Source organism: Bacillus sp. 196mf (genome assembly GCF_003217275.1).
In the GTDB taxonomy this organism is placed as follows: Bacteria; Bacillota; Bacilli; order Bacillales; family Bacillaceae_G; genus Bacillus_A; species Bacillus_A thuringiensis_S.
This window is the reverse complement of the sequence record NZ_QJTG01000034.1, coordinates 1-41,633: the sequence shown is the minus strand read 5'-3', so window position 1 is coordinate 41,633 and position 41,633 is coordinate 1. Positions and strand designations below refer to the sequence as shown.

Sequence of the window (41,633 nt, the reverse complement as noted above, 5' to 3'; positions counted from 1 at the left end):
AGGATTTGCGCAAACTTTTTGTAACAGGTTTACGCAAACCATCTGTAGAAGGTGGTTTATGACTATTTGTAGAGTTTTTTTTTGAAGCATGTTCTAGTTCTTGAATCCGTTTTTCTAACTTAGAGAATGTTTCTTCAAATAAAGAAATAACAGCTTCAGGTCCTTTTTTATATGCATCTAAAATGATTTTTCGATCGACCATCCTATTCACCCCCCTGTTTGATATACTCAGTATTTACAAATGGGAGGCATATGAAACTAGTAAAATTAAAAAAAGACACCAAAAGGTGGCTGAGTAGTTACCTTATTTATATTCACATTCCCAGTCTCCTTATACTATTCTATCAATCATTTCATTAATATCTTCATCTGAAATAATCTGTTCAGCCCCATTATTTTCCTCAATGAAATTAAATAAAAAATCTATAGTTTTATCATTTTTTGACATACTGTCCTTGATTTTAATTGGATTATCAATTCTGTTAACTGGTTGATTATCAAGAAAAGGAATCCTATTTATATCCTCTTCTTCTTTAACAACATACTTTCTCAAACCCGTGGAATCCCTTTCAATAAAGAATAAGTTTTCATTATCTACAATTTGCTCATCCGCACAAAGTATATAATAAGTATTCCAAACATTGATTTGTACTTGGTGCAATTTTTCTCTCATTCGAATTACTTCTTCTTTTATATCCTTTAATTCCATACCTATGTCCAAATTTTGAATAATGACATTTAAGTGCTCTTTTTTTAATATTGTTACACCTAGATGACTAAGAACACTTTCTCTTTCCTTTATAAATCCTTTTTCCATTAAACGTTTAAAAGTTATCTCGTATGCATTCAATTTACAATAAACCTCCCCATAAAGAATTTAAATGTCCTTTTAACTCTTCCATATCATTAAACGTGAATAGATTATCAAATTCAGATTCAAACATCCCCCCAGGTATAATGTGTAGAACCATATTAACTTCATCCAACTTAAAATAATCCTTTAATCCATTTATATCGATATCTTTCTTATCCAATTCTTTTTGCAAGGGTGCAGCTCGATTATTAATAAACTTTCCCTGAACAATTGTTTTTGGTGGGTTTAATAAAAATCTAATATCTTCATAATTCCGCAATAAGTATTCAGCTTTCTCAATTGCTTTTTCAATCTTTTCCCCCCTGTTTAAACTAAGAAATCCAATCTGCTTATTTTGAATTTCTTTTACCAGTAGTGATTGATATTGAACTGAGAATTTCGAAATATCACCATAAGCCAGTATTAATAATAAATTCACAATAAACAGTTCCAACAACCGAATTTTTTGCTGATCAATATGTTCTATTTTAAATATGGAAGAATACCGATCTCCATCTAAATAACGATTAATTAACTCACGGGTTGTTCCACCATCATTTATCCATTCCACTAAATATTTTTTATACGCTGAAATATACTCCTGTACTTCTTCATAAAGGTCCATACTACTTAATTGTTGTGTAAGATTAGCAAAAACCTCATCAATAATTGTAATACTTCCTTTAATGTGCGATCTATTCTCTGCTCTTTTATTCGCTTTATCTTCTAAAATTTGTAATAACTCATTCGATTCAGACTCAGAAATATATAGCATTAGTTTTTCTTCATACAAATTACACATCTTCATTAAACGACCAACTAACATCATTAAATCTTCTTGATTTAAGCTTGCTCCCTCTCCAAGCTTCTCATTCAAAACCATAAGTATATGATTTTCATAATATTTAACAGCAGCCAAGTCTGCTCTTTTTATGATATGAAATCTTGAGAGTAAAGAAATTATATCTTCACCACTCTCTTCTTCATAACAAATTTTATTATTATCCCTATCTTTTAATTTTTCTTCCTTCATGAACTTAACTAAATAATCATTTTCATTCACGTCTTTTGGGAAATCTGTGGTCCTATACTTTTTGATTGGCTTGCCTCCAGAGTCCATTATTACAAAGCTCGTAACTAACTCAAATTCCGTTTCATAGCCATCTTGCTTTTTAAAATTCCTTGCTTTACCTATTATTTTGTCTAGCCAACTATCATTAATTTCAGATAAAATAGCTTTTGTATCCTTATCTTTAACTTTCGACCTCTTATAAACTGTCCCACTTGAAAATTTTTCTGTTTCTTTGCTCGATTTAACTTGTATAAATCTCAGTTTATTTCCCTTTCCAACCACTATATCTTCGTGTAACTCTAAAGCTACAAAATCCCATTCTCCTTGCAACATTTGAGTCCAATATTCTAAGCACACTAGAAATTGATAATAAAAACCAGTTAAAGCTATCCTGCCTCCCTCCTCATCAGGTCGTAATTGTAATAACTCTTCAATGAGTTCTTCGCTTTTTTCATCTCTTAAGTTACTGATGAACTCTTCATAATTTTCATTTGCAGTATCTTTAATCAATGATTCCAAAACCTTTTGCTTATAATCCAAGCTCCTCACCTCTATTCCTTATTTTACTAAAATACTGTAGTAATTTGTCATGTTAAGCAGCATTTTTAAATAATTATTAGAAATACTAGTAAGAACCTATGAATTCACTAATCCCACATCAATTGATTGTCAAGCACCTTTACGCCTCTCCTTGTTGCTATTCAAGTTCCCTACTCAATAATACAGATTTTGTGTTATAAGCTTTAAATTCAATATATTAGCAGTTAAAAATCATAACAAACTAAAAAGAGGCTGTCTCATAAGTCTCTTTCGAAGTGAAATCACATGAAATAAAAAAGGCAGAAACGTTATTAAATCAACGTTTCTGCCTTTCACTTTCTATTCAATTTTGGCTGAAAAGCACCTTTTGGGACAGCCTCTTCAATTTATGAAAAAACATTTGTATTTTTACAAAAAGCAAAACCTCTACAATAATGATAGCTATCATCACCTATTACACATACTTCCTATGCACCATCTTCCCATCATAAGAAAACACAACACCCTTATTCTCCACAACTGATTCCATATGAACGGTTCTTCCCCACAATTGATACATATACGGCAATACTTTCTCCAAATACTTCAAATCAAGTTCAATTCCTTCATAATAATGCTTTAAGTATAGTTCACCAGTTTTTAAGTAATCTCCATCTTCAACCATCAAATATGGAAATCCACCATTTGTTCTCATGTTTACAAGCTGATCTCGTACATGTGTCCATTCTTTATCTATAACTTTGTACTCTTTTCCTTGTCTTTGGAACAAGTACATATCTTCTCGCATAACCAATTCTTTCGTTAAATAATTACGAATAAATGATGTGTCACTATCCAACTCCCGCACCTCAAAAATTTTCTGTTTACCCGATCCAGGCTTAATTCCTCTTCGTTTCATTTCTTCAGTCGGATTGTCATAACGTTCTTCAATGTGTTCAAACATTTTAATTCCTAGATAGTATGGATTAATGCTTGTTTTCGATGGTTGAACTACACCTGCATTTAATTTTGCAAATTCAATAGCTTCACTTGAAGTTAAATCCATTTCTCGTAAAATTCTTTGATGCCACAGACTTGCCCAACCTTCATTCATAATTTTTGTTTCCATTTGTGCCCAAAAGTAAAGCATTTCTTCTCGCAGCATCGTTAAAATATCTCGCTGCCACTCCTCTAACTCCCGACTATATTCTTGAATGAACAGCAATAAACCTTTTTCATATTGTGGTGGAAATTTCTTTTTCTTACGAATAATTTGCGGTTCTTGTTTTTTCTTTCTATTATCTAACCCCACAAATCATCTTAATCTGTTTTTCTTCTTGTTCTTCTACATCCATATCATCCGTTTACCAAGATAGTTTATTTCGCACTAATGAGGGATCAATGTGTTCTTGAATTACGAGTACAGCATCAAGAAACTTTGTAACTTCCTGTCTCCCATATCTTTACTCTTACTTATCCTGTAGGTAAAATATAGAAGAAGATATTCTGAACTTGTAAAGGGTGTGTATGCATGGCAAGTCGATACCATTATCAAAAAACTATTAGTAATGACTATTTAGGAAAAAGTAAACTAATTAAAGCGGCGTCTCCATGGGAATTGAATCTAAAAATACAAGAACAAGAACAAAAATGGGCACAAGTTGAAGTGAAGCAACGTGAACGAGAAAAGATTCAAGATATAAAAATGCAAGCAGAATTTGATACAATTGCTGCCCAAGATATAATCCGTGAATATGAAAACCTGTTAAATGCTACCCTCGAAATTGACGACACCTTAGATTGGGAATCTCAAAAGAAATACGACAGTTATCCACCATTTTTCTATGAACCCTTTAATACACCAAAACCTACCTTAAATATTTTTAAACATACATATAAAGTTCCAACCGAAGGAATATTAGAAAAATTCATATCTCCCCTCAAACGTAAAAGAATTCAACTAGAAAATCAGGCAAATAACGCTTATGAACAAGCATTAGAAGAATATAATCAAACTTATGATACATACGAAAAACAGAAAGAAGATGCTCTCAAAAAACACCTTCAGCAAAAAGAAACATTTGAATTTGAACAACAACAACAATACAATGACAATATTACGAACTGGAAAAAGCAATTTGAATTAGGGGAACCTGAAGCAGTTGAGAAGTATGTAAATGTGGTATTAGAAAACTCTCTTTACCCTGATGGGATTGAGAAAGAGTATGATGTACAGTTTCGAAAAGATTTAAATACACTAGTTATATCATATAAACTACCTAACCCAACCTTACTTCCAAATATCACTGAGTATAAATATATTGCCACAAGAAAAGAAGTAAAATCAGTCGAAATGAAAAAGAAGGATTTCGAGGAATTTTATGAGTCTATAATATTTCAAATAACATTAAGAACAATTCACGAGATTTTTGAAGCTGTATATAACAACGATGTAAATATCGTTGTCTTTAATGGATGGATTAGTTATATAGACGAAGCAACTGGCAATGATTCTACTTCATATATTATTTCCGTCCAAGCGTCTCGTGAAGAATTTGAACCTATAAAATTAGACAGAATAGACTATAAAAAATGTATTCAAAGTCTAAAAGGATTATTTGCAGGTAAGCTTACAACCTTATCTCCTGTTAAACCTATCATGACTCTACAAACAAATGATAAACGATTTGTGGAATCCAAAGAGGTTTTAGCTAACCTTACTTCTGCGGACAACTTAGCTACTATGCATTGGGAAGACTTTGAACATCTAGTAAGAGAATTGTTTGAAAGAATGTTTAATGAGGATGGTGCCGAAGTCAAAGTAACACAGGCTACTCGTGATGGCGGAGTAGATGCTATTGCTTTTGATCCTGATCCAATTAAAGGTGGAAAGTTTATCATTCAAGCAAAACGATATAATATGACAGTTCCTGTATCCGCAGTACGTGATTTATATGGAACTATGCTTCACGAAGGTGCAACAAAAGGAATTTTAGTAACAACAAGTTCTTTTGGAAAAGACTCTGTCACATTTATAAAAGATAAGCCAATTACACTAATTGATGGCCAAAATCTCTTATACTTATTTAATAAGTTTGGATATTCGACTCTCAATATAACATTGAATAGATAAAAATAACGGGGGAATTTCCCCCGTTATTTTTCAAGTTACCCATTTTACTTTAATTAATACTTCACTTTAGATAACTTCACACATACTTCCGGTGCACCATCTTCCCATCATAAGAAAACACAACGCCCTTACTCTCCACGATGGACTCCATATGCACCGTTCTTCCCCATAGCTGATGAAGATATGGTAATACTTTTTCTAAGTATTTTAAATCGAGCTCGATTCCTTCGTAACTATGTTTAATGTATAATTCTCCGTTCTTTAAGTAGTCTCCATCTTCTACTACTAAGTACGGGAACCCACCATTTGTCCGCATATTTACGAGTTGATCACGCACATTCTCCCATTCTTTATCTATTACTTTATATTCTTTTCCTTGGCGCTGGAATAAGTACATATCTTCTCGCATAACAAGATCTTTATTTAAGTAGTTTCTTAGGAACGATACGTCCCATTCAATTTCGCGTACTTCAAACATTTTATCACGGCCAGATCCTGGTTTTACGCCTCGTCGTTTCATTTCTTCTGTTGGGTTGTTGTAACGGTCTTCAATATCTTCAAACATTTTAATCCCAAGGTAGTATGGGTTAATGCTTGTTTTTGATGGCTGTACAACACCCGCATTTAATTTCGCAAATTCAATTGCTTCATCAGATGTTAAGTCCATTTCACGAAGTATGCGTTGATGCCAATAGGACGCCCAGCCTTCGTTCATGATTTTCGTTTCAAGCTGCGGCCAAAAATATAACATTTCCTCACGCATCATCGTTAATATATCACGCTGCCAATCTTCTAGCTCACGGCTATATTCTTCAATAAAGAGGAGTAAATCTTTCTCTGGTTGCGGCGGGATTTTCTTCTTTTTACGTATATTAGAGCGTTCTTGTTTTTTATTTCGGTTATCTAAATTCCATAAGTCATCGTATTGTGATACCTTTTTCTTTTCTACTTCGTCCTCTTCTAAATCATCAATACTCCATGCGAGCTTCGGACGCATAAGCGACGGATCAATATGCTCTTGAATGGCAAGTACGGCATCTAAAAATGTTTCTACCTCTGCTTTTCCGTACTTATGCTCATACGCTTTCACACGGTCCGCTGTTGCCGCCATACTCTCTACCATATCTCGCTTCGTATTTGAAAAACGAATATTATTTTTGAAGAAATCACAGTGTGCTAAAACGTGCGCTACAATTAATTTGTTTTGAATTAAAGAGTTCGTATCTAATAAAAAGGCGTAACATGGATCAGAGTTAATAACGAGTTCGTATATTTTACTAAGTCCCAAATCGTATTGTAATTTCATTCTGAAAAATTGTTTTCCAAAACTCCAATGTGAAAACCTTGTCGGCATCCCATATGCACCAAATGTATAAATAATTTCCGCTGGACATATTTCATAACGCATTGGATAAAAATCAAGCCCAAATCCAGTCGCAATTTCCGTAATTTCCGCAATCGCATATTGCAGTGCTTTATCGTCACTTGCTCTCATTATTTTCCCTCCTTACACTTTCCCTTAAGAAAGTGTATGATGAAAAACAAGCTTTCATGAGGATTGATTGCATAATAAAAAGACACCCCCGCAAAAACGAGAATGTCTCATCTATTAACCTTCAATAATCTCCATCTTCTCCGTAATCGGAGTACGAGCTTTTCCTTCTGGCGCTTTATCGAAATAGCCGATATGAAGAATTCCAACGATACGTTGGCCTCTTGTTAAACCGATTCCTTCTATAAATAATGGATTGTAGTTTAATCCGCCTGATTTCCAAACGCAACCTAATCCACGTTCCCAAGCAAGAAGTTGGAAGTTTTGCATAAATGCACATGTTGCAGCGTAATCTTCATCACGTTGAATTTGACGCGGATCTTCATTTATATATACAACGATTTGTGCAGGCGTGCTTAAGAAACGATCTGATAAAATTTTACCGCGTTTCGCTCTTTCTTCTTCTGTGAAAGAATTTAATACTGCATCTACTAATTTCTTGCGGCCTTCTCCGATGTATAGTTTACAATTCCATGGTTCACGGTGCTTATGATTAGGTGCCCATGTTGCATCATTTAATAGTTCAATTAATAAATCTTTTTCTACTGCTTTGTCTGTAAATGTACGAACAGAGCGTCTTTCTTTAATCACATTAGCGATGGAAGTATATGTAGTCATATTTATCTCTCCCTTATTTTTATCTATATGTATAAGTTTATCGTTAGTATTGATATTGATTTTCAATTTCGATTATACCTTAGTTTTTTACTATTAATCAATGTTTTATGTTGGAAAACTTCTAAAAACGTCATTCTATGCTGTGAATAAAAAAACTTAACTTGTTCACAAGTATTTCACATTTTATGGAAATGATATGTGTACAGTTTTCTACATTATCCATCTAGGAGGAGTTTACATGTACAAAAAAATCTCTGTTTGTATGACTATGGCAGCATTATTATGCGGGATATCCACCTTCCCTACATCCGCTGCCACGCCAAAAGCAGTAACAATGCATCACCATAAACCAATTTCAGAAGAAGAAATGCAATCGCTAGAAAAAATCGGCTATAACAAACATGAAATTTGGAAAGCTGCTCATATTGCAAGAATTAGTAATAAAGGAATAAAAGATGTTTTAGCTTACTATAAGCAAAATAAATCTTGGGAGAAAACAGCCGAGCATTTCGGTGTAGATCCAAGTAAGCTGAAAAAGCATCATATGAATAAAGAAACAAAGCAAGCACTGCTACAACAGTTAGCAACTATGCAAAAATCCACACCGGATCAGCTAAAGCAAAAAATGAAAGAATATAACATCAAATTGCGTCATCTTACTGTGTTAACAATCATCTCTCAAAAAAGCAATACCCCTCTTGACGATGTATTAAAAATGAAAAAAGATGGAATGGACATTAAACAAATTGCCGAAAAATTAAATGTAAAAAAAGAAGATATACGAGCGGAAATGATGAAATTAGTGAAGTCTATTAAAGAACAAAAAACAAATTAAAATGCTAAAAAGGAAGAGCCATTCACCACTCTTCCTTTTCTTTATGAACTTTCAATTTTTAAGTATAAATTCCCGTCTTTCCCAAAAACTAACACAAGTAAATGATGTAAGTTAGGGGTGAGAAAATGTTCGGTTTATCATCTAAGAAATCAAAAAAGACTAATACAAAAACACTTTGTTCTATTCCAGAATTTATACAAACCATGAAAGAATCAAGCGATTTTGTCTCTTATAACATACTTAAAGATGAAACGTTGTGCTTGTTTTATTATAAATCTGTCGTGGAAGCACTTATTATTAAACAATTCATTTTAACTCCTATAAAAAAGGAATCGGAACAAATCCAAAACATCTCTGATTTATGTAATATCATCTCTATTGAAGACATTATTACCTCCCCTTCTATTGATGATATTCGTGAAAAATTATTAGGTGGATATATTTTAATACGATTAAAAAACAATTCGAATCCTGATCAATATGCTTTAATTCGTGCCGAAAGTACTGTTTTAGGAAAACGATTATATAACGATACAGAAAATGAGTATAGCGTAATCGGGCCTAAAATCGGTTTCGTTGAAAACCTTGATACAAATATCCACTTATTACGCCGAAATATCGTAACGGAGCAACTCATTTTTAAAGAAGTTACCGTCGGATCTATATCAAAAACGAAAGTAGCAGTTGCTTATATAGAAGGAATTACAAATGAACAATTCATCAACACCGCAATACAACGGCTAGAAGACATTGACTTTGATGTCCCATTTGATTCAACTATGATTGAGCAATTTATTAGTGATAATAGCAATTCACCTTTTCCTGTTTTATTACCTACAGAGCGATTAGATCGAGCTGTATTTGCGTTAATTAACGGGGAAGTTTTAATTTTAACAGATGGCTCTCCATATGCTTTATCAGGACCAACAACGTTACTGGATTTTTTCATTTCACCAGAAGATTATTATTTACCGTGGATGATTGGATCGTTCTTTCGTATTATTCGTTTTTTCGGAGCTATATTTTCTCTGTTTTCCTCCGCTATTTATACAGCGGCTTTAACATATCATTATCAAATGATTCCTGCCGATTTACTAGGTCCTATTATTTTCTCGAGAGCTAACGTACCTTTCCCTCCTATTCTAGAAGCACTCTTTTTAGAAATTACAATCGAATTGCTTCGTGAAGCGGGAGCGCGTTTACCGACAAAAGTTGGACAAACGATTGGGATTGTTGGGGGGATTGTAATTGGCCAAGCATCTGTTGAAGCGGCTTTGACAAGTACAATTTTATTAATTGCAGTTGCTTTATCCGCTCTTGCATCTTTCACAACACCGACTGTAAAGATGTCTTCTACTATCCGGTTGTTACGCTTTCCTCTTATTCTTTTAGCCGGTGCATTCGGAGGATTAGGCCTTATTGTCGGATTTGTATTTATTTTAGCTCATTTAATTAAATTAAAATCACTTGGATCACCTTATTTATTACCTTTATATCCATTTCGTGGTTTAGGTACAGCAGAAGGTTTTCTTCGATTACCATTTAGTCAAACGGCACAAAGACCTTCTTTTCTTAGACCAAAATCAAAATGGCGCTACAATCCAAACAAATCGAAGCAAAAACGTGATGGTGAGAATGAATGAAAAAAATTTTATTGCACCTTATCATTATCTTCTTCGTTTTACAAACTGGCTGTACACAAACGTATATAGTGGATGCACAGCGTATTATTCATATTGCTGGATTTGACATCACAAAAAACAAAAAATTCCAAGGAACTATTCTATTCCCAGAGTACACACATGGTGTAAAGTCTAAACCAGAGACGCAAACAACATCTGCCCGTTCACTTGAAACAATTGCTTCACGATTAAATGCGAAATCTCCTCACAATGTTGTTGTAGGTCAAATGCGTGTCGTCCTATTTGGAAAGGCTCTAGGGGAACGCGGAATGGGAGAGATTATTACTAACTTACAACGTGACCCAAATATCGGGCGTGATGTACAACTAGCAATTGTAGATGGATCGGCTGAAGAGCTTTTAAATTACGGAAAAAAAAATGGGTCTTTATATATTGCTGATTTACTCGAGCAAAATATAAGAAATGAGAACATTCCACAAACTGAATTAAACATTTTTTTATATAATTATTACTCTTCTGTATGTGATGCCTATGTTCCTTATATTAAAATGGACGATAATCATTCTGTCGCTGTCAAAGGACTTGCCTTTTTAAAAGGCGATAAAGTCGTCATGTATACGGATAAAAGACATTCTGTTTTAGCAAAATTACTTATTAACCCTACGAAAAATGGACGTTACGAAGCAGCGATAACAAAGGATAAACATAAAGGTATGGTTGTTATACAAAACTTAGCTGGGGAAAATAAGTATGATATAGATCAAACTGGCGACATACCAAAAGTAAAAATCCATTTAAAATTAAATGGATTAATTAAAAACTCTCCTAATTGGATTGATCTAAGAAAAAAAACAAATATCAACTATATAAAAAAACAAATTGAACGAAATGTCGAAAAAGACTGTGAAGATTTAATAAAACAATTTCAAGAAAAGGAAATTGATCCTTTAGGAATACGAGATGAAATTAGAAGCCATACGAGAAAATGGAATATAAAACAAATTCGAAATATGTATAAAAATGTAGCGGTGGATATAAATTTAGATCTTAATATTGTACAATCTGGAATCGGAGAATAGTGAGGTGAAATAAGCAATGAATACAATGAATAAAACAAAGACAGTCTCTCCATATTTTGCATTTATTTTATTGCATTCTCTCCAGATTGGTATAGGAATTCTCGGATATCAACGTGTAATTTTAAAAAACGCTGGTTATGATGCCTGGATTTCTCTTATTATTGCGGGAATTGCAACTCATATTGTGCTGTTTTGTATGTTAAAAATGCTTGAAAAAGACGGAGATTTAATTAGTATCCATACAACAACCTTTGGAAAGTGGTTTGGCTCTATATTTTCTGTAATTTTCACTCTTTATTGCTTATTATTTTGCCTTACTGTTCTTCGTACATATATGGAAGTGATACAAGTTTGGATTTTCCCTACCATTAAGTTATGGAAACTTACGCTTATGTTTTTGTTAGTCACTTACTACATTATAAAAGGTGGCTTCCGTTCTGTGACAGGGATATGTTTTTGGGGTATTGTTCTTCCTATTTTCGTTGTATTCTTTTTAATCTATCCAATGAAATATGCTCATTTCCGTAATATTTTACCTATTTTTACACATTCACCTTTTGACATGCTTATATCTGCAAAACACTCTGCATTGGAATTTCTAGGGTTTGAAACAATTCTTATCTTTTATCCCTTTATTGAAAAAGGAAAATTTTTAAAGCGATGGGCCCATGCTGGAATTGCTTTTAGCACCTTAATTTATGTAGTTTTAGCTATCGTATCTTTTATGTATTATAGTGAGGGTCAATTAAACCGTACTATTTGGCCTACTTTAACGATGTTAAAAATAATTAAAGTTCCTTTTATTCAGCGCTTTGAATATATTATTATTTTCGTTTGGTTTTTAATTATTTTACCAAACCTTTGCTTAACCATTTGGTCATCATGTCAAACGATGAAGCGTTCCTTTCATATTTCATTTAAATTTACATTACCGTTTTTTATTTTCATCATATTTTCAGCTTCTCTACTTTTCACAAACCGTGAAAGTATCAACACATTAAATACCGTACTATCTCAAGCGGGTTTATATATTGTATACGCTTATATCCCAATTTTATTTCTATTCCATTCGCTAAGATGGCGCTTCAAAAATCAGTCAAAAAAATCTTCAACCGATACACCGTAATCTCTGATACAATTTGATTAATACATTTGTAAAGGGGACAAGCGAATGAAAAAGTATGTATTTTCTTTACTTGCAGTACTAAGCTTAATTCTTGCTGGATGCGGAAGTACTGGTACAAATGACCAAAAATCTTCTGAATCAAAAAAAGAAGAACATGACCACGCATCGCACACTCAGCAAGCTGACATTCAAGAGAAAACAAAAGGAGTCGACACACTTCCTACCTTCCTAGATAAGCTTGATCCACAAATGAAAGATATCTACACTGTCGCTGGACAAAATGCAGAGCTATTAGATTGGATTCCATGCTATTGTGGTTGCGGTGAAAGTGTAGGACATAAAAATAATAAAAACTGCTTTATTCGTGAAATTAAAAAGAATGGTGAAGTTGTTTGGGACTCCCACGCAACGACTTGCGTCAATTGCCTAGAAATCGCAGTTGAATCTGCTTCCATGAAACAAAAAGGAAAATCAACGCTTGAAATTCGTAACTATATCGATAATAAATACAAAGAAGGCTATGGTAAACCAACACCTACGCCAATGCCAAAAGCTTAAAAAACGAGGAAACTCCTCGTTTTTTCTTTTCATTCACTTTTTTTCTTAACAAATTCTTTCAAGTGTATTTCTCCTTACTTATCACACACTATATATAACTCTCGGTAAGGAGGGTACACAGTGCAAACATATAACGACTATGATAAAGCTCTCTATTACACGTATTGCTGTAATTGGGATAAATTACTCGTTCTCATGGTTCAAACGAACGATCAATTATTTTCTAAGCGTATTGAGCATTTTTTACACGCTTATCAATACAGTAAAGAACTCCCAGAAGTTGATAAACAATTGCAGCTCCTATTTCAATATATTGACCACGCATCCCAAAAGTCTCATGTAGAAGAAGTAGAACAAATTCAAATGTAAACTATAGCGCTATTCTCTTCCGGAGAATGGCGCTTTTTTAAAATATTTATATCAATAAAAGTTTCTCCTTATAAAACTTTTATTGATAAACATATTTTTTCTTTCTTTTCCATACCACTTCATACTATAATTTAGTATGTAACTATTATAAGAGAGGTATAAAATATGGGACGAGAAAAAAAGCAAGAATATGCTTTACTTACCGCATGGGGAGCTTCTTTTATCGCTACACTAGGAAGTCTGTACTTTTCCGAAATCATGAAATTTGAGCCTTGTGTTCTTTGTTGGTATCAACGTATTTTTATGTATCCATTCGTTTTATGGCTCGGTATCGCTGTGGCAAAGAAAGACTATCGCATCGCAAATTATTCTTTACCAATCGCAACTATTGGTGCTTGTATTTCTTTATATCACTATGCAATTCAAAAAGTCGCAGCATTTTCAGCTGCTGGGGCAGCTTGTGGACGTGTACCATGTACGGGAGAATACATAAACTGGTTCGGCTTTGTGACAATCCCGTTTTTAGCACTTATCGGCTTTATTACAATCGCTGTTTGTAGCTTTATTGTCATCAAAAACAAATAAGGAGATGAAAGAATGAAAAAAATGCTCATATTTGGTGGTATTATTATCGCCTTGTTTGCGGCAATTTTCGCTGTAACACAAATGGAAGAAAAAACTACTACCAGCCAAAAAATGGAAGAAGGAGGTGCTACTGGTAGTCAAACAGATGGTCCTGACTACTACACAAATAAAATCTCTCTTTCAGATCTTCAAAAGAATTTAAAAGAGAAAAAAGAAGAAACAGTATACTTTTATCAAACCTCTTGCGTTCATTGCCAAAAATTATCTCCTGTCGTAGTGCCAATGGCTAAAGACTTGAACGTTGATATGAAAGTTATGGATATTGAAAAATTAGATGCTCCTTGGGATGAATATAAAATTCAAGGTACACCAACAATCATTTATTTTAAAGATGGCAAAGAAGTGAGCCGTATTAGTGGTGAACAGCCGAAAGACAAATTAAAAGAATGGCTTGAGCAAACGAAAAAGTAACGAGAAAAGGAAACTCCTTCTACACATGAAATGGGCGTAAAATCCCACACTAATGTATAAGGAGGGGGTTTTATGCCAGAAGTAAGATGTTCTGTTTCCAACTGTTCTTTTTGGGGACAAGGTAACTTTTGTCAAGCAAGTGCGATCATCGTTCAGCCTGATGCAGATGAAACTGGTCAAACTGAAAATGATTCATATACAGCTGCTGTTTTAACAAACGAGACGCTAGAAAGTTCTGTAGCAACGAGTGTAGAGACTTGTTGTCATACATTTAAGCCTAAATATTAAACATAAAAAGCATACGATTCATCGTATGCTTTTTTACATCCCTCTCCAAAAATCATGCATAATAAAAAAGTACAAAATAACGAGAACGGCCGTCCCGCATAGGGTAATGCGCCGATATATACTCTTCTCTCCTTCCCTCGCTTTCACAAACGCCCAAATAAATCCGAAGAACAATATTAAATCAACATATGGAACATAAAAAGAAAAGACGAGAAACGCATATAAATACACGATAAATAAACAGGTCGTTACTAAGAAAACTTTAAACGCAAATTCACTTTTCATAATATAACCGCCCCCTATCTGTACTGTATTATATTCAGCAAAATACAATAGTTGCAGTTAAACTCCAAGTATAAATAAGCTACCGTCTATAATACGGTAGCCATTACGGAACATTGTATTTCCGTTTATATATATTACTTAAAATTGAAGAAGGAATTTGCTCGTAACGAACTTTCTCTCCTGTTTCATCTATAATATACGAATTGTTTCCTATATAATATATTCCATCTTTTCGTTCTGAGTACACCGGATATCTTTCATTTGGCAATACAGTTTTTACTTTCGTTAACTGTCCATTTGGTTCTTGCCAATATATATCCGCGCGGTCTACTAACGTAAGTACTCCAATTTGTTCTTTTTCTATTTTTCGACCATTCCAGCTCACAACGCGATAACCAAGCTTATTCGCTTCATATTCGGGGCTCGTATGAAAACGAGAAATGATTACTTTTGTTTGTAATTGTACTCGGTCATATAACCATTGTATATCCCTGTCATGCATGCGAATACAGCCATTTGATTCCCTACTTCCAATCGTCCATTCCCGGTTCGTCCCGTGAATCGCATATTCATTCTTATCTAGTCCAAGCCACCTCGTACCGAGAGGGTTATTCGGTGCACCCCCAGGTATTTTTTTTCGATGGTATTCTTTATTTTTAAATTTAGTTATAATACAAAAATTACCTTCAGGCGTAGGTGTACGATCTCTTCCAGTCGTTACTAGAAATGTTTTTGTATAATTTCCATTCTCAAAAAAAGACAATTGATTTGTCGTAAGATTCACTAATATTAAATGATCTGTATTAGCAAAAGCACTAACTGGTAGGATGAAAAATAATAGTATGACGAAACATAACTTTTTCAGCTATATCCCCCCTAGCGCTCACTATAATAAGTGGAATTAACATTACTTTGCTCTTATAAATGAAAACTATCCATTTACAATAACGCCCCCATTTACATGTATCATTTGTCCAGTAACATAAGATGAATCGCCAGACGCTAAGTATACGTATGCCGGCGCTAATTCATATGGTTGACCAGGTCTTTGCATAGGGACATTGCTCCCAAACTGAGAGACTTTCTTCTCATCAAAGCTCGATGGAATAAGTGGTGTCCAAATCGGTCCTGGTGCAACACCATTTACACGAATCCCTTTTTGCACTAACGATTGTGAAAGTGATCTTGTAAAAGCTACGATTGCTCCTTTCGTTGCGGAATAATCAATTAAAGTTTCATTTCCTTCGTATGCAACGATAGACGCGGTATTTATAATGACATCCCCTTGCTTTAAATGAGAAAGTGCGGCTTTCGCAACGTGAAAATAAGAAAAAATATTAATACGAAAAGTCTTTTCTAGCTGTTCTGCTGTAATATACTCTAGTCCTTGCTGCGGATATTGCTGCGCGACATTATTTACTAAAACCTGTAAACTACCTAGCTGCTGGACGGTCTCTTGAACAACATCTTTACAATGCTGTTCATCACTTAAATCACCCGGCAACAATACACACTTTACACCTTCTTTCTCAACATATTGCTTCGTCTCATTAGCATCTTCTTCCTCATCTAAATAAGCAATCGCAACATTTGCTCCCTCTTTTGCAAAAGCGATGGAAACTGCGCGTCCAATTCCGCTATCTCCTCCCGTAATTAACACATTCTTTCCTTTTAACTTTTCACTTCCTTTATAATTTGGATCTTCAAACTGCGGAAGTGGATTCATTAATGATTCAATCCCCGGCTGTTTATTTTGATGTTGCGCTGGCATTGTTACAAAGTTTTTTTGCTGTGGCATAGCTACTTTCAACTCCTTTTTCTTAGCATGTGCACAATAAAAAGCTGAAATTCACACATTGGTTTACGATTAATATTCGAATTTAAGACACAAAATATGAATTGTTATAAACTTTTTATGCAAAACTATTGCAAAATAGTTAAAAAACGAATATTATATATAACTGTTGTGAAAATTATTCGTAAACAGAAAGGATGTTTATATGTTTAACCTTTCAAAACATAAAACTTCTATTAAAACTGAAATTATGGCAGGTATTATTACCTTCTTAACAATGGCATATATCATTGTCGTAAACCCTGTTATCCTTGGAGATGCAGGTGTTCCATTTGAACAAGCATTTACAGCAACAATTATTGCTGCTGTTGTCGGAACATTATTTATGGCAATCTTTACAAACTTACCAATCGCAATCGCGCCAGGTATGGGATTAAATGCTTACTTCTCTTACTCTGTTGTAAAAGCACATGAAGGCATGACTTTCGCAATTGCATTCTCTGCTGTATTCGTAGCAGGTATGATTTTAATTTTGCTATCATTTACATCTTTCCGTACAAAATTAATGGAAGCAATTCCTGAAAACTTAAAACATGCAATTACTGCTGGTATCGGTCTTTTCATCGCCTTTATCGGTTTACGTTTAACAGGTATCGTTACAAAAAATGATGCAAACTTAGTTGGACTTGGTGATCTTCACTCTGCTCCAGTTCTACTAGCACTAGCTGGACTTGGAATTACTATTGTTCTTATGTCTTTAAATGTAAATGGCGCACTATTTATCGGTATGCTATTAACTGGTATTATCGCTTTCTTCACAGGACAGTTAACATTCTCAAACGGTGTTACATCAATGCCTGGATTACCAGAAGGAATTATCGTTTCAAATCCAATTACTGCTGTATCTGACGTAATTAACTACGGATTATATGGCGTTGTATTCTCATTCTTCCTTGTTACACTATTCGATACAACAGGTACATTACTTGGCGTTGCACAACAAGGTGGATTTATGAAAGACGGAAAGCTTCCAAAAGCAGGACGAGCTCTTCTATCTGACTCATTCTCAGCAACTATTGGTTCTATGTTCGGAACAACACCATCAACAGCTTACATTGAATCATCTGCTGGTGTTGCAGCTGGTGGTCGTACTGGTTTAACAACTGTTACAGTAGCTGTTCTATTCGCACTAACAGCATTCTTCGGCCCATTAGTAAGTGCTGTTTCTGGTGTATCAGCTATTACTGCACCATCATTAATTATCGTTGGTAGTCTTATGATGGGTTCAGTTCGCCACATCGATTGGGACGCATTTGATGAAGCATTCCCAGCATTTTTAGTAATCTTAAGCATGCCACTTACATCAAGTATCGCAACAGGTATCGCACTTGGATTTATTTCATACCCACTTATGAAAGTAGCAAAAGGTAAATTCCGTGCTGTTCACCCACTTGTGTATGTATTCGGCATCTTGTTCGCTTATCAATTGATTTTCTTACCACATTAAAAAAGTAGAGCATCGAAATCCGATGCTCTACTTTTCTTTTATAACAATCATTCAAACTATAAAGGCACCTCCAAAATATGAAGGAGCTTATAACCTTTTAATACTTCTCTTCTACCTGTAATTCTTTACTATACTTTTGAATGAACACTGATGAAATAACCATTACTATGCCCACACTAAAACCAATAAGTTGATCTAATAATATTTCATCATGAATAAACCAGCGAAGTAAAAATACACCACCAAAAATAAGCATCATGATAAATCCAGTATGTCCAAGTCCTTTATATACATTTTCCATATGTATCACCTCTCTACATACTTTCATCCATATTATACCATAACCTAAAAGCGTGTATAACCAACATTCGGTATTGAAACCAATAATAAAAAAGACTGCAGAGAACTCCATCTCCACAGCCTAATTATTATTTTTGCAAAAACGCCTGCAAATCTGCAAACTGTCTCTTTGCATCTTCATAGCCTTGCTCGTATAAATTTTGTAGTTTTGCTGTATCTTTTTCCATACGATCTACTTGAAGCGGCACTTCTGGGCGAATAACAAATAAATTACCAGCTTGCTCTTCTTTTTCAATATAGTGAAGTGTTTCATTATACACTTCATAACGATTCAACATCGTGTTAACAAGATTCGGATATTTTTTATAAGCTTTTCCTGCAATCCATCCGAATTTTGATTTTTTCTTCGCGTAACCATGATTTCTCGTTAAAATAACGACTGATTTTTTAAATCCATCTTCCTGTGCCTTACGAACTGGAATTGGATCAGAAATCCCGCCATCTAATAACTGCTTACCACGATAATTTACTACTGGTGCAATGAAAGGCAATGAACTAGACGCTTGTAATAAATTTAGTGCATCATCATTCGTTCCTTCTTTCTCAAAATAAACAGATTGTCCTGTTTCACAATCCGTCGTTCCTACAAGGAAACGTTCTGGGCTATTAAAGTATGTTTCAAAATCAAACGGAACATGCTTTTCTGGAATTTCATGAAAAATGAAATCCATATCAAATAGCTGACGTTTTCTCCATAAGTTTTTATACGACAAATATTTCGGATGTGATGCATAATCAATATTGACCGTTTTATTTCTATTTCTTTGTCTGGAAAGATACGACGCTGCATGACAAGCACCAGCTGATACACCGATTACATATGGAAAATATAAACCTTGTTCCATAAAGTATTCTAATATCCCACCCGTATATACACCACGCATACCGCCGCCTTCTAATACTAACCCCGTATTTTCAAGCATGTTACTCTCTCCTCTATATATATTGACTCTTTAATTATTCACCATGTTAAGTATCTTTTTCTATTATATATGAGTTCTTTCAGAAATTATATTTAAAAGACTTGAGAAAAAGGAGTTTTTTCTTCCAATTATATTTCCAAATGATCGGAGACATCCTTTATAAACCTTTGAATAAAGTCTTGCTCTTCTTTCGTATATCCATCTAAAAGTAACAACCACTTTTCTTCAGCTTGCTTATGCAATTTTTCATGAGCTTTATATATTTCATTGCCGCTTTCCGTTAAGCTGAAGAAGATTTCTTTTTGATTATCTAACATTTGCATCTTCTCAACGAATTGCTTTTGAAACAACTTCGTACAAATTTTAGAGATTGCTCCCTTCGTCATGCCCATTTCTGTCGTAATTGCCGTTACATTCATCAAACCATTTTTTCCGATACATTCGATTACATGTAACTCAGATAAAGACATACTACTTACACCTGTCTCATAAAGAAACTTCTCGTTTTGTCGTTTTAAATGTTCTTCTTTTTTATGCAAAAGTGTACGAATGTCCGACAGTATTTCCATTTGCTTCGTTGCATGCTTCAATCCGTTCGCCTCCTAAGTTTCCGAAGAAACAATTTAACTATATACCATTTTAAAATTATTTTTTCATCTTTACAAGTGAGAAAATCATGTTAAAATAAATTTAGTTTCCAAGGAAACCAAAAATACAAGGAGGTTAACAAGATGAAAAAATCTAAACTAACTTTCATTTTATATGTTGTCTGTATTAGTGCCTTACTCGGTTCCTTCGCTCAAAATATTTACACACCTATCTTACCGATGATTCAAAATTCTTTTCACACTTCTCTTTATCTTGTAAATGTAACAGTTTCACTTTTCACATTCGTTCTTGCAATTATGCAGCTCGTATATGGACCTTTAATTGATACAAAAGGGAGAAAATCTGTCCTTATCCCTAGTTTAGTCATTAGTACAATTGGTTCTATCGGATGTGCCTTTTCGGCAAACATTTATTTATTTCTCTTTTTTAGAGCTGTTCAAGCTATAGGAATAGCGGCTATACCTGTAGTTTCAGCAACGATTATCGGCGATTTATTTGAAGGAAAAGAACGCGGAGAAGCGATGAGCCTATACCAAATGTTACTTGCCCTCGCACCTGCAATGGCTCCTCTCATAGGTGGATTTCTTGGCAGTATAAATGGTCACTTATCTGTATTTCTCTTTTTATCTACACTTGGCATTATCTTATTAATTATAAACATTTCACTACTTCCAGAAACAAAGCCAAATGTAATTAAGCAGTCTAAAGCACAAAAGAATTACTCTCTTATCTTAAAAAATAAAACTGGATTTTCTATTACTCTTATTGGCTTCATTCAATTTTGTATTTACTTTTGCTTTCTCGTTTTTTTACCGAGCATTTTAGCAAATTCATTTCATCAAGCTGCAAATGAAATTGGTCTTATGTTTGTACCAATGTCTCTTTCTATCATGCTAGGAAGTTTTTGCTACAAGTTTTTGCAAAAACGCCTCACAACAAAGCAAACTTTATTTATTACGAGTTTCTTCAATATTATATGTGTCGTTTTATTCTCTTTCACATATAGCATCAATATCCCATTCATCATTATCGTTACATCTTTGTACGGTTTTAGTATGGGACTTTCTATGCCAACTCACACTACTTTATTAACAGAAGAATTCGTGCAAGAACGTGCAACAGCTATCGGTATGTACAACTTCATCCGCTATCTTGGTATGGGCACAGGGCCACTTATAGGTGGATTTCTTTTATTTAACCAAAATTACTTTTGGATTTTCTTCCTAGGCGCAATTATGTTTTTACTTGTAATCTTATATGCAATGAAAATGCTCAGTTTTCATTCTGTACAAAAAGCAAAATAGAGCCCCCAAAAAGGTCGGCTCTATTTATCCTCTTTGATCCGCAACAATATGAATATCAATATACTTTGTTTGTCTCATAATTTCATTTACAATAGAGCCTTTTCGTATTTCTTCCCACCTTGTTCTAGCCGATTGTCCAAGTAAAATTTGCGTCACCTGTAATCTTTTCGCAACCTCAATAATAACATCCGCTGGCTTTCTCCCTCTTGCTTCTTCTAATACAAAACTTGCATCAAATTGATTCGTGAGCGTCTTCCACTCTTCAATTGTTTGTTTTTTACCAGCTGAAAGAGAGTCTATATTTTCTCTTTCAACATTTAATACGTACAATTCAGCATTTAACCGATCAGCCATGCGCCATCCCCGTCTTATTAATTTCTCCGCTGTTGAACTGTATTGTACACAAACGAGAATTTTTTCTTTCACTCCGATTGGTTCTATCACTGTTTGACTAATCTTTTCGTCCATATCGTCAGCGACTTCACGAAGCGATAATTCCCTGAGTGCTCCTAAATTATTAAGCGTAAAGAAATTTTGTAAGCTTTGCTGAATTTTTTCTTCTTTATATATCTTTCCGTCTATTAACCTCTTCCGAAGTACTTCCGGTGTTGCATCAACGAGCTGAATTTCATTTGCTTTTTGTAAAATAAAATCTGGAATTCGTTCTCTTACTTTTACATTCGTAATTTGAGCTACAATATCATGAACACTTTCTAAATGTTGAATATTAAAAGCTGATAATACCGATATACCAGCCTCTAACAATTCCTGCACATCCATATAACGTTTCTTATATTTAGAACCAGGAACATTACTATGCGCAAGTTCATCCACTACGACTACTTGAGGCGCGCGTTTTTTTATTCCTTCCACATCAAGCTCATAAAATACCTTTCCTTTATACTGTATTTCTTTCAAAGGAACTTTTTCTAAATCAGCAATTGCTTCTTCCGTCTCTTTTCTTCCATGCGTTTCAATTAAACCAATTACAATATCAATTCCATCTTTTTTCATTTCCCTTGCATCAAAGAGCATTTTATAACTTTTTCCTACGCCTGGAGCTGCTCCTACATATAACTTTAACTTTCCCCGATTTTGTTGCCGAATATATTCTAAATATTCCTCTGGCGTTCGCCTTTGAAACTTCGGTTCATAATCATCCGCATACAAAATAAACACTACCTTTCATTCGAAACAACGCTACCTCAATCCGTTAGATTGAGGTAGCACTGTTACTATTTCATTAATTTTTGTAATGCTAAATTTAGCTTTAAGACATTCACTCGATTTTCTCCAAATAAGCCAAGTGCCGCACCTTCCGTTTGATCTTTAATCAATTGATCTAGCGTTTCTTTCGGAATATTTGTTAATTTCGAGATGCGATCTACCTGCACAGAAGCTGCCTTCGGACTAATGTCAGGATCAAGCCCTGAACCTGAATTTGTCACTAAATCAATCGGTACTTCTGTAACTGGAACGCTCGGATTTTGTTTCTTCCACTCTTCAATACTTTTCTCTACTCGTTTCTCTAAATCTGGATTAGATGGTGCATAGTTATTTGAACCAGATGCTTCTGCCTTATATTCAATACTAGAAACACGCCCTTGAAAATAACGTGGATCCGTGAAGTTTTGCCCGATTAATTTAGAACCAATCACTTCATTTTTATCATTATATATTAGACTTCCATCCGCATTATCCTTCATCACTGCTTGTGCAATACCAGTAACAATAAGTGGGTATACAAGTCCACACAACACTAGAAATGTAAAAGTAATACGGATAATTGGTGATAGTATACTTTGTTTCTTTTCCATCTTTTTCCCCTCTTCCTTATATGAACAAGCCGACAATTATATCAATTACTTTAATTCCAATGAACGGAACGATAACTCCGCCAAGCCCATAAATAAGTAAGTTTCGGCTAAGCAATGCATTAGAACTCATCGGTTTATATGCAATACCTTTCATCGCTAACGGAATGAGTAATGGAATAATAACAGCGTTAAATATTAATGCTGATAAAATCGCTGACAGTGGTGATGTTAATTTCATAATGTTCAATGCTTCCATTTGCGGAATCGCAAGTGTAAACATCGCTGGAATAATCGCAAAATATTTCGCTATATCATTCGCAATACTAAACGTCGTTAACGCACCTCGGGTCATTAACAATTGCTTACCAATTCCTACAACCTCAATAATTTTCGTCGGATTCGAGTCTAAATCAATCATGTTCGCCGCTTCTTTCGCTGCTGTCGTACCACTATTCATCGCTAATCCAACGTCAGCCTGTGCTAATGCCGGAGCATCATTTGTACCATCACCTGTCATCGCTACAAGTTTCCCTTTATCTTGCTCTGCTTTAATAACCGCAATTTTATCTTCCGGTTTACACTCGGCAACGAATTCATCTACTCCAGCTTCTTTTGCAATGGTTGCTGCTGTTAACGGATTATCACCTGTACACATAACCGTTTTAATCCCCATTTGGCGTAACTGTTCAAAACGCTCACGCATACCCGGTTTTACTGTATCCTTTAAATAAATTAAACCGTAAATACGATTATCTACTGCAACTACAAGTGGTGTTCCGCCCTCTTTTGAAATTAAGTCTGCTTTTTGATTTACATCTTTCGGAATTGTTCCGCCTTGTGACTCAACCCATTCAATAACGGCACCTACAGCACCTTTTCTCACTTTCGTTCCGTCTTGTAAATCAACACCACTCATTCTCGTTTCTGCTTTAAACGGAACAAACTCACCTTGTTCTGCAAGTTCTCTATTATATGATATAGATTTTCCCTGCACATACTCGATAACAGATCGACCTTCTGGTGTTTCATCTAAAACAGAACTAATAGCGGCCCACTTTCCAACTTGCTCAATCGTTTCATTTCCTACAGGTAATAATGTATGAGCCATTCGGTTCCCAAAAGTAATTGTACCTGTTTTATCTAAAATAATTGTATTAATATCGCCCGCAGCTTCTACTGCTTTCCCTGACATCGCTAGCACGTTAAATTTTGTCACCCGATCCATCCCCGCAATACCAATCGCTGATAGCAAACCACCAATTGTCGTTGGAATTAAACATACTAACAATGCTACGAGTACAGCTGTATCAATTTGAAAACCTAAATAATTTGTAAAAATCGGCAACGTCACAACGACGATCAAGAAGATAAGAGTTAAGCTCGTTAATACTGTATTTAAAGCAATCTCATTCGGCGTTTTTTGACGAGCAGCTCCTTCTACTAAAGAAATCATTTTGTCGATAAATGATTCACCAGGATTACTCGTAATAACAATTGTAATTTCATCACTTACGACCATCGTTCCACCTGTTACGGAACAAAAATCACCACCCGCTTCTTTTATTACAGGAGCTGATTCTCCTGTAATTGCAGATTCATCTACAGACGCTAATCCTTTGATTACTTCACCATCATTCGGAATCATTTCTCCTTGTTTTACGATAACAACATCACCTTTTCTAAGATCAGTTGCTGAAACTTGGACAATGTCTCCATTTTCTTTTACAACATTTGCAAACACATCTTTCTTCGACTGCTTTAAAGAATCGGCTTGCGCTTTACCACGACCCTCTGCTAATGCTTCTGCAAAATTCGCAAATAAAACTGTAAATAATAGAATAAGAGAAACTGTTATATTAAACCATCCTGGTATACTACTAGAACTGCTTGGAAGAAAAGATAAAATGAACGTAATGATAAACCCAATTTCCACAACGAACATAATCGGATTCTTTATCATGACTTTCGGATTCAATTTCGCAACGGATTGTTTCATCGCATGTGTTACGATATCACGATCCATCGTTTTCGCTTGTCTAACTTCATCTTCTACAGCATGTATTTGTGACTTATTTAATTGTTTTTCTTTTACTACTACCGGTCTCATCATTTACCCTCCATTACTTCAATGTAAGAAATTCTGCAATTGGTCCGAGTACTAACATCGGGAAGAATGTTAATGCACCGACAATTACAATTGTTCCGATGAAGATACCACCAAATAAACTATTATCTGTGCGGAACGTTCCGACTGTTTCTGGCACTACCGTTTTTTCTTTCAGCGAAGCTGCCACAGCTAGCATCGTAATTAAACTAAAGTAGCGTCCTAAAAACATAACTAAACCAGTCGTAATATTCCAAAACGGTGTATTATCTCCTAATCCTTCAAATCCAGATCCGTTATTCGCAGCTGACGATGTATACTCATATACAACTTGCGTTAAACCGTGGAAACCAGAATGAGAAATAGCATCCGTCCCTAAATTTGTTGAAAGAGCTAATGCCGAAAATCCTAAAATGAGCAATGGATGAAATAAAATCGTGACCGCGATTAATTTCATTTCCTTACCTTCAATCTTTTTACCTAAAAACTCTGGTGTCCGTCCAACCATTAACCCAGATATAAACACCGCGATAATTGCATACATAATAATATTTACAAAGCCTGCTCCAACGCCGCCATACACTGTATTTAACATCATATTTACAAGTGGAACTAGACCGCCAATTGGTGTTAACGTATCATGCATTGTATTAACAGCACCAGTTTCAGCAGCTGTCGTTACTGTTGCGTATAGTGAAGAAAATACTGTTCCAAATCGTACTTCTTTCCCTTCTGTACTTCCTTGTACATGTTCGATACCCATTCCATTTAATGCCGGATTCCCGTTTAGTTCAGATGTCGTAATCGTTATAAATCCTAGTAAAAACACCATAAAAAGTGACACGAAAAGGATGCGGCCTTGTTTTTTATTTCCGACCATTCGTCCGTACGTAAATGGAAGTGCTGTTGGTAATAACATCATAAGCATCATTTGCAAAATATTACTCATTTGTCCTGGATTTTCGAAAGGATGCGTAGAGTTTGCTCCGAAAAATCCACCGCCGTTATTTCCAAGTTCCTTAATGGAAACGAATGATGCAACAGGTCCACGTAAAATACTTTGCTTTGCACCTTCAATCGTTTGTGCTGTAACCGCCCCATCTAACGTTTGTGGTACACCAAGTGCGACAAAAACTAGTGCCGCAATAAATGCGATAGGAAGAAACACTCTCGTTAACGCTCTCGTAAAATCAACGAAAAAGTTACCAAGTTCTTTTCCAGCAAGTCCTCTTATAAAAGCCATAACGAGCGCTAATGTCGTTGCTGGTGCCGCAAACATTAAAAATGTAATTCCGATTAATTGTGATAAATAAGATAAACCATTTTCACCGCTATAATGCTGTAAGTTTGTATCAGCCATAAAACTAATTGCTGTATTAAAAGCGAGCGTAGGCTCCATCCCTTCAATATGCGCTGGATTTAGTGGCAGCACACCTTGTAATCTGAAAATGAAGTATACGACAACGATCATAAATCCATTTAATAAAACTAATGATAATGCGTACTGTTTCCACGTTTGATTGTATGCTTTTACACCCGTAATTTTAAAAATAAGTTTTTCAAAAGGCCCGAATACTTTATCTAACGTTTTGCTACCTTGAAAAGCTTTTTCTAAATAAATCCCCGTTGGCTTTGCTACTAAAATAAACAAGAGCATTGTAATAATGACTGCAACCCAAATCATAATGAATGATTCCCCCTAATTAAAACTTCTCTGGATTTAATAATGCATACACTAAATACACTGTAATTGCTGCGACAATAACCGATAAGACAATCATCATGATTGCTTTCCTTCTTTCACAACTTTATCTGACCAACTTGCAAGACTTGCCATCGATGCAACTAATAAAATAAAAATCCCGACCATTACAACATCTAACATAACTATCCCTCTCTTCTTTTTTGTAAAAATTTACCATCAAAATATTAAAAAAGAACACTGAGCTCTACTCAGTGTTCAAAAAATGAACAACAAAAAGTAAACCTCCTCTCTAAACGCTTACGAGGTTAGCTGTCGGATTCGGGCCTAAAGAGTAGCCCTACTTTCAAAACTGAAAGATTCACCCCAAGTGACGATGCACAAAATTGGTTCCCCCGCTCCATTTCTGGAACTCAGCGATTTTAGGTTTTTTTGGAAATTTTATGAATGATTTATGAGAGTAAATATACTCCTCTATATTTCACTTGTAAAGGGGTAAATTGCTGAAAATAATAATATTTACATTCATTTAAACGCTTACATTGAAGATTATTACTATTATTTCATCTATTTTCTTTATTTCTCTTTTCTTTTCTTAAAAATGACCTTTTAAATATGAAATAAAAAGAGCGAATGACATGAAGTGCATAGCCTGTTGCACTCAGCATTCGCTCTTTTTTATTCAACCTTTATTCTCCTCTTAAAAATGCACGTAAATTTCTCCCACGAATATAAACTTGTGTCAATTCTGCATGTAGCTGCTCATACTCGGTAATATCCATCTCTAAATACAAAGCATCTTTTGACGGTAATATAATATATGGCCCGGGAAAAAGAGGATCAATCTGAACCAATTCTTGAACTCGCTCTACCGATACTGCCCAACGATTTGCTATATCTCCAAGTAATAGTACCTTCATCATTTCTTCCCCCGCCCTATTCAAAAAATAAAAAAGAAATATTATCACAATTTGTAAACACGACAAACTTAGCTCCAATTGTTTCATAGAGCCTCGCTGGATATCGTTTATTCCTTGTAACAACAGTAATAGGTGCTTGAAAAAAAAAACGAATGTGTTCTGTGAAGAAACTAACGATTGGAAGCTCATCCCCTAGTAAAATGACCTTCTTAATACACTCACAAATACTAGTAAAATCCTGCTCCTTACTACAACTATAAGTCCAATCAAACCCACAATTCCTAACTTCAGCCGCTACCTCTTCATTTGCTGTAAAAATAACTAACTCATGTTGAAATGCAACTAGACCTCTTAAACTATTTACCTTACTTTCTTCTCCAACACAAATAAGTGTTAGTTCCATGTACCTCATCCTCCTTAGTATAAAAGAAATCAAACATAGATTGATATTCCCCTATACTAATCAGATCGATGAAGTGATGTATCCATCATGGCACCGTCCTCTCTCAAGACGCTTACGAAGTTAGCTGTCGGATTCGGGCTTTGAGAGTAGCCCTACTTTCAAATTTGAAAGATTCACCCCTAGTGACACTGCACAAATTGGTTCCTCCGCTCCATATAATTGGACTCAGCGTTTACAAAAAAATATATTCTGGCTGATATATTACTCCTGTATTTTGAAAAAGTAAACAGAAAAAAAGCCAGTTATAAAACTGGCTTTTCACTTATCTATACACGCGTTCTATTCACTTTATACGCAAAATGATTCGTCGGTCCATGACCACTACCAATATTCAATGGCTCTTCAATTGCTATACTAATAAATCGTTTTGCTTCTTGAACAGCATCTTCAATTGAGTATCCTTTCGCAAGTCCTGCTGTAACCGCTGAAGCAAATGTACACCCACTTCCGTGCGTTTGCTTTGAAGGAATTCGCTCGCTTCTAAACTCAATAAATTTTTCTCCATCAAAGAGGAAATCAATTACTTCATTACCTTGATATTCTGCATGTCCGCCCTTCATAAGCACATATTTAGCACCTAATTCGTGCAATACTTTTGCAGCTTCCTTACTATCTTCAACATTATGAATCTCCATCCCAGTTAACACTTCTGCTTCTGGGACATTCGGTGTTATAACAGTTGCTACTGGTAATAAATATTCTTTTAATGCTTGAACTGCTTCTTGCTGTAATAATGATGCACCGCCTTTTGCAATCATAACGGGATCTAGCACAATATTATTCCAGCCAAATTTTTTAATTTGTTCTGCAACAATTTGAATTATTTCACTACTAAATAACATTCCTAGTTTCACTGCATCTGGTGTTAAATCCGTACCAATTGAATTCAGCTGTTCTGTAATACCTTCTAACGGAACAGGATATACCCCTTGAACGCCAAGCGTGTTTTGAGCAGTAATTGCCGTCATAGCCGTCATTCCGTATACACCAAGCTCTTGGAATGTTTTTAAATCTGCCTGAATTCCAGCACCGCCGCCGCTATCAGACCCTGCAATTGTTAAAGCTTTATTCACTTTCATCCCACTCATCCTTTTCTATCCAAAATAGCGATGATAAATCGTTTTTGCTTCGCTTATATCTTTCGTTCCATGTACGAGCACACGGCCATCTTTAAAGGCGACTAACCTCTTGTCTTCAACAGAAAATGATAGTAAATATGGATTTACATTTAAATCATTCACGCGACCTTCCAGCAACTCTTTATATTGTTCAAAATTCATTTCCTCTTTATGAGGTGGTCTAATTTGAACTGTATTTCGCCCGCATAAAACTGCTGTTTTTGATGTGTTCTCTTTATTTAAATACGGATATAATGCATTCTCTCCGCATGAAGAACAATTATGCTGGCGAAGCTTTTGCACATTCATACATGAATACTCATTCTTCCACATATCAAACGATACAAGCCCATCTCGAAGTGATTCGTAATCTTCTACTAACAGTTTAAGAGCTTCTGTTACTTGATGAGAAACGACAAGAGATACAGCAGGTGATATAATACCCGCTGTATCACATGTTGCCCCGCCAAGCGGAATCGACTGCAATAAACATGATAAACATGGTGTTTTACTAGGAATGATTGTGTAAGAAAGACCGTAACTACCTACACATGCACCGTAAATCCATGGAATAGAATATTTTTGTGCTATATCATTCACAATAAAGCGTGTTTCGAAATTATCAGTCGCATCAATAATTACATCAACGTTTGTAACAAGTTCTTCTAGCTCTTCAGCTGTTACATCTTGAACGAGAGCTTTTATTGTTACATCGCTATTAATCTCTTCTAAACGTTTTTTAGCCGCTATAGCTTTTGGGAGATTATTCTTTACGTCGCTCTCTGCATACAATTGTTGTCTTTGTAAATTACTCCAATCTACATAATCACGGTCAACAATTGTTATCTTGCCAACACCCGCTCTTACAAACATCTCTGCATTTGCACTACCTAATGCACCTGCACCGATAATAAGTACATGCTTTTCTCTTATCTTTTGCTGCCCTTCTGCTCCAATTGGAGAAAATAGTTCTTGGCGAGAATATCGATTATTCAACTACGCTCATTCCTTCTAAAGGACTACTTGCAGTTGCACAGCGCTTACGTGCAATACGACCTGCTTCAAATCCTAAACGGCCTGCTTCAATACTTAGTTTCATTGCCTGCGCCATTTTAATAGGATCTTTTGCTCCTGATACAGCTGTATTTAATAACACGCCATCTGCTCCTAATTCCATTGCAAATGCCGCATCAGCTGGGCTACCAATACCAGCATCAACGATAACTGGTACTGTCGCTTGTTCAATAATGAAGCCCAAATTTAATGGATTTACAATACCAAGTCCTGATCCGATTGGAGATGCTCCTGGCATAATCGCATGCACGCCAAGCTCTTGTAATTTACGTGCTAATACAACATCATCAGATGTGTACGGAAGTACGATAAATCCTTCTTCCAGTAACATTTCAGATGCCTTTAACGTTTCTACCGGATCCGGTAATAACGTTCTATCATCACCAATAACTTCTACCTTTATCATGTCACAAAGCCCAGACGCTTTTGCTAATTTTGCAATGCGAACAGCCTCTTCAGCATTTTTTGCCCCTGCTGTATTTGGTAATAACGTATATTTTTTCACATCAAGTTTCTCTAATAAATTAGGTTGCTTTGCATCAAAGATATCCATACGACGTACTGCAAATGTTAAAATTTCAGCTTCAGAAACGTCAATTGCCTTTTGCTGTACGTCAAAATCAGGGAATTTACCTGTACCTAATAAAAGTCTAGAATGAAATGAAAATGGTCCAATGTTCAACATAATCAACCGCCTCCTACGAAAGTTACAATCTCAATTTGATCTCCATCAAAAACAGATGTATCTGTATGATCATCTTTTTGTAAAATATCTTTATTACGCTCTACTACAACAATTCTGTTATCTAACTCTAAATGTGTAAGTAACTCAGCTACTGTTTTTACACTCGCTGGCACTTCAATTTGGTTACCATTAATTTTTAATCTCAAACTTCCATCCCCTCTCTAAACTCTTCTAGAAAGCAATGAATCTAGCAAATGATTCTCTTGCTCTCCTTCTATTAAATCAGCCATATATTGGCCAGAAATAGGACTTAATAAAATACCGTTCCGATAATGGCCCGTGCAAGCATATAAACCTTTTATTTCTTCATGCTCTCCCATATAAGGAGCTTCATGATTCGATTGTGGTCTTAATCCTGCCCATGCGCTTTCCCATTCTGCTTCTTTTAAAGCTGGCAATATTGTATAAGCACGCTCCAATATAGAAGTTATACTTTCTGGCTGCACAGTTTTATTGAACGTATGTGGCTTCATTGTTGCCCCAATTACGTAACGTCCACCGCGCTTTGGAGCAATGTAAAATCTTTCTTGAAAAATAGGTGCTTTTAAAAGTTGTTTTCTACTTCTTACCGCAACCACTTCTCCTTTAACTGGATATGTACCCCAATCGCGGTGAAAATAACTGAGTAACTTCGTGCTCCATGAACCTCCTGCAATAACGACTTTCTCACATGTGACAATACCTTCGCTCGTAAAAATTCCGGTCACTTTATTATTTTCAATACGAATATCAAACACTTCTGTCTGTTCATATATATCAGCACCTGACATTGCCGCAGAATGTGCGAATGCTTTCGTAAGCTCTGGTGCAATAACATGACCGTCTTTCGGATAATATACTGCTCCTATAATAGATTCGGATAGATACGGCTCTTTTTCCCGCACATGGTCTCCCGTTAGAAAATAGGAATCTTCACCTGTTTTTTGCTGCCAATCCATAATGTGAAGAATTCTTTCCTTCTCATCTTCATTTTGAGCAATACGATAAATTCCTTTTTCTTCATATCCAATATCAATACCCGTCTTTTCACGTAAAACTGCTGCAAGTTGTGGAAATATAGCTCGGCTTTCTCTAGCAAGTTCAAATAGCGGATCATACGCATCCCATTCTGCCTGAACACCAAGTAGACCAGCAGCTGCTTTTGAAGCTTCCGATGCAATTCTTTGCTTCTCTACAATCGCTACTTTATGTCCTCTTTCTGCTAGAAAATGTGCAACTGAACTACCAATTACACCACCACCAATAATCGCTACATCATACTTCTCACACATGTTTTTCCGCCCACTTTCTTATTGATTCCTTATAAGATTTCGCTTTGCTATACGGGTCACTACTACTTACAATTCCGGACATAACTGCTATACCGCTTACACCGTTAGTAAGGACATCCACTGCGTTTTCTGGAGTAATTCCTCCAATTGCTGTAATCGGTATAGATAAACACCTTGCAATGTCAGAAATTTCTTCAAGCCCTCTCGCTGGCACACCTTTTTTACAATCTGTCGGAAATACATGACCATAAACGAGTGAATCTGCTCCATTTTTAAATGCTACTATCGCTTCATCTAGCGAATGCACAGAATAACCGACATGCAAATACGAAAACTTTTCTTTCACTGACTTTACATCTGTGCTTCGATACCCTAGTTGAACACGAGGAATATTTAATAAAATTGCAATATCAATTCGATCATTTATGACAATTTTAGAAGCCGGAAAGCCTTCCATTAAAAGACTTTCCACACCTTCATATAACTCCTTCGTACTCTTCTCACGCTCACGAATATGCAAATAATCAATCTCACTCTCAATTTGCATCGCTACATTCACTAACTCTTCGAATGGCATATGGCCATTTGAGATTACGTGGAGCTCATTTTTCATATTCATTCGCCTACTTTAAAATATTTTCGAATAGTTCATCGGCTGGAACGGTTTCTTTCGTCATTCCTTTGTCCTTCAGCCATTTATTTTGTTTCTCCCAAGATTCTTTTGAATCTGATAAAAATGGCTCATCTTTCGTTTCCATCTTCTCTAATAAAATTTTCATACTTTCCTTTTCAACTTCTGGCACAAGTGGGAAGTTTTCTTTTTCTTGATGATTTAATAAAATATTCAATGCTTCATCTGGGTTTTTCTTCATGAAATCATAGCCTTTTTTCGTACCACGTAAGAAAGCTTGCAACGCTTCTTTATCTTTTTTCAACGTTTTATCACCTGTTACAAACACAAGTTCATGATAGTTCGGTACTCCGTAATCAGCTGGATTAAAGTAAGCTGGTTCATGGCCTTCATGACGCATAACCGGTACTTCATGATTAATGTATGCCCCTGTTACCGCATCCACTTTTTTCGTAATTAAGGCTGGTACTAAATCAAATCCAACATCAACTACTTTCACTGTATCAGGATTACCACCAGCTTCTTTTACCATCGTTTTTAAATACATCTCACTTAAAGGTGTTCCAGAATATCCTACTGTTTTTCCTTCTAAATCTTTCGGTGATTGAATACCCGCTGATTTCAGCGATACGACATGATTTAATGGTGAACGTACGACAGCCCCAATTGATTTCACTGGAATTTGCTCATTTGCTCTTGCCATAACAACATCTGGCTGATAATACAAGCCAACTGTCACCTTCCCTGCTGCTGCCAATGTTAATGGATCAGTCGGATTAGAAGGGAATTTAATATTTACCTTTACACCTTCTTCTTTAAAGTATCCTTTTTCAATTGCTGCATAAATAAAGCTATGTACCGCATTTGGATACCAATCTAACATGACTGTTATTTCTTTCTCTTTTTTACTTTTTTCTGATGCTGAATTACTCGAACATCCTGTAATCATTGCAATTAATAATGTAAACACAAAGATGCGCTTTAAAAATTTCATGAATGCTTCCTCCAACTAATGAATTTCTTTTCTAATATGGAAATAAGTACGACGAAGAAAATAGCTAATAATGATAACAATACAATGGGTGCAAATACGCCAGCTCCATCTAACTGCGTCATCATTCTCTTACTGAAATATCCAAGTCCAGCTTGTGCACCGAGCCATTCTCCAATTGCTGCTCCGATAACACTAAGCGGAACTGCAATTTTTAAAGCTGAGAAAAAATAAGGAAGAGCAGACGGCAACTTTAATTTAAGAAAAATATCTCTTTTCGTTGCTCCATATGTAACTAAGAGCTCCTCCCATTCTTTTTTTGTACTACGCAGTCCATCATACGTATTGACCGCAATCGGGAAAAACGTAATTAAAACCGTAACAACAACCTTACTCCAGATGGTATATCCAAACCATAAAACGAAAAGCGGAGCAAGCGCTGTAATAGGAATCGTTTGTGAGGCAACTAATAATGGATAAAATGCTCTCTCCATCCAATTACTTGCATTCATTAACATCGCTAGCCCTACACCTAATACGATAGAAATAACAACACCTATTAAAACGACGTATAACGTTGCAGGTAAATGAACCGTAAATAATATGTCTTTTAGTTTCCATATCTTCATTACAATCGCAGACGGTGACGGTAAAATGTACATCTCATCTACAATTCTTGCTCCTATTTCCCACACAGCTAGTAAAATACTAGAAAGTGTAATAGCAGGAACTAATTCTTTCAATCGGTTCATCACACAAGTACCTGCCTTTGTAACATACTAAGAAGCTCATCTTTCAGCGCTAATACTTCCGGTTTATATAAATCTTTTCGTGTTCTGTTATGATCAAGTGGTACAATCCGCTCAGTCAAAGTCGTTATCGGCTGCTGTTCCACTACTAAAACTCGGTTCGAAAGAAATAACGCTTCTTCAACATCATGAGTAATGAATAAAATTGTTTTTTCCCACTCTTGCCATTGTTCAAACAGCCATTCTTGCAAAGAGGCCTTCGTTAAAGCATCTAACGCGCTAAACGGTTCATCTAATAACAATATCTCCCCGCCCGTTAACAAAGTTCGGATAAAAGATACGCGTTGCCTCATACCACCAGATAAATCTTTCGGATGTTTTGTCTCATATCCTTGTAAACCAAATTTATATAACAGTTCCTTTGCCTTTACTTGGGCTTCTTTCTTCTGTACACCTTGGCACTCTAGCGGCAGAGCAGCATTCTCAATAATTGTTCTCCACGGCAAAAGCATATCTTTTTGCGGCATATATCCTACAGGATGGTGCTTTGTTTCTGTCAGTTCTATCTTTCCAATACTTACCTTCTCTAGGCTTGTAATAAGGCGAAATAAAGTACTTTTCCCACATCCACTCGGTCCGATAATACTGACAAACTCTTTCTCATGTATAGAAGCATTTAATTCATGGATGATTGGTTTCTCATCGTAATGAAAAGAAACATTATGAAACTGTAGTATGTTCTTGCTCCTCAAATCCCCACATCTCCTTACGATAGGACATATCCCAGAATAAATATTCAAATCGACTGGAATATAAGAAAATCTCCTCTAATCTATCTAGTTCTTTCTCAGACTTTCCAACTGCCATTTCATTTAATAAATCTATTAACCAAATACAAAGATTACCGTATTCTTCCGAACTATATCCTTGAATCCACTCACCAAAAAACTCATGATCTCTTGCTCCAGGAATATCATTTAAACGCTTTCCAATTTCCCAGTAGCTCCACATACATGGAAGAAGCGCTGCTATTAATTCTGCAAGTGTGCCATTTTGAGATACAGACATCATGTAATTTGTATAAGCTAAATTTTTAGCAGATGGTTTCGCAGACTCTATATCCTCTATAGAAATTCCAAGTCTTTTTGCATATTGTTTATGGATTGTCATTTCGCCATTTAATATCCCATCAATTTGTTCAGCGAACTTTCCCATTACTTGTGGATTCGTTGCTTTTACAACACCAATCGCATATAACTTTGCATAATCTAGCAGATATAAATAATCTTGAATAATATAATACTGGAATTTATCTTTTTCTAACGTGCCATCTCCCATACCCACTACAAACGGATGATTATGACTCATCTCCCAAACCGGTTGCACAGTTTCTAATAATCTATCGCAAAATTTCATTTCTCTATCCCCTTTCAATATATGTATCTAAATAAAAAACCACTTCTATATATAAGAAGTGGTTACAGCAAATAAAATTATACATTTATTCGATGTTCCACTTCCCTTCGCTAGTATTACCTAGATCAGGTGTTATAAGGGTTAAGGATTATTCCTCTCTCAGCAAATCAAGCACCCCTAGTGGTTTCAATATGAAATTTTTAAATAAAAAAGCCCCGTTTCTATACGCAAAGAAACGGGGACTCATTGTTAGTGTCCGAATTGCTTCCCTACGCTAGCATAATCTAGATCAGGTAATAAAAAGGATCAAAGGCTTACGGCCTACTCTCAGCTGGCAACACCAGCTCTCCTAGCAAACTATAAAATTATCACTGTCAGTATAACACCCTAATAAGACATCATCAACTGTTTTAATTTTCTTAATTATCAACAAAATATTGAAGTTATACAATACATACATTCTATTTTAGAAAATAAAATCCAAATTAATTGTATAAAAAGGAATCATTATCCTCAAAAAATTTATTTTTATATTGATTTCATATTACATTTATGTGAATACACCCACTATATTATATCTTTATACTATAATAAAATTACAACTATACAACTAGAGGAGGTCTCTATTCCATGAATATGAAAGCTACGGCTTTAACAGCAACTACTGTAGCGATTGCTTCTTTACTTCCTTCTATGGGTGAAACAAATGTACAAAAAGCAAACGCTGAACAATTATCTAATGTTAAAACTGGGTATGTCAAAGTCGATCAAGTAGCATTACATACAGAAGATAACGTAAAAAGCACATCAATTGATACAATTCGCTTTAATACAAAAGTGAACATCCTTGAAACAACTAATGGTTGGTATAAAGTATCTGTTCATAATAAAGTAGGTTATGTACAAAAAGATGCTATTTTACTAAAAAACAAACTTCAATCTAATGATCAATACATCGTCAATGCTAATGCATTAAACGTTCGCTCTGAACCTAATTTAGAATCTTCCATTTTAGATGTATTACCAAATGGCAAGTTTATTACCGTTCAAGAAGATCAAGGCGAATGGTATAAAATATCACATAATGGCCAAACGGGTTACGTACAAAAAGCATTCATCTCTAATGGTTCACAACCCTTAGTAAAAGGAATCACCGTTCAAAATAATACAAAATATACTGTTGCAACACCTAATCTGAATGTACGTAGCAACACTAGTACAAGTAGCGCTCTACTCGGTTCATTACAAAACGGTACACAAGTACAAGTAGTAGAAACTGTAGGAACTTGGTATAAAATTCGTTTTGGCACAGGATACGGATATGTAGCAAAACACTATGTAGTACAAAATCAACCACAGGCTAAAACAGATCAGCCTTCATCTATTCCAGCTGCTTTCAAATTCCCTGCTCAAGGAAGAATTAGCTCAACCTTTGATATACGCTGGGAACAAATGCATTATGGTATAGATATTGCTGCTCCAGGGAACGTCTCTATCCAAGCTGCTGCTGCAGGTAAAGTTGTGAAATCTTATTATTCAGCTAGCTATGGCAATGTTGTGTTCATTGCGCATCAAATCAATGGGAAATTATATACAACTGTTTATGCTCATATGAAGGATCGCACTGTACAAACTGGTGATCAAGTACAAGCTGGACAATTAGTAGGTCATATGGGCAACACAGGTCATTCATACGGGCAACATCTTCATTTTGAATTACATAATGGAGAATGGAATTTTGAAAAAACAAATGCAGTAAATCCACTGCCATATTTAGTTAGGTAAATTGTATGCCACGCAATATACCTCTTATAATTGAATACGCAGCCTTTTTAGGTTTAATCTGTTGTTTAATCATTTACAATACAAACATTGTATTTTTATCTATTATTATTGCTTTTGTTGCATTAGAAATTATGATGGAATCATTTCAAGTGCAACTAAAACAAAAAATTGCCCATATTTATAACGCTATATTTCTTTTGAGTGCTCTCATAACAAATATAATTAGTAATGGCTTTTATTTATCTACTGTATTTCCAGTATTCTTTATGGCTGTTTTATTATTTGTAGCTAGATATATTAATGTCCCTTATAACCAAAAACAAAAACAAGAAGCTTAGAAAGAGGAGACACTGTGTACCAATCTTTCAAAGATACTCCAATAAAATACATATTGCATTTGTATAAGAAAGCCAATACTTTTTTTGGTATACAAGGAAGTTATACTGCACAACTTCTTCTATATGGAATGTTGTTTCTTGTTTTAATCACTTTCTCCTTGTTTTACTAACAAAAAAGGATCTCACATAAACTGGAGATCCTTTTTAATTTATATTAATTTTTCATATCGAAAATATTGTTTATCCACAAGCATATTTTTCATAAATAAAGCTCAGATTATATTTTTTCTCTAAGCTCATTCGTTGTTCGTCATCGCACCAATAGAAAAGAATATCATGAATCGTTGCGTAACGCTTATTTTTAAGAAATAGCCTAAAGAATGATGGTAAACAATCATGTAATTGTATAAATATATAATTGCGTAGTGTTTCTTCTTTATATTCAATGCCCTTACAAATATACAGTAATTCTTCACAATAATATGCATGCTGTGGAACTTGTATCATCTCGAAAAATGGCACATAAGATAGTAGCTTTCCAATAAAATGACCGTATCGATCCATTACTCCTATCGTCATATGCTCCATCATTTCTTTCATTACATATAAATAATCATCTACATGTGTTGTCTTTAATGGGTCTAAGCGATCGGAAATTTGAGATAATACAGCTCTTTGACATGCTAAAACTGCCTGACTAGGTCCATAATATGATAGGAAATCTGTACACTTACGATATTTCCGTAATAAATCATGTGTATATAAATCATATACGAAAGTATTACAATACATTGCTAAACTCATCATATTACTATTTAATTGCTCTTTTGATAATGATTTCGCTCTCTTGCACATATAAAAGAATGTAAATTCCAATACTTCTTTATGAGATAATAAATGTTTACAATCGGTTATACATTTCTCATTAAATTTAACTCTATCCCAAATTTCAATATCCCTATCTGTCAATTCACCTATACGATATTTAATAATTAAATAGTTTAAAGCAACTGATTGCGTCAAAAGATCCCATGTTTCATATTCCAATGAAGTATGAACAAACTCAGCTAATCCTTGTGCTATCATAAAAGCATTTGCCTCTTCATACCAACCAATCTCTTGGCATAAGCGAAGAATACGCACTAAAGTTGGAATTTCATCTTTATGAAACTGCGGTAAATTCTTTACTTTATTCATGCCATATACGATAAATGCCGCTAAATTTTCTTCTTTATAAAATTCTTTCTCTTTCCATACTAATATAGTTCGTTCTTTCCCCTCACCTTTTGGGTGACAAGGTACAAGCAAAGAAAATAATTCAGCAAAATTATTTGGTTCTATATATGTATCTGTAACCAAATTCCAATTTGGATCGCCCTGTACAGCCTTCATATAATTCCCCTTCCCTTTTCATCTATGTAGGAAATATTAATTTATTATCGTACCACTAAAAATTAATATTGTTATATTCAAAATCTCTCATAATACTTATATCTATCAGTATATCATCTTTTCTCTTATTAAAAATGAAGAATAACAAATTTAAAAAAACTGTGGAAATTATTAACCATATACTTATTATATAATGCCTCAGATACATCACGCTAACATATTAGTTTAATCCATATATACTAGAATAATGCATCTGAACTTTATATATAATTTAGCTCTTTATGAGTGACCATTAAAATCTCGGTTAATTAAAGTTTCAATTTACTCTGTACGCTCTGAGATTTCGCTCAAGGCAAATCCAACTTGATCATCTGCCGATTCCCTTATAGCTAAATCCCCTAGTGCTAACATGCCAATAAGCTGACCACTATCAACTACTGGTAACCGTCTAATTTGATACTGTGCCATTAGCTCTGTAGCTTTTTCAATAGAATCATTTGGAGAAACTGAGATAATATTTGTTGTCATTACATTTGTAATTTTATTAGATCCAGGATGTTTTTCAGCAATCCCTCGAACAACTAAATCTCGATCAGTAACAAGCCCAATAACTTGCTCATTTTCAACAACAGGAATTAACCCAACCGATTCTTCCTTCATTTTTACAGCTGCCTCATATACATTGTCTAGCGGTGTACAATGTACAATATGGGTACTCATTAAGTCTCTAACTCGTGTCATTATTTATTTCCTCCTTTTTATACATACCATAGCTTTTCCAAAATTCCTTTATTTATTTCTGGAAAGTAACATGATAAAAAGGATCAACAAAATAAAAAAGAGCCAGCATAATGCTGACTCTTTTTTGTATGACCCGTACGGGATTCGAACCCGTGTTACCGCCGTGAAAGGGCGGTGTCTTAACCACTTGACCAACGGGCCATGGCTCCGCAGGTAGGACTCGAACCATCGACCGATCGGTTAACAGCCGATAGCTCTACCACTGAGCTACTGCGGAATAATATATGGTGGGCCTAAATGGACTCGAACCATCGACCTCACGCTTATCAGGCGTGCGCTCTAACCAGCTGAGCTATAGGCCCATATACTTTACAGGGGCAGTAGGAATCGAACCCACACTGGAGGTTTTGGAGACCTCAGTTCTACCTTTAAACTATGCCCCTAAATGATGCCGGCTAGAGGACTTGAACCCCCAACCTACTGATTACAAGTCAGTTGCTCTACCAATTGAGCTAAGCCGGCATAAAAAAATGGTGGCTCGGGACGGAATCGAACCGCCGACACGAGGATTTTCAGTCCTCTGCTCTACCGACTGAGCTACCGAGCCAACATAAATGGCGGTCCCGACCGGGGTCGAACCGGCGATCTCCTGCGTGACAGGCAGGCATGTTAACCACTACACCACGGGACCATTTGGTTGCGGGGACAGGATTTGAACCTGCGACCTTCGGGTTATGAGCCCGACGAGCTACCGTACTGCTCCACCCCGCGATGATATAATATGTAATTTAAGAAAAAATGGAGGAGGTAGAGGGATTCGAACCCCCGCGCGACTCTCGCCGCCTGTCGGTTTTCAAGACCGATCCCTTCAGCCGAACTTGGGTATACCTCC

At 35.3% G+C, this 41,633-nt stretch carries 46 protein-coding genes, 9 tRNA genes, 1 pseudogene and 4 riboswitches; of the genes and pseudogenes, 14 read left to right on the top strand and 42 right to left on the bottom strand.

Translation table 11 applies throughout. The annotated features are described in order from the left end of the window. The 4 genes and pseudogenes from ATL10_RS27135 to ATL10_RS27115 form a co-directional block, all read right to left on the bottom strand. Positions 1–202: DUF6444 domain-containing protein (locus tag ATL10_RS27135; protein WP_258375812.1), on the bottom strand; the 202-nt coding region annotated here is incomplete at its 3' end. 129 nt (positions 203–331) lie between these two features. Then, positions 332–850: an ABC-three component system middle component 1 gene (locus tag ATL10_RS27125; protein ID WP_110497872.1), complete on the bottom strand. Its 519-nt coding sequence runs from the start codon at positions 848–850 to the stop codon at positions 332–334. Between the two features lies 1 nt (position 851). Further along, entirely contained in the window at positions 852–2,465 is a 1,614-nt protein-coding gene (locus ATL10_RS27120) for a dsDNA nuclease domain-containing protein (protein WP_181419348.1), read from the bottom strand. 454 nt (positions 2,466–2,919) lie between these two features. Next, positions 2,920–3,907, bottom strand: a pseudogene (locus tag ATL10_RS27115) (SpoVR family protein); the annotation flags it as partial. A gap of 68 nt (positions 3,908–3,975) precedes the next feature. Here ATL10_RS27115 and ATL10_RS27110 point away from each other — a divergent pair. Further along, the gene (locus tag ATL10_RS27110) at positions 3,976–5,577 is read left to right on the top strand and encodes a restriction endonuclease (RefSeq protein WP_110497868.1); all 1,602 of its coding nucleotides are present in this window, start codon (positions 3,976–3,978) and stop codon (positions 5,575–5,577) included. Positions 5,578–5,653: 76 nt separating this feature from the next. On the opposite strand, the gene spoVR is transcribed toward ATL10_RS27110, so the two are convergent. After that, positions 5,654–7,072, bottom strand: a complete 1,419-nt coding sequence (spoVR, locus tag ATL10_RS27105; RefSeq protein ID WP_110497866.1) for a stage V sporulation protein SpoVR — start codon at positions 7,070–7,072, stop codon at positions 5,654–5,656. Positions 7,073–7,186: 114 nt separating this feature from the next. Then, a complete protein-coding gene (locus tag ATL10_RS27100) occupies positions 7,187–7,747 on the bottom strand; it encodes a nitroreductase family protein (protein ID WP_000214819.1) in 561 nt (186 codons plus the stop codon). 238 nt (positions 7,748–7,985) lie between these two features. Between ATL10_RS27100 and ATL10_RS27095 the strand changes: the two genes are divergently transcribed. From ATL10_RS27095 to ATL10_RS27055, 9 genes are all read left to right on the top strand, one after another. Further along, a complete protein-coding gene (locus tag ATL10_RS27095) occupies positions 7,986–8,582 on the top strand; it encodes a hypothetical protein (protein WP_142670015.1) in 597 nt (198 codons plus the stop codon). A 125-nt stretch (positions 8,583–8,707) separates the two neighbouring features. After that, entirely contained in the window at positions 8,708–10,225 is a 1,518-nt protein-coding gene (locus ATL10_RS27090; protein WP_072939951.1) for a spore germination protein, read from the top strand. Beyond that, the gene (locus tag ATL10_RS27085; protein WP_044783313.1) at positions 10,222–11,304 is read left to right on the top strand and encodes a Ger(x)C family spore germination protein; all 1,083 of its coding nucleotides are present in this window, start codon (positions 10,222–10,224) and stop codon (positions 11,302–11,304) included. The genes ATL10_RS27090 and ATL10_RS27085 overlap by 4 nt, the downstream gene beginning before the upstream one ends. Positions 11,305–11,320: 16 nt before the next feature. Beyond that, complete coding sequence (locus tag ATL10_RS27080) at positions 11,321–12,430, top strand: GerAB/ArcD/ProY family transporter (RefSeq protein ID WP_110497862.1); 1,110 nt, start codon at positions 11,321–11,323, stop codon at positions 12,428–12,430. 45 nt (positions 12,431–12,475) lie between these two features. Beyond that, on the top strand, positions 12,476–12,988 hold the full coding sequence (locus ATL10_RS27075) for a PCYCGC domain-containing protein (protein ID WP_000761026.1): 513 nt from the start codon (positions 12,476–12,478) through the stop codon (positions 12,986–12,988). A gap of 120 nt (positions 12,989–13,108) precedes the next feature. After that, complete coding sequence (locus ATL10_RS27070; RefSeq protein WP_001195459.1) at positions 13,109–13,357, top strand: YhdB family protein; 249 nt, start codon at positions 13,109–13,111, stop codon at positions 13,355–13,357. A gap of 165 nt (positions 13,358–13,522) precedes the next feature. After that, positions 13,523–13,942, top strand: coding sequence for a disulfide formation protein C (locus ATL10_RS27065; RefSeq protein WP_000532261.1), 420 nt, complete (start codon positions 13,523–13,525; stop codon positions 13,940–13,942). 12 nt (positions 13,943–13,954) lie between these two features. Further along, complete coding sequence (locus ATL10_RS27060) at positions 13,955–14,413, top strand: thioredoxin family protein (protein ID WP_110497860.1); 459 nt, start codon at positions 13,955–13,957, stop codon at positions 14,411–14,413. A gap of 72 nt (positions 14,414–14,485) precedes the next feature. Beyond that, a complete protein-coding gene (locus ATL10_RS27055) occupies positions 14,486–14,701 on the top strand; it encodes a DUF1540 domain-containing protein (RefSeq protein WP_001115481.1) in 216 nt (71 codons plus the stop codon). A 33-nt stretch (positions 14,702–14,734) separates the two neighbouring features. Here the strand turns inward: ATL10_RS27055 and ATL10_RS27050 are convergent, their stop codons facing one another. The 3 genes from ATL10_RS27050 to ATL10_RS27040 form a co-directional block, all read right to left on the bottom strand. Further along, on the bottom strand, positions 14,735–14,986 hold the full coding sequence (locus ATL10_RS27050) for a hypothetical protein (protein WP_000834195.1): 252 nt from the start codon (positions 14,984–14,986) through the stop codon (positions 14,735–14,737). 103 nt (positions 14,987–15,089) lie between these two features. Continuing rightward, positions 15,090–15,851: a L,D-transpeptidase gene (locus ATL10_RS27045; protein WP_090978452.1), complete on the bottom strand. Its 762-nt coding sequence runs from the start codon at positions 15,849–15,851 to the stop codon at positions 15,090–15,092. A gap of 66 nt (positions 15,852–15,917) precedes the next feature. Further along, complete coding sequence (locus tag ATL10_RS27040; protein ID WP_001136286.1) at positions 15,918–16,784, bottom strand: SDR family oxidoreductase; 867 nt, start codon at positions 16,782–16,784, stop codon at positions 15,918–15,920. 202 nt (positions 16,785–16,986) lie between these two features. Here ATL10_RS27040 and ATL10_RS27035 point away from each other — a divergent pair, with 202 nt between their 5' ends. Further along, entirely contained in the window at positions 16,987–18,288 is a 1,302-nt protein-coding gene (locus tag ATL10_RS27035; protein WP_000482717.1) for an NCS2 family permease, read from the top strand. Between the two features lie 97 nt (positions 18,289–18,385). Here ATL10_RS27035 and ATL10_RS30990 read toward each other — a convergent pair whose 3' ends face one another. The 3 genes from ATL10_RS30990 to ATL10_RS27020 form a co-directional block, all read right to left on the bottom strand. Continuing rightward, positions 18,386–18,589 carry a hypothetical protein gene (locus ATL10_RS30990; RefSeq protein ID WP_090978450.1) on the bottom strand — a complete coding sequence of 68 codons (204 nt, stop codon included), beginning with the start codon at positions 18,587–18,589 and terminating at the stop codon, positions 18,386–18,388. A gap of 127 nt (positions 18,590–18,716) precedes the next feature. Beyond that, entirely contained in the window at positions 18,717–19,571 is an 855-nt protein-coding gene (locus ATL10_RS27025; protein WP_110497856.1) for a patatin-like phospholipase family protein, read from the bottom strand. Between the two features lie 128 nt (positions 19,572–19,699). After that, positions 19,700–20,161 carry a MarR family transcriptional regulator gene (locus ATL10_RS27020; RefSeq protein ID WP_000679682.1) on the bottom strand — a complete coding sequence of 154 codons (462 nt, stop codon included), beginning with the start codon at positions 20,159–20,161 and terminating at the stop codon, positions 19,700–19,702. Positions 20,162–20,302: 141 nt separating this feature from the next. Between ATL10_RS27020 and ATL10_RS27015 the strand changes: the two genes are divergently transcribed. Next, positions 20,303–21,484 carry an MFS transporter gene (locus ATL10_RS27015; protein ID WP_090978444.1) on the top strand — a complete coding sequence of 394 codons (1,182 nt, stop codon included), beginning with the start codon at positions 20,303–20,305 and terminating at the stop codon, positions 21,482–21,484. A 24-nt stretch (positions 21,485–21,508) separates the two neighbouring features. On the opposite strand, the gene kdpDN is transcribed toward ATL10_RS27015, so the two are convergent. The 19 genes from kdpDN to tenA all read right to left on the bottom strand — a co-directional run bounded on the left by kdpDN (position 21,509) and on the right by tenA (position 36,485). Further along, entirely contained in the window at positions 21,509–22,663 is a 1,155-nt protein-coding gene (kdpDN, locus tag ATL10_RS27010; RefSeq protein WP_110497854.1) for a KdpD-like non-kinase potassium sensor, read from the bottom strand. Between the two features lie 56 nt (positions 22,664–22,719). After that, positions 22,720–23,301, bottom strand: coding sequence for a K(+)-transporting ATPase subunit C (kdpC, locus tag ATL10_RS27005; RefSeq protein ID WP_079245080.1), 582 nt, complete (start codon positions 23,299–23,301; stop codon positions 22,720–22,722). A gap of 16 nt (positions 23,302–23,317) precedes the next feature. Beyond that, positions 23,318–25,408, bottom strand: a complete 2,091-nt coding sequence (gene kdpB, locus ATL10_RS27000; protein WP_001248006.1) for a potassium-transporting ATPase subunit KdpB — start codon at positions 25,406–25,408, stop codon at positions 23,318–23,320. 13 nt (positions 25,409–25,421) lie between these two features. Then, on the bottom strand, positions 25,422–27,089 hold the full coding sequence (gene kdpA, locus ATL10_RS26995; RefSeq protein WP_000638330.1) for a potassium-transporting ATPase subunit KdpA: 1,668 nt from the start codon (positions 27,087–27,089) through the stop codon (positions 25,422–25,424). 19 nt (positions 27,090–27,108) lie between these two features. Next, a complete protein-coding gene (gene kdpF, locus ATL10_RS26990) occupies positions 27,109–27,186 on the bottom strand; it encodes a K(+)-transporting ATPase subunit F (protein WP_223153441.1) in 78 nt (25 codons plus the stop codon). Next, the gene (locus ATL10_RS26985; protein ID WP_000887894.1) at positions 27,186–27,290 is read right to left on the bottom strand and encodes a SipW-dependent-type signal peptide-containing protein; all 105 of its coding nucleotides are present in this window, start codon (positions 27,288–27,290) and stop codon (positions 27,186–27,188) included. The genes kdpF and ATL10_RS26985 overlap by 1 nt, the downstream gene beginning before the upstream one ends. 100 nt (positions 27,291–27,390) lie before the next feature. Then, positions 27,391–27,536, bottom strand: a riboswitch (cyclic di-AMP (ydaO/yuaA leader). A 134-nt stretch (positions 27,537–27,670) separates the two neighbouring features. Then, complete coding sequence (locus tag ATL10_RS32020; RefSeq protein ID WP_001034419.1) at positions 27,671–27,793, bottom strand: hypothetical protein; 123 nt, start codon at positions 27,791–27,793, stop codon at positions 27,671–27,673. A 3-nt stretch (positions 27,794–27,796) separates the two neighbouring features. After that, a complete protein-coding gene (locus tag ATL10_RS26975) occupies positions 27,797–28,030 on the bottom strand; it encodes a hypothetical protein (protein WP_002025339.1) in 234 nt (77 codons plus the stop codon). A gap of 13 nt (positions 28,031–28,043) precedes the next feature. Further along, the gene (locus ATL10_RS26970) at positions 28,044–28,430 is read right to left on the bottom strand and encodes a hypothetical protein (RefSeq protein WP_142670014.1); all 387 of its coding nucleotides are present in this window, start codon (positions 28,428–28,430) and stop codon (positions 28,044–28,046) included. 93 nt (positions 28,431–28,523) lie between these two features. After that, positions 28,524–28,671: riboswitch (cyclic di-AMP (ydaO/yuaA leader) on the bottom strand. Between the two features lie 85 nt (positions 28,672–28,756). Beyond that, on the bottom strand, positions 28,757–29,569 hold the full coding sequence (gene thiD / locus ATL10_RS26965; protein WP_090978436.1) for a bifunctional hydroxymethylpyrimidine kinase/phosphomethylpyrimidine kinase: 813 nt from the start codon (positions 29,567–29,569) through the stop codon (positions 28,757–28,759). Positions 29,570–29,584: 15 nt separating this feature from the next. Then, positions 29,585–30,604, bottom strand: coding sequence for a thiazole biosynthesis adenylyltransferase ThiF (thiF, locus tag ATL10_RS26960; RefSeq protein WP_001065409.1), 1,020 nt, complete (start codon positions 30,602–30,604; stop codon positions 29,585–29,587). Then, on the bottom strand, positions 30,597–31,367 hold the full coding sequence (gene thiG, locus ATL10_RS26955) for a thiazole synthase (protein WP_000931980.1): 771 nt from the start codon (positions 31,365–31,367) through the stop codon (positions 30,597–30,599). Before thiG ends, thiF begins: the two co-directional genes overlap by 8 nt. 2 nt (positions 31,368–31,369) lie before the next feature. Next, positions 31,370–31,573 (bottom strand): sulfur carrier protein ThiS, encoded by a 204-nt coding sequence (gene thiS, locus ATL10_RS26950; protein ID WP_088022297.1) that lies wholly within the window; start codon positions 31,571–31,573, stop codon positions 31,370–31,372. A gap of 15 nt (positions 31,574–31,588) precedes the next feature. Then, positions 31,589–32,698, bottom strand: a complete 1,110-nt coding sequence (gene thiO / locus ATL10_RS26945; RefSeq protein ID WP_090978433.1) for a glycine oxidase ThiO — start codon at positions 32,696–32,698, stop codon at positions 31,589–31,591. Next, on the bottom strand, positions 32,691–33,311 hold the full coding sequence (tenI, locus tag ATL10_RS26940) for a thiazole tautomerase TenI (protein WP_000787167.1): 621 nt from the start codon (positions 33,309–33,311) through the stop codon (positions 32,691–32,693). The genes thiO and tenI overlap by 8 nt, the downstream gene beginning before the upstream one ends. A gap of 10 nt (positions 33,312–33,321) precedes the next feature. Further along, positions 33,322–34,323 (bottom strand): ABC transporter substrate-binding protein, encoded by a 1,002-nt coding sequence (locus tag ATL10_RS26935; RefSeq protein WP_000670422.1) that lies wholly within the window; start codon positions 34,321–34,323, stop codon positions 33,322–33,324. After that, complete coding sequence (locus ATL10_RS26930) at positions 34,320–35,072, bottom strand: ABC transporter permease (protein ID WP_110497850.1); 753 nt, start codon at positions 35,070–35,072, stop codon at positions 34,320–34,322. The genes ATL10_RS26935 and ATL10_RS26930 overlap by 4 nt, the downstream gene beginning before the upstream one ends. Further along, the gene (locus ATL10_RS26925) at positions 35,072–35,821 is read right to left on the bottom strand and encodes an ABC transporter ATP-binding protein (protein WP_098284653.1); all 750 of its coding nucleotides are present in this window, start codon (positions 35,819–35,821) and stop codon (positions 35,072–35,074) included. Before ATL10_RS26925 ends, ATL10_RS26930 begins: the two co-directional genes overlap by 1 nt. Beyond that, positions 35,790–36,485 (bottom strand): thiaminase II, encoded by a 696-nt coding sequence (gene tenA, locus ATL10_RS26920; RefSeq protein ID WP_000666820.1) that lies wholly within the window; start codon positions 36,483–36,485, stop codon positions 35,790–35,792. The genes ATL10_RS26925 and tenA overlap by 32 nt, the downstream gene beginning before the upstream one ends. An 85-nt stretch (positions 36,486–36,570) precedes the next feature. Next, positions 36,571–36,674, bottom strand: a riboswitch (TPP riboswitch). Between the two features lie 60 nt (positions 36,675–36,734). Beyond that, positions 36,735–36,846, bottom strand: a riboswitch (TPP riboswitch). A 269-nt stretch (positions 36,847–37,115) separates the two neighbouring features. Here tenA and ATL10_RS26915 point away from each other — a divergent pair. Together ATL10_RS26915 and ATL10_RS26910 are read left to right on the top strand one after the other, a co-directional pair. Continuing rightward, positions 37,116–38,270 (top strand): SH3 domain-containing protein, encoded by a 1,155-nt coding sequence (locus tag ATL10_RS26915; protein ID WP_001056045.1) that lies wholly within the window; start codon positions 37,116–37,118, stop codon positions 38,268–38,270. A gap of 5 nt (positions 38,271–38,275) precedes the next feature. After that, positions 38,276–38,608, top strand: coding sequence for a hypothetical protein (locus ATL10_RS26910; protein WP_001137817.1), 333 nt, complete (start codon positions 38,276–38,278; stop codon positions 38,606–38,608). A 240-nt stretch (positions 38,609–38,848) separates the two neighbouring features. On the opposite strand, the gene ATL10_RS26900 is transcribed toward ATL10_RS26910, so the two are convergent. From ATL10_RS26900 to ATL10_RS26850, 11 genes are all read right to left on the bottom strand, one after another. Beyond that, positions 38,849–40,000 (bottom strand): DUF3965 domain-containing protein, encoded by a 1,152-nt coding sequence (locus ATL10_RS26900; protein ID WP_110497848.1) that lies wholly within the window; start codon positions 39,998–40,000, stop codon positions 38,849–38,851. A gap of 321 nt (positions 40,001–40,321) precedes the next feature. After that, positions 40,322–40,741 (bottom strand): CBS domain-containing protein, encoded by a 420-nt coding sequence (locus tag ATL10_RS26895; RefSeq protein WP_110497847.1) that lies wholly within the window; start codon positions 40,739–40,741, stop codon positions 40,322–40,324. Positions 40,742–40,870: 129 nt separating this feature from the next. Further along, positions 40,871–40,942: transfer RNA gene (locus ATL10_RS26890), tRNA-Glu, on the bottom strand. Between the two features lies 1 nt (position 40,943). Further along, positions 40,944–41,018 (bottom strand) — tRNA-Asn (locus ATL10_RS26885). An 8-nt stretch (positions 41,019–41,026) separates the two neighbouring features. Then, positions 41,027–41,103, bottom strand: a tRNA-Ile gene (locus ATL10_RS26880). A gap of 10 nt (positions 41,104–41,113) precedes the next feature. Then, a tRNA-Trp gene (locus ATL10_RS26875) sits at positions 41,114–41,184 on the bottom strand. Between the two features lie 6 nt (positions 41,185–41,190). After that, positions 41,191–41,263: transfer RNA gene (locus tag ATL10_RS26870), tRNA-Thr, on the bottom strand. A 9-nt stretch (positions 41,264–41,272) separates the two neighbouring features. Further along, positions 41,273–41,348, bottom strand: a tRNA-Phe gene (locus ATL10_RS26865). An 8-nt stretch (positions 41,349–41,356) separates the two neighbouring features. Then, a tRNA-Asp gene (locus ATL10_RS26860) sits at positions 41,357–41,432 on the bottom strand. A gap of 3 nt (positions 41,433–41,435) precedes the next feature. Continuing rightward, positions 41,436–41,512 (bottom strand) — tRNA-Met (locus tag ATL10_RS26855). Between the two features lie 28 nt (positions 41,513–41,540). Beyond that, positions 41,541–41,633 (bottom strand) — tRNA-Ser (locus tag ATL10_RS26850).

Coding starts and splice junctions, on each gene's coding strand:
- ATL10_RS27110 (WP_110497868.1), top strand. CDS start 3,976: ATGGCAAGTCGATACCATTATCAAAAAACTATTAGTAATGACTATTTA.
- spoVR (WP_110497866.1), bottom strand. CDS start 7,072: ATGAGAGCAAGTGACGATAAAGCACTGCAATATGCGATTGCGGAAATT.
- ATL10_RS27100 (WP_000214819.1), bottom strand. CDS start 7,747: ATGACTACATATACTTCCATCGCTAATGTGATTAAAGAAAGACGCTCT.
- ATL10_RS27095 (WP_142670015.1), top strand. CDS start 7,986: ATGTACAAAAAAATCTCTGTTTGTATGACTATGGCAGCATTATTATGC.
- ATL10_RS27090 (WP_072939951.1), top strand. CDS start 8,708: ATGTTCGGTTTATCATCTAAGAAATCAAAAAAGACTAATACAAAAACA.
- ATL10_RS27085 (WP_044783313.1), top strand. CDS start 10,222: ATGAAAAAAATTTTATTGCACCTTATCATTATCTTCTTCGTTTTACAA.
- ATL10_RS27080 (WP_110497862.1), top strand. CDS start 11,321: ATGAATACAATGAATAAAACAAAGACAGTCTCTCCATATTTTGCATTT.
- ATL10_RS27075 (WP_000761026.1), top strand. CDS start 12,476: ATGAAAAAGTATGTATTTTCTTTACTTGCAGTACTAAGCTTAATTCTT.
- ATL10_RS27065 (WP_000532261.1), top strand. CDS start 13,523: ATGGGACGAGAAAAAAAGCAAGAATATGCTTTACTTACCGCATGGGGA.
- ATL10_RS27060 (WP_110497860.1), top strand. CDS start 13,955: ATGAAAAAAATGCTCATATTTGGTGGTATTATTATCGCCTTGTTTGCG.
- ATL10_RS27055 (WP_001115481.1), top strand. CDS start 14,486: ATGCCAGAAGTAAGATGTTCTGTTTCCAACTGTTCTTTTTGGGGACAA.
- ATL10_RS27050 (WP_000834195.1), bottom strand. CDS start 14,986: ATGAAAAGTGAATTTGCGTTTAAAGTTTTCTTAGTAACGACCTGTTTA.
- ATL10_RS27040 (WP_001136286.1), bottom strand. CDS start 16,784: ATGCCACAGCAAAAAAACTTTGTAACAATGCCAGCGCAACATCAAAAT.
- ATL10_RS27035 (WP_000482717.1), top strand. CDS start 16,987: ATGTTTAACCTTTCAAAACATAAAACTTCTATTAAAACTGAAATTATG.
- ATL10_RS30990 (WP_090978450.1), bottom strand. CDS start 18,589: ATGGAAAATGTATATAAAGGACTTGGACATACTGGATTTATCATGATG.
- ATL10_RS27025 (WP_110497856.1), bottom strand. CDS start 19,571: ATGCTTGAAAATACGGGGTTAGTATTAGAAGGCGGCGGTATGCGTGGT.
- ATL10_RS27015 (WP_090978444.1), top strand. CDS start 20,303: ATGAAAAAATCTAAACTAACTTTCATTTTATATGTTGTCTGTATTAGT.
- kdpC (WP_079245080.1), bottom strand. CDS start 23,301: ATGGAAAAGAAACAAAGTATACTATCACCAATTATCCGTATTACTTTT.
- kdpB (WP_001248006.1), bottom strand. CDS start 25,408: ATGAGACCGGTAGTAGTAAAAGAAAAACAATTAAATAAGTCACAAATA.
- kdpA (WP_000638330.1), bottom strand. CDS start 27,089: ATGATTTGGGTTGCAGTCATTATTACAATGCTCTTGTTTATTTTAGTA.
- kdpF (WP_223153441.1), bottom strand. CDS start 27,186: ATGATTGTCTTATCGGTTATTGTCGCAGCAATTACAGTGTATTTAGTG.
- ATL10_RS26985 (WP_000887894.1), bottom strand. CDS start 27,290: ATGTTAGATGTTGTAATGGTCGGGATTTTTATTTTATTAGTTGCATCG.
- ATL10_RS26975 (WP_002025339.1), bottom strand. CDS start 28,030: ATGATGAAGGTACTATTACTTGGAGATATAGCAAATCGTTGGGCAGTA.
- ATL10_RS26970 (WP_142670014.1), bottom strand. CDS start 28,430: ATGGAACTAACACTTATTTGTGTTGGAGAAGAAAGTAAGGTAAATAGT.
- thiD (WP_090978436.1), bottom strand. CDS start 29,569: ATGAAAGTGAATAAAGCTTTAACAATTGCAGGGTCTGATAGCGGCGGC.
- thiG (WP_000931980.1), bottom strand. CDS start 31,367: ATGTTGAACATTGGACCATTTTCATTTCATTCTAGACTTTTATTAGGT.
- thiO (WP_090978433.1), bottom strand. CDS start 32,698: ATGTGTGAGAAGTATGATGTAGCGATTATTGGTGGTGGTGTAATTGGT.
- tenI (WP_000787167.1), bottom strand. CDS start 33,311: ATGAAAAATGAGCTCCACGTAATCTCAAATGGCCATATGCCATTCGAA.
- ATL10_RS26935 (WP_000670422.1), bottom strand. CDS start 34,323: ATGAAATTTTTAAAGCGCATCTTTGTGTTTACATTATTAATTGCAATG.
- ATL10_RS26930 (WP_110497850.1), bottom strand. CDS start 35,072: ATGAACCGATTGAAAGAATTAGTTCCTGCTATTACACTTTCTAGTATT.
- tenA (WP_000666820.1), bottom strand. CDS start 36,485: ATGAAATTTTGCGATAGATTATTAGAAACTGTGCAACCGGTTTGGGAG.
- ATL10_RS26915 (WP_001056045.1), top strand. CDS start 37,116: ATGAATATGAAAGCTACGGCTTTAACAGCAACTACTGTAGCGATTGCT.
- ATL10_RS26910 (WP_001137817.1), top strand. CDS start 38,276: ATGCCACGCAATATACCTCTTATAATTGAATACGCAGCCTTTTTAGGT.
- ATL10_RS26900 (WP_110497848.1), bottom strand. CDS start 40,000: ATGAAGGCTGTACAGGGCGATCCAAATTGGAATTTGGTTACAGATACA.
- ATL10_RS26895 (WP_110497847.1), bottom strand. CDS start 40,741: ATGACACGAGTTAGAGACTTAATGAGTACCCATATTGTACATTGTACA.